This window comes from Acinetobacter sp. ANC 4648, from assembly GCF_002135345.1.
GTDB lineage: Bacteria > Pseudomonadota > Gammaproteobacteria > Pseudomonadales > Moraxellaceae > Acinetobacter.
Map to the genome: position 1 here is coordinate 519,045 of NZ_NEGI01000001.1, position 57,671 is coordinate 576,715.

Sequence of the window (57,671 nt, forward strand, 5' to 3'; positions counted from 1 at the left end):
GCAATGAAATTTCCTGTGTTATTTTCTATCAAAGATTAGATGCTACTATATTGAATTTTTCAATATTTCGCACCTAATATTCACAAAAAACTCGACCTAATTCGTTGGTTTCTGCACCTTAAACCAAGTTGCATATAATGCAGGTAAGAAAAATAAGGTCAAGAAGGTTGCCACAATTAATCCCCCCATAATGGCCACGGCCATTGGACCAAAGAAAATACTCCTTGAAAGTGGGATCATGGCTAATACAGCAGCAAGCGCAGTTAAAATAATCGGCCTGAAACGGCGAACCGTTGCATCCAAAATGGCATTCCACTGATCTTGTCCGGCACGGATATCTTGCTCAATCTGATCGATTAAAATCAGTGAATTTCGCATAATCATACCAGATAGTGCAATCGTCCCAAGCATCGCTACAAAACCGAAAGGCTTATTAAATAATAACAGGAATAATACCACCCCAATTAAACCCAAGGGTGCAGTTAAAAATACAATGAATGATCTCGAAATACTTTTCAACTGAATCATCAGTAAGGTAAACACCACCGCCAAGAACAATGGCATACCCGCATTCACAGAACTTTGTCCTCGTGCAGACTCTTCAACTGTGCCCCCCACTTCTAGTAAATAACCAGCAGGTAATTCTGCACGCAATTTTTCAATCGAGTTCGCCATTTCATTCACTACCGTTGCTGGTTGTAAATGCGTACGCATATCTGCACGAACAGTAATGGTCGGTAGACGGTTACGATGCCAAATCAAACCATCTTCAAATTTATATTGAATATGGGCAATTTGTGACAAGGGTACCGTTGTGCCTTTCGTCGTTGGTACCGCAAGACTTGATAATGCCGCGACATCTAAACGTTCAGCCTGTACACCTCGAATACGAATATCAATCAGCTCTCGCTTCTCACGATATTGATTAATCACCGCACCACTAATTGAGCTATTTAAAAAGTTGGCTAAATCTTGTGAAGTGACACCTAGTTGGCGTGCACGATCCTGATCAATATCTAGCGAGATCATTTTGCTGGGCTCACCCCAATCTAAATGTACATTGCTCACATTTGGATTCTGAGCAATAGTTTTAGAAAGCTGTTGTGCCAATTGACGTACCGTATTTAAATCCTCTCCTGAAACACGATATTGGATCGGATAACCCACAGGTGGACCATTTTCCAACAATGAAACACGAGTACGTACATCTGGCAGTAATTTACGAATTTGTTCATCTAATGATTTACGAATTTCATCACGATCATCTAAGGATGATGCTAAAACGACAAACTGGGCAAAACTGGCCTGTGGCATTTGTTGATCAAGTGGCAAGTAGAACCGCGGTGAACCCGTCCCAACATAAGCCACATAGTTATCAATACCTTTTTGCTGCGCTAAAAATTTCTCTACTTTTTCTACCGCATGTTCAGTGGCAGTCAGTGAAGCACCTTCCTCAAGCTTTAAGTCCACCAAAATTTCGGTACGATTCGATGGCGGGAAAAACTGTTGTGGTACGAACTTAAACATCACCAGAGAAAGGACAAAGATCCCCACGGTAATCGCAATGACTGTTTTACGATAGCCAATACACCAATTCACAACTTTTCTAAAACTTTGATAAAACTTTGATTGATAAGGGTCATAATGTTCACCGACATGATGCACTATCGGTGTAGGTTCTGGTTGATTTCTTAATCTTGCCCATAACACCTGATACCATGGCGCTTTTTGCGCAACTTTAGTAAAATCAGGTAATAATTTATCGCCCAGATACGGCACAAACAATACGGCGGCAATCCAAGATACAATTAATGCCAGCGTCACCACTTGGAAAATTGAACGGGTGTATTCACCTGTACTGGATGCAGCGGTTGCGATTGGTAAAAAACCTGCTGCAGTAATTAATGTTCCTGTCAGCATTGGGAAAGCGGTACTGGTCCAAGCAAAGCCTGCGGCCTTAACTCGGCTATAGCCCTGCTCCATTTTAATCGCCATCATTTCAACTGCAATAATGGCGTCATCGACTAATAAGCCGAGTGCTAAAATTAGTGCTCCCAGTGAAATTTTATGCAGCCCGACATCAAATAAATTCATGCCTGCAAAAGTCATTGCCAATACCAGTGGTATCGAAAGAGCCACCACTAATCCTGTTCTAAAGCCCAGTGAAAAGAAACTGACCAATAGAACAATAATCACGGCCTCCGCTAAAACCTTCACAAACTCATGAATACTGCGTTGTACAGCGACAGGTTGATCTGAAACTTTCTTTAATTCCATCCCCAAAGGTAATGTCTTTTGTAGCTGTTTAAATTCTGCTTCAAGGTTTTTGCCTAAGGCAATGATATCTCCGCCTTTACGCATAGAAACCGCGACCCCAATTCCATTTTCGCCCATAAAGCGCATGCGGGGTTGAGCCGGATCACTAAAACCTCGATATACCTCAGCCACATCGCCCAATTGAATGGTTTTATCTCCAACCAAGAGCGGCATTTTTTTCAAATCGTCAATATTTTGTAAAGGCCCACTCACACGCACTTGGATACGATCTGTGCCAGTTTCAAAAAAACCTGCACCAGTCACACTATTTTGTTTGGCTAACGCCTCTTGAATGGCCGTGACCGGAATCCCCAATTGCACAGCTTTAGTATTAGAGATTTCAATCCAAATTTTTTGATCTTGTAAGCCAACTAAATCAACTTTGCTGACATCTTTCACTCGTTGTAATTGCAGTTGTATCCGATCTGCATATTCTTTTAAGGTGGCATAGTTAAAATCTTTACCTGTTAGCACATAAATATTGCCAAAGGTATCACCAAATTCATCATTAAAAAAAGGCCCCTGTACCCCACTCGGCAATTGATGCTGAATATCACCTACTTTCTTACGGGCTTGATACCAAACATCAGGGATTTGACTTGATTTTAAAGTATCTTTGGCAATAAACATCACCATCGACTCACCCGGACGCGAATATGCCGTAATGCGGTCATATAAGCCGGTACTCATTAATTCTTTTTCAATTTTATCGGTAACTTGTAAAGAAACTTCTTGAGCTGTTGCGCCTGGCCAATATGTCTGTACCACCATGACCTTAAAGGTAAATGGCGGGTCTTCGCTCTGAGATAATTTGGAAAATGAAAAAAAGCCAACAATACTCAGCAGAATCATCAAATATAAGACGAGACCTTTATTATTCAGTGCCCATTCAGACAAGTTAAATTTCATGCCTGAGCTCATGAACTTACTCCTGTCAGTGGTGTCTCTGCTGCATGAGTAACATTTTGGATGGTCACAGCACGATTTTCACGATCTACAGGGTGAATCTTTTGTTTTTCTTGTAGTAAATGTACACCACCGACCACGACCCATGCGTTCGCATTTAGACCACTCAAAATGGGCACACTATCGCGCCCATATGCACCTAAAGTCACAGGTACTTTATGCAGAGTTTGATTAGGATTAACGACCCAGACATAAGCTTGATGATCAGTTGCTGAAACACTTGAGAGTGGGACACTCAGTACATTCTGAGTATTATTACTCAAAAATACACGTGCACTTTGGCCGAGTTGAATATTCGATTGCCCTTGTTTTAAAGCAACTTTGACACTAAAAGTCCGTGATTGATCGGCTGCTGGTGAAATCTCACGGATATATGCCGTAAATTTATCTTCAGGCTTCGACCATAGTGTCACCCATGCAGTTTGCCCCACTCGAATGTCAGAAATCGCTTGTTCAGGCACCCCAATCACTACCTCACGTTCACCATCAATCGCCAATTGAAAAGCAGCTTGCCCCGCGGCAATCACTTGCCCAATTTCAATATTACGAGCCGTAATAACCCCACTTTTGTTGGCAACAAGTTGGTTATAACCTGTTTGATTTGCCGATACAGCGTAATTCGATTGTGCTTGTTTAAGGGTTGCTTGAGCTGCATCGTACTGGTTTTTGACAACATCATATTGTGAACGACTCACCGCATTCATCGGTAAAAGTTGTTGAAAGCGTTTAAATTCATCAGCTGTAATTTTGACCGCAGATTGCGCACTTTCAAGTTGTGCTTTGGCCGAATTTAATTGCAGTTGAGCATCTTTAACATCTAATTTTGCTAAAACTTGTCCAATTTTAACGCGATCTCCTACATCGACATATCGCTCAATGATTTGCCCACCCACCCGAAATGCCAGCGCTGTTTGTTGTCGAGCTTGTACATCTCCAGCATAACTTTGTTGCTCATGCTGAGTTGTACTTGGTTGAGTCACCATCACTAAGGGGATTTGTTCGACTTCAGGTATTGATTTACTACAACCCCACAATGTAATGCTGCAAATCACCATCAGGTAAATTACGGTGGATTTAAAAATACTCATACGCAATGCTCTTATTCAAATGCTTTTTTTCAGGCAAAATATAGTCAGGGATACTAATTTGATGTAATTTTAATTAATATACCGCATGGTACATTAATTGTGAATTGTATTAAAAGTAAATGACCTTTTTTCTTTTTTTTGGAATATAGAGTGCAAACAACAGCAGGGCGTCCGAAGGACTTAGAAAAACGAAAACAAATTTTACAAGCTTCAAAGGCTTTGTTTTTAAAAAATGGCTATCACGGTTCCAGTATGAATCAAATAGCCAAAGAAGCAGGCGTGACCAAATTAACGGTATATAACCATTTCAAAGATAAAGAAAATTTATTTACTTGTGCAATTGAGGAAACCTGTGAAGAATCAATCAGTGCACGTCCTTTGACCTTAGAAGCAGATTGTAATTTTCAGCAAGCATTTTTCCATGCCTGTGAATTAGCCTTAAACGTCATTTACTTGCCAGAAGCACTCAAACTTGAACATTTATTATTAGAACTTGCAGCAGAACAAAATCCGTTAGCACTACAATTTTATAATGCCTCACATCAACGAATGTGTTTGGTATGGCAAGATTTTTTTCAACAAGCAATACAGCTTGGATTTATTCGAGTTGCAGAAATTGAAAAACAAACTGATTTAATTTTATCGCTATTACTCGGACTTAGACATCATGAGGTTTTACTGGGAATTAGACAGCCACCAACAGCTTTCGAAAAACAGTACATCATTTTAGATAGTATGGAACTATTCCTTCTTAAATATAATGCCATTGCATCCTATTAAAATTCTAAATAACACCCTTAAATCGATTCAGGCATACTCAATCAGCGAATAGCGAATTAAGCAAAACTTTACATACTTTTGTATGCCCCTGCTTGGAATGCCATTATTTCGCGCTATAGTCGAAATAATAAGAATCGGAGAGTGAAAAATGATTCAACAAATTGATGCTCCACTGCGTGAAGATGTACGCTTACTTGGAAATATTTTAGGAGAAACCCTAAAAGAACATGCAGGCCAAGATTTGTTTAATCAGATTGAGCAAATTCGTGCTTTAGCAAAAGGAGCGCGAGATGGTCAAATTGAAGCAGAAAAACAACTTGAACAACTCTTTCTAAATTTGAAAGATGATGAAATTCTGCCCCTGACTCGTGCTTTTTCGCACTTTCTAAACTTCGCCAATATCGCTGAGCAATACCATGTGGTACGCAGTCGTCGTCAAAGTGAATTTGACGAAAATGCACCCTCTCCAAATGTCCTTGATCACTTATTCAAAAAATTTAAAGAAAAACAAATTTCAGCGGATACTTTGTATCAACAAATTTGTGAACTCAAAATTGAATTGGTCCTCACGGCACATCCGACAGAAGTCAGCCGTCGCACGCTCATTCAAAAATATGATGGTATTAATGATTGCCTATCTCAGTTTGATCAACAAAAACTAACCCCGAAACAACGTGCTAAAGTCTTAGCCGATTTAAAACAATTGGTCTGTTCTGCATGGCAAACCGATGAAATCCGTCAACATCGTCCTACGCCAATCGATGAAGCCAAATGGGGCTTTACGACGATTGAACAAACCTTATGGAATGCTGTACCCAAATTCATTCGTGAGCTGAATGAATTGGTCGAAAGTCAGTGTGAAAAAAGTTTGCCTTTAGACATCGCTCCAATTCGTTTTGCCTCATGGATGGGGGGTGACCGTGATGGCAACCCCAATGTAACGCATAATGTTACCCAAGAAGTATTGTGGCTCTCTCGTTGGAAAGCAGCTGACTTATATTTGCGTGATATTGAAGATTTACGTTGGGAACTTTCAATTCAAACCTGTAGCAATGAATTAACCCAAGCCCTTGGTATACAACATCCAGAACCATATCGTGAATATCTACGTGCTACACGGGAATGCTTAAAAACAACACGCCAGTGGTTGGCAGATAAATTACAAGGTCAACATTCTGAGGTTGATCGAAGCCAAATTATTCACCATAAAGATGAATTACTACAGCCACTCTTGCTCTGCTATCGTTCCCTCATGACCTGCAATTTACCTGAAATTGCCAACGGCAAATTACTGGATTTTATCAATCGAGTAAATTGTTTTGGAATAGAGCTGTTAAAACTCGATATTCGACAAGAGTCAGGACGTCATCGCCAAGCCATTTCTGCAATTACCGAATATTTAGGTCTAGGCAACTTTGAAACATGGACGGAACAAGCACGTCAAAACTTCTTATTACAAGAATTACAAAGCAAACGCCCACTATTACCCAAGCATTTAAGTGAGCCTCTAGGTAGCCTGATTGAGCATCCAGATGTACAAGAAGTCTTTGCCACCATGCGAACTTTAGCAGAACAGCCGAAAGAAAGTTTAGGGGCCTATATTATTTCTATGGCGGAATATCCGAGTGATGTTTTAGCGGTACTGCTATTGCAGAAAGAAGCTGGAATTGAGCATCCTTTACGCGTAGTCCCATTGTTTGAAACCCTGAAAGATTTAGACGGTGCTTCACAAACCATGAGTACTTTGTTCAATATGCATTGGTACAAACAGCATATTCAAGGGCAGCATGAAGTGATGATTGGCTACTCAGACTCTGCCAAAGATGCCGGTTTTATGTCAGCCAATTGGGCACAATATCGTGCTCAAGAGCAGTTGACTGCAATTGCTAAGCAACATGAGGTTAAATTAACATTATTCCACGGACGTGGAGGGTCAATTAGTCGTGGTGGCGCACCTACGCAACAGGCATTATTTTCACAACCACCAGGTTCAATTTCAGGGGCAATTCGTGTCACTGAACAAGGTGAAATGATTCGCTTTAAATTTGGTCTAGAAGAAATTGCACTACAAAATTTAGAAATTTATACAGCTGCAACGTTAGAAGCAACCTTACTCCCACCGCCTGAACCACACCAAGAATGGCGCGATCTGATGGATACAATGACCGATTTATCGGTACAGGTATATCGTCAAACCGTTCGTGAAAATCCACATTTTGTGAAATACCTACGCACAGTCACCCCTGAGCTTGAATTACAAATGTTGCCTTTGGGTTCACGTCCTGCAAAACGTAAAGTCAGTGGTGGCATTGAATCATTACGCGCTATTCCATGGGTCTTTGCATGGACTCAAATTCGTTTGATGCTACCAGCATGGTTGGGTACTGGTGCCGCGATTAACCAAGTGATTGATCAAGGTCAAAAACCTATATTAGATGAAATGCTACAGCAGTGGCCCTATTTCCAGACGCTAATTGATATGTTGGAAATGGTGTTATCTAAGGCTGATCAGCATGTGGCTTTATATTATGAGTCACATTTAACCGATGATTCTGATTTAAAGGTACTTGGTGCTGCATTACGTCAACGTTTGCATGATGCTGTACAGACGTTATTGGCAATGAAAGGTGAATCAAAATTGCTTAGCAGCAATGATGTGCTGGATCAATCGATGAAAGTACGTAAACCATATTTATTACCGCTACACTTGCTGCAAGCAGAACTCATGAAACGGCGTCGAGGTTATTTAGCTGAATGTCCAGCGGAACATACACCTGTAGATCACGCCTTAATGGTCAGTATTGCAGGGATTGCAGCTGGGTTACGAAATACAGGCTAAGATTAATATCATATCAAAAAGGGCCCAGATTATCTGTGCCCTTTTTTTATACTCAATAAGCAAACACAAATCTCAACATCTAAAACAATATATTGATAAAGCAGATGAAAATGCTTGAAAAAAAATCACTTATGCTTATATTATAACCAATGGACTATACCCCTAGGTGAGCGTTGAGCATGCGTATTCATAAGTTAATGTTCACTTGGTTATTGTCTCGATTTAATCGCATGAACCAAGGCTATGCTCATTTACTTGAATTAAATAATATTCAAAAATCCCGTGCCGTTAGTCTAATTCTAATTTTTTTTCATACTTTTTTTTGTCTATTGCTGATCACTAATTATCATTATGAAATATTAAATACCGTAATTTTACCGCTGATTTTACTCTGCCTTTACATCTATATCAGTATTTCAATTATTCTCTTCATACTTAGTTATTATCTGAAGTCTACCCCCAAAAATGAATACTACTTTCCTATACTCTGTATCGGTTTTTATAGTAGTTCACTCATGAGTATTGGGTACTTTACTGGCATCATGAGTATCGTGACGGGTGTTTTTACCATAGGTTCTATTTTTTCAGGTTTATTACTCTTTGATCGAAAAATTGTCATTTGGGGCACACTGCCTTGCTTATTAATTTTATATATCAGTAGTATTCTAAATATTCTAAATATCATTCCATACGCACCCATCTACAGACCCTATACCCTCGTCTCTCAAAGTATGCAGACCTATATGATTGTGCTCAATTTAGGGATCAGTACGTTTGTCGGAACCATTTTATTAGGCTTATTTAATGCTTGTTTAGACCGTTGGACCGCTCGAGAGCAAGATCAACGTACTTTAATGATCCTTGATCCTCTAACTCAAATTTTAAATCGTCGTGGATTTAGCGAAAAGTTTGAAAAAATTAAAAATAATTCAGCACCACATCAATTACCGCTTTGTATTGCCTTACTAGATATTGATTGCTTTAAAAAAATTAATGATCAGTATGGTCATGATTGTGGAGATGAAGTTCTCAAAACCATTGCTCAAATTCTGCTTTTAACTTTACGGCAACAAGATTTTATTGGTCGTTTTGGGGGGGAGGAATTCGTTATTATTCTTTCTAATACTAAAATTATAACCGCAAAAAAAATTCTTGAACGTTGTAGAAAGGCGATTGAAAACTATGCACTTATCTACAAAGGTACAACTATAAGGTTTACTGCAAGTTTTGGGCTATGCTCATCTGTGCAACAAGGTTATCAGCAACGTGACCTGCTCTTAGCTGCTGATCAGATGTTATATCAGGCTAAAAGTTTTGGCAGAAATTGTATTCAAGTTGCCCATCAAAAAATTAATTATCAAACTGATTCATCTTTTAGCTAAAATATTTCAAACTAATCGAGATCAATAAATTTTTAAGCGATTAAATTCATTTTTTACTGAGTTTAAAGGTTAAATTCTTTTCCCTTACATAGTTTTACATTTTACCAATTGGTAAATAACAGTATAAAATTCAACAATACCAAATTCTTAGTTTAACTAAAAACGTTAAAACTCAACTCAAGAAAGAGTATGATGTGCTCAATTTGTTTTTTGAGCGCTCATTTTATGTCCAACTGGTTTCCCAAATGGCGTCCATATGACGGAAATATTAATGCCCGACCAGTAGGTACCAATGAATATCTTCCCCCTGCACAAAGTGCAGTTTTAGGGATTCAACACGCCTTTGCGATGTTTGGTGCCACGGTACTTGCTCCATTTTTAATGGGTTTTGATCCAAATCTTGCGATTTTAATGTCAGGGATTTGTACGATCTTGTTTTTCTTTATTACTGGTGGCCGTGTTCCGAGCTATTTAGGTTCAAGTTTTGCCTTTATTGGTGTGGTGATTGCTGCTACAGGATATACCGCATCAGGTACAGGTGCACCGAATGCCAATTTAGCTCTAGCTGCTGGCGGTATTATGGCTTGTGGTATTTTATATGCCATTTTTGGTTTTATTGTCATGGCGACTGGCACCCGATGGATTGAAAAACTGATGCCACCCGTAGTCACAGGTGCCGTAGTCATGATCATTGGTTTAAATCTTGCGCCAGTAACGGTTAAAGGTGTAACCGGCAATAATTTTAATATGTGGATGGCTTTAGTCACTGTCTTATGTATGGGATCTATTGCGGTATTTACCAAAGGCTTATTACAACGCCTGTTGCTATTGGTCGGTTTACTTTCTGCATATTTCATCTATTACATCGTTTCTAATGTAATGGGAAATGGCACACCGATTAATTTCACCCCAATTCAAGAAGCGGCATGGTTTGGTATGCCAAGCTTTCATTCTCCGCAATTCGATTTGAACGCAATGCTCATTATTGCGCCTATTGCATTAATTTTAGTGGCTGAAAACTTAGGTCATATTAAAGCAGTCAGTGCCATGACTGGGGAGAATCTTGACCCACAAATTGGTAAAGCTTTTGTAGCAGATGGTATTGCCACTACTTTATCTGGTGGAGTAGGTGCTCCAGGTATGACCACCTATGGTGAAAATATTGGTGTAATGGCAGTTACGCGAGTTTACTCCACCATCGTCTTTGTCATAGCTGGTGTGTTTGCTATTTTCTTAGGTCTTTCACCTAAATTTGGTGCAATCATTCATACTATTCCAACGGCGATTTTAACTGGTGCATCTATTGTGGTTTTTGGTTTAATTACCATAGCTGGTGCTAAAATTTGGATTGAAAACAAGGTTGATTTTTCACAAAATAAAAATTTGATGGTTGCTGCCGTAACCATTATTTTAGGTACAGGTGATTTCGCCCTTCAATTTGGTAATTTCAATTTGGGTGGCATTGGTACTGCTACTTTTGCAGCTCTTATTCTTAATTGGTTCTTTAGCTTAAATGACAAAAAAGCATAATTATTGAAACATTTAGAACAGCCGAAAGGCTGTTTTTTTATACCTTATTTTTTTAAATTGAATTTTTGAGTAAAATAAAGACTCTTTTCAGTTGAGTATGACCATTGATGCGCCTCGACTTTTTTGACTTACAACTTTTTCTGAATATTGTAGATACAGGCAGCCTCACTCAAGGAGCCAAACGTTCATCTATTTCCTTACAAGCTGCCAGTGAACGTATTAAAAAACTGGAACAACAATTCTCCACCAACCTTTTTACACGGCATGCCACGGGAGTAAGACTCACGGTAGCAGGCCAAGTATTTACAGAACAAGCTCAATTATTGATGCAGCAGACTAAGCAATTGCAACAAATCATGCTTCCTTTTTCGACAGGTTTAACATCTGAAATGACACTGTGGTGTAATTCATCTGCCCAAAGTGAATACTTACCAATACTCCTGCCCCAGTATTTAATTGAAAATCCACATATACAAATTGATTTAAAAGAGGCGGAAAGTAGCGATATTATTCAAGCTTTAGAAAAAGGTAGCGCAAAACTAGGCCTAATTTCAAGTTTTTTTCCGACACATCAATTACAAACTTTGGAATTTTCAGAGGATCCTTTAGTTTTAATTTGCCCTATCGCCCATGAACTTAATCATCAAACTAAAATCAAACTTATTGAGAGCTTAAACTATCCATTTGTGGGCCTCATGCCATACCATTCGCTACAACAATCAATTGAAACTCAAGCACAAACTTTAGGTTGTATCATTCAATATCGGCTACGTTTACCTAATTTTGCAGCTATTGCACAAGTGGTCGCGAATGGTGTTGGTATTGCCATTATGCCTAAACGTGCAGCCAAACACTTAAATGAAATTTATGCATTTCATCAAATTGAATTGGTTGGAAATTGGGCAAATCGTAAACTTTTATTGGCTGCACAAAATTTCGATGCCTTGCCTATTGCTTATCAACACTTTGCACATTTTTTGATTTCTCAAAAGTCGATGCTATCACGTTCAAGTTAAGCCTACTTTTTAATCTAAAAAAACAAACTAGATCACACCAAATTGGTGCAAAACCATATAAACACCAAAAACAACCAATCCGAGAAAGAACATTTTACGAAATTTTTGCTCAGGAATACGATAGCGAATTTTTGTTCCAATCCACATTCCAAGCAAAGCTGGTATAAGTGCCATCAGCGACATTTTGTAATCAATAGGTATATTTGCAACTGGATTCTGATGTAAGAATACTGCCAAACAAATGGTAGAAACCGTAAAGGCTAAACCTAAAGACTGAACCAGATCATCGCGCTTTAAGTGCAATGATTGCAAATAGGGTACAACAGGAATCACAACTACACCTGTTGCAACCGTTAATGCTCCCCCTAAATAACCCACAATTGGCGACAACCATTTTTGATGTGGAGCAAGATTAGGCATACTCGTAGCAAACAAACCATATACTCCATACAGCGCTAACATACTTCCTAGCAAAGCTTCACTCTGAAAACGATGATTACTCTGGCTTAACGTGGGAAAAACACTCCAGATCGAACCAATAACAATCCCCATCAATAAAGGCCAAAAACGGCGGATCAGTTGTAATACGCGGCCCTCGGCAAAAAGTTGCCAAAAATTGGTCACCATTGAGGGCACAATCAACAGTGTGGCTGCCTGAAATGGACTAATCACCAAAGTCAATAATCCCATAGCAACCGCAGGCAAACCAAGCCCAAGGGTTCCTTTAATCATACCTGCTAGCGTAAATACACCAATTACAAACCACAACATGAACACTACCCTTAGTACTTTAACTCAATGTTATAGAAAGATCTGGCATCAAAAAATCATTGTTTCTGGAAGGCGGGCTCAATCAAATATTGAGGCTATCTTCCTCGTGCTCATCGTCTAAAGAACTAAAAATTTACACTCTTTTTACGTTACTGTTGAACACAATATTTCTATAATTTTTTATCTCTATTCGATGTTAAAAATATGAATATGCCGATTTATGATCAAACTTCAGATTCCATACATGCTGTTTATGTAGAGTCTAAAGATGCGGATCTATTTTTATTAGAAGTTGATCAGTACTTAAATCAATATCCTGAGACTGAGCATATTGATATTTGCCTGCACGACTTAAATGGACATCTACGTGGTAAAAGGATTGATATCAAAAGCTTAAGAAGCCTTGCTAAAGGTTGTTATTTCCCACTATCTATTTATGCAATGAGTTTAGAAGGCAAAGTGATTGAAGAAAGTGGGCTTGGAAAATATATCGGTGAACCAGACTCTCTTTGCTTACCCATTCTAGGCTCTTTACGTCCATGTGCGAACCAATCAGAAAAACATGCACAACTCTATTTAACAATGAAATCTGAAAATGGCTCAGACTGTGAATTTGAGCCTAGAAATATATTAAAAAAAATACTCTTAACATTAAATCAAATGAACTATTTTCCAGTTATGGCTGGCGAGGTCGAATTTTATTTATATGCCAACCAAAGTAATACCGAATACAAGCTTGGTCAAACGCAATCTTTTGATGTTGATGCTCCCCATAATTATCAAACGGTATTAGAAGGCATTGAAATAGAAGCTAAAAAACAAAATATAGCGGTCACTGCAATTGTCGCAGAGAGCTCATCGGGCCAATTCGAAATCAATCTCCAACATAGTTCGGATATTTTAAAACTTTGTGATGACATTCTGGCGGTTAAACGAATTGTAAAACATATTGCAATAATGAATGGCTTAAATGCCAGCTTCATGGCGAAACCGAATATGTTAAGTGCAGGGAGTGGTTTACACTTTCACATGAGCCTTTTAAATCAATTACAACACAATATATTTGGAACTGATGAGCGAAAACAACCCAATCAATGCATGGCTCAGATTATTGCAAGTCTCATTCAATTAATGCCTGCTGCTATGGCAATTCTGGCTCCAAATATTAACTCTTTTCGACGCTTTCAGTTTGCACAGCATGTACCTTTAGAGGCCAATTGGGGTATCAATAATCGTAATGTTGCAATTCGTCTACCCTGTGCAGATCAAGAAAACTATCGTTTAGAGTATCGGGTCGCTGGTGCTGATGCGAATCCATATCTATGTATCAGTATCATCTTAATTGGTGTATTACATGGCTTAACACATACTGCACTCAAATTACCCAAAGCAGCACATGAAATAAAACCGCATGATGCAAGAATATTTTTACCCAATCATCAAATCGATGCTTTAAAGCTCTTTGAGAACAATGCCATTCTTAAACAATACTTAGGTGCAAGTTTCGTACAATTATGGTCTGCCTGCAAAAAATATGAGTACCAGCTAGTTGCCAATAAAATTACAGATTTAGAGCTGCAATGGGGACTTTAAAGCTTCTATTTAATCACTAACTTAAGGTCGAATTTCTTTCAATTCCCTTTGAATAAAATGCTGAATCATTTCTCGGTAGATCTTTTCAACCAAATCAGGATTTGTACCTAAATCAATGGCTTTCTGACGTACTTTATTAATCACTTGTTGCACACGCTCAGGTGATTGAACCTCTTCAGCTGTACGCTTAAAACGCACAGCTTGATCAACATAAAACTGACGTGTTGCGATCATCTCAATTAAAGCTTGATCAATCACATCAATTTTTTCACGGACTTGATCAAGCGACTCACATTTTTCTTTCTTCATTTGAATTATCTTCTACCTGTTTGAGTTCTGCATCATTGTCATTTTTATACTTTTGTTCTAACACATTACTCAAGATACTTTCAATCATCCACACACGATATAAGCTATTAAAAACATACTGCTTTCCATCCACTCTCAATTCTAAAACAGGAAAATCAGGCTGATGCTTCTCGGCACATTTCAAATCATTGGTTTTTAATAAATCAACAACATCAATATCCGTTAAATGCTGAATTTCTAAATCTTGTTGTAATCGCTGTAAATGTGGCTTAAAGGCTAAATCTTGACCTTTAGTCCATACAGCCTGCAAAATTTCATATATTGCATCTACACGTTGCTCTTCTGGCACACTATAAAATAAGCGTGCCATATTTAAAGTACCATCCACTGTCGGTCTACAAAATGGCGTAAATTTAACTTCAGTTCGTTTGGACAAACGCGTTGCTAGACTCCAATCAAAAAAGTCCTTTGCATGATAACTAAGCGGATAGACATTCAATTGAATATTATAATAATTGGCCAGTTCTTCTTTAATATAAGCCAACAACAACCAACTGATTGGATCTTCTAAAGCAATATATAAATCTAGCTCAGGATGCATTGCATGAATTTCTGCAAGCTCTTCAGCATCACTGACGATATGTTCACGCCATTCAATATGATCAATCAAGAAAATAGGATTATCAATCAATAATTTCTGTTGTTTTAAACGACGTGTGAGCCGTAATAAATCATCGACTGCATGATACTTACGATCACCGAACTCAAAATAACTTTCTAAAACAGGAACATGTTCAAATCGACGTTCTGGAAAATTTTGTGGCTGTTGATGCTTACTCGCCATCACAAATAAAGTCCGTAACTTGCCATATTGCTGTTGCCACAGCATATGAAACACATCCTCAAGCAAATAAAGGAAGTTTTGACCAGTCAGCGGTGTATTTCTAAGAATTATTTCTGCTTGTTGTAACGCTTCTTGGCTAGGCTGTTCTGGTTTTTCATCGTCATAACTAAAACGATGTTGATGCGCTAAAATTTTGGCATCATTTAAACTATAAATACGCCATTCATCTAGACTCATGCCATTGGGAGGCTCAGCAGCAGTATCAGAAATGATCACTTTTAACGGCTTTAATTCATCACTGAGAATTTCATCTAGCTGTGGCAGTTGTTGTACCGCCAAATAACTATATACATCATCTAAACGCAAATAGATGCTTAAGCCTTGTTCTGTTGATAACACCTTTTGACGAATCGGCTTTTCATAGAACCAACTCGATCGAATTGGATCGAACCAACGGCGTAACAGCGACATGAGATTAGCCCCGAAAATAAACTCTAAACGAGTTCCAGATTTTGATTGAAACTCACTCAAGGATAACATTCATTCAATCTGGATGCTAAAAAAACACGATGGACTTTATACAAAACTAAATTGTCATCTAAAGTTAACTACTCAAAATTTTTCAATTTGATATGGCTTACCTATCAAATCAGCTCATCTTTTTATCTTAACGATAAGCCCAAGTATTCCATGCAGAGCTCAATAATCATGAGATTTAAATGTTAAAAAACACCCATCCATAATGGGTGGGTGTTTTTTAATCTGTTGATTTTTTACAACACCATTCGCAGATTAAAGTTCGCGTACTGCACCTTTCGATGCGCTGGTAGTGTGCATCGCATAGGCCTTTAATGCTTTAGAGACTTTACGTTTACGTTGCTCTTTCGGCTGCCAACCTTGGGCATCCTGTGCTTCACGGCGTGCAGCAATCGTTGCATCATCTACTTTTAAATGAATGGTTCGGTTTGGAATATCAATTTCAATAATATCCCCATCTTCAACCAAACCAATAGCACCGCCTTCCGCAGCTTCAGGCGAAACATGACCAATCGAAAGACCAGATGAACCACCAGAGAAACGACCATCAGTCAGTAAGGCACAGTCTTTACCTAAACCTTTTGATTTTAAGTAACTGGTTGGATAAAGCATTTCTTGCATACCTGGTCCACCACGTGGACCTTCATAGCGAATGACCACTACATCACCAGCTTTAATGCCACCGCCCAAAATACTTTCTACAGCAGCATCTTGGCTTTCAAAGACCCGTGCCGTGCCATTGAATTTAAGGATTGAATCATCTACACCTGCAGTTTTTACAATACAACCTTCTAATGCGATGTTCCCGTAAAGTACAGCTAAGCCACCATCTTGCGAGAATGCATGTTCAGCATTACGGATGACACCAGTTTCACGGTTACCATCTAAAGTTTGATAATAACGGTTTTGTGAGAATGCAGTTTGCGTCGGTACCCCACCTGGTGCTGAACGGAAAAACTCATATACTTCTGCATCTTCAGTGCGGATAATATCCCACTTATCCAAAGCATCTTTCATGGTTTTTTCATGTACGGTGGGCACTGATGTATCCAATAAACCAGCTCGATCCAACTCACCCAAAATTGACATAATCCCACCAGCGCGATGGATATCTTCCATATGTACATCTTGTTTCGCTGGTGCAACTTTACATAATACCGGCACACCACGTGAAAGGCGGTCAATGTCAGTCATAGTGAAATCAACTTCGGCTTCATGTGCAGCTGCTAATAAATGCAATACCGTATTGGTTGAACCACCCATTGAAATATCCAGCGTCATCGCATTTTCAAATGCCGCTTTGGTTGCAATGGAACGTGGCAATACGCTGTAGTCATCTTGTTCATAATGTTGCTTGGCTAATTTAACAATTAACTCGCCAGCTTTTAAGAATAATTTTTTACGATTAGCATGCGTTGCTAAAGTTGAACCATTACCCGGTAAAGACAAACCTAAAGCTTCGGTTAAACAGTTCATTGAGTTTGCTGTGAACATGCCTGAACAAGAACCACAAGTCGGACAAGCAGAGCGTTCGTATTCAGCGACTTCTTCATCAGTAAAGCTATCATCTGCCGCAACAATCATGGCATCCACTAAATCAATAGCTTTTTCATTACCACGAATTTTAATTTTGCCGGCTTCCATCGGCCCACCAGAAACAAATACAACTGGAATGTTCAAACGCATTGCTGCCATCAACATTCCTGGAGTAATTTTGTCACAGTTAGAAATACAGACCATGGCATCCGCACAATGTGCATTCACCATGTATTCTACTGAGTCCGCAATAAGATCTCGTGAAGGAAGCGAATACAACATTCCATCATGACCCATTGCAATGCCATCATCGACTGCAATCGTATTGAATTCTTTGGCAACACCACCTGTTGCTTGAATCTGTTCAGCAACTAACTGACCTAAATCTTTAAGGTGAACGTGCCCCGGTACAAACTGAGTAAATGAGTTGACCACCGCAATAATTGGTTTACCGAAATCTTCATCTTTCATTCCAGTCGCGCGCCATAAGCCACGCGCACCAGCCATATTTCTTCCATGTGTCGATGTTTTTGAACGATAGTCAGGCATTGTGTATTTCCAACAAAGTTTGAGCTTAAAATGAATCTTCTGATTCACTCTGGCTGAATAATACGAATATATAGCGTAAAATCAGTCGAAATATAGGCCCATCATACTACAGCTTACTGTTTAACAGATGACCACAAGCATGGTCTTTTTTTATACGATAAAGGTTATGAGTATTTCGGCTGTCTATATAAAGAAATGAATGTTATTTGATAATATAAACTGATACAGATAAATTAAATACAAAACTTTTCATGAATATTTTTTAAAAATTACATAAATATTTTTTATAATTAAGATGCGATATACAAAAAATCTTTTATTAAAAATAGTGAGTAGATACAATATTTTTTTATTTTTAAATATTGTTCGATTTATGGTTTCCCCTTAAACACGATACCTAGCCGATTCTCAGTTGTTACAGTCAGTTTAAGCTTAAAATATTTATTTAGAATAGTGCTCACTTACTCACTTATATGCTGCTCGACGTCATCTAACTTTTGAACATCGCCTTAAACCAAAACTTCTAAAATCTCCACAGCATTTTTCCTTTTACTGCTTAATTAAAATTAAAAATAATGAGGAAGATCCGTAGATCTTCCTCATCAAGTAGATTAGTCAATTACACCACTGATACCAATACGTACACTTGGATCACCTTGTGACGCAACAGCCACACCACCTGTAACTGACCAACGACCATTATCAGCTGTCTTACGTAGTGTTACACCTACCGCATTTTCACCACTGTGATAAGCAGCGCCCACTGCATAAGTATATTTCCCTGCAATATAAGGTGCACTTTCAAGCGCCATAGCGGCAGCAATACCCGCATTGGCTTTATCTTCTACGCTATCAATACGATGATTGGTTGCACGGAATGCATCATCCAACTTATTGTTGACGTTATTAATCTTACTATTTAAGTTCTGATCAGCTTGATTCAGTGCATCAATTGCACCACCCACATTATTATATTCTTTACTATCGACCTTATAAGCGGGAGCATTGAAGCTACCCGTAATATTGTCATAACCAGCACCACCACCCAGATAACTCACCACAGCCTGGTTTGTTGTATTCAACTGCGAACCATTGATAACATCTGTAGATGTTGCATTAACAGCACCCTTGGCTACACCCGTGATGACACGATTACCATCAGTCCCAGATATATTCACAGTTGTACCACCAGTATCTTTAGCGACAGTAATAACACCTTTGGGGCCATCCACTTGTTTAACTAAACCCATTGAACCACTATCTAATGTAGTTTGGAAATTGGTAAGGTAAGTAGTAGTAATGTCAATTTGACCTTGTAAACTATCTCGAACATCTGCCAGTTGGCCACCATTTACAGCATCTTTGGATCCAGCTGCAATTGCACCATCAGCTAGATTGTGTATACCTGTACCATTATCTCCTCCTGCAAGGGTAATGTTGTTCTTATCTACACTACTATCTGGGTTCTTATTGTATAAAACAGCTTGATCATTCACTTGATTAATATTGGTTTGCACATTAATGATTGCTGAGTCTAGCTGACTTTTATTGACAGCATCTGAACCCACAATACCATTTGCAACATTGGTTATGATTTTATTACCAGCACTAATTCCTCCTGTGGTGACACTAGGCCCGCCGACAATAGTTAAACCAGTACCACCCAATTGAACCACTGAGCCAATCGAGACTCCATTATTGTCGAGTTTACTATTCCCTGTCGTAATACTCGTAGAGATTAGGTCTGGATTAGTCGCTATGGTAAGGACTTTATCTACTTGCGTCAGTTCAATGTTGTTTCCAGCCACAAATTCAAGATCATCTCCTGGTGCTACAGTTGTAGAGCTATTATTTGTTAAAGTTCTAATACCTGTACCTATCTTCGTTGTACTAAATGTCCAACCTCTATTGGCATTAGTTGCATTATCAGCTACTTTCTTTAACTGCTCTTCAGATGCTGCTCGACCGACTGTCGCGAAATCACTGGCTGTAATTGAAGTATTCGACAAACCTACAATCGTATTTTTTGCCTTATCTGTAATAACAGATCCAACTGTGACTTGATCAAAGTTCACTGTTGGTGCAGTTGCAAACGTAATATCATTACCACTTCGTGATATCTGAATATTTGCTCCGTCTTTAAATTGCACGGTATCACTGGATTTAACTGCTGTTGCAGCATCGCCATTCGCTTGAATTTTGAAAGTTTGATTCTGTAAGTTGGTTATATTCTGATTCGTCGTATCTAATTGTCCCTTATTAACAGCATCAGAAAGAGCGACGCCATCAGCAACATTATTAATCACCTGATTACCCGCACTAATCCCTGCACTTGTAAATTTAGAACCACCTGAAATGCTCAAGCCATTGCTATCTAAGCTGCTCGCACCTGTTGCAACACTATCGAATTTCACATTTTTGGCTAGTCGAACATCAATACCATTGGCTGTCGTTACAGTCTTTACATTCTCATTGCTGGCCGCAGCATCTGCTCCTGTAAAACCACCTTTAATATCTAGAACTTGACCTAAATTACGGTGTACATTCGCACCACTATTACCAGCAAAATCTAATCCTTTGCTCGTTAAAGCATTAGTCGTATTCAACGTTGCTGTATTTAAATCTCCAATATTTGCAGCATTGGTTGTAGTCATACCACCACTAGCGACATTGGTAATCGTTTTATTACCTGCATTAATCCCTCCAGTCGTGACACTAGGGCCACCCACAATCGTGAGCCCATTATTATTGAGTTGACTATTGCCCGTCGTAATACTGGTCGATACTAAGTCTGGATTTGTTGCTACTGTAATTGTTTTTCCAGCTTGTGTAAGTGCAATATTATTCCCTGCTATAAATTTTACTTCATCACCAGATCCAACGGCTGTGGAACTATTACCTGATACTGTTCCAGTACCTGTTTTTCCTGTATTAATTTTCCAATTTTGTCCAGAAGAATGAGGGTCATCATCATGCATTCCTGTAGCCATTGCCGCAGGGCTTAAGCTAACCATTAAAAAAATAGTTGCAGTACCAATTATCGCAGTTACTTTAGAAGATTTTGTTTTAGCTTTGGCTAATTCAGATACTGCTATCCATGTCCCTAAAGTCGCATTCCAAATCACTTTATAGATATTGTTCATGTGTTATTCCTTTTAGATATTTAGGTCGCTTTTTTCACCCAAAAACATAAAATTGCTTATTTTTTTAACACCATTATTACAAAGATATATAATTATTATGTGACCTGATTCTCCTTTTTTTATATATACCTCTAGCAGTTATAATAATCACATCGTATTGCGATTTCTATTACTTTTTAATATTTTTTAACAATTATTAATAATTAATCAATTTTTTATTCATTATTATTTAATTTATATAACAAATATAAGATACAATTCACATATTATTTTAATATGTAAATCGCTGTGTCCTTAAAGAATCACCTTTTGGGTATTTTTATTCTCGAGCAGATTCTACAAAAATGACATTCTGATTCTAAAAAGTACGTTTAAAGTTTATTAGCTACAGCATCCTATCTAGAGCTTTGTTATAATTTTAGCTAAGCCATCTATTCGAGCTCAGTCTTTGAAAATCATCTTTGCGGGTACACCTGAATTCGCTGCCACTGCATTAGCGGCACTACTAAACACTGAACATGAAATTGTCGCTGTTTATACTCAGCCAGACCGTAAAGCAGGACGTGGACAAAAATTATCAGCTTCAGCTGTAAAACAACTGGCAATAGAAAATGACTTGCCTGTTTACCAACCTTTACATTTCAAATCTTCAACCGAAGAAGGCTTGATGGCTCAGCAAGAATTGGCGGCATTACATGCAGATGTGATGGTGGTTGCTGCTTATGGTCTAATTTTACCGCAAGTGATTTTAGATACCCCTAAATATGGATGTCTCAATATTCATGGTTCTTTATTACCCCGCTGGCGCGGTGCGGCACCTATTCAACGTGCCATTGCCACAGGTGACACTGAAACAGGCGTAACCATTATGAAAATGGCCGCTGGTTTAGACACTGGCGATATGATGTTTAAAACCATCTGTCCCATTACAGCACAAGATACTTCAGCTACCTTACATGACAAACTTGCAGCTCAGGGAGCAGAAGCAATTTGTACTGTTTTAGCCTCAGAAGAAAAATTACAGCATTATTTAGCGGCACGTGAAGTTCAAAATGAAGCTTTGACGGTATATGCCCATAAATTATCTAAAGCAGAAGCTCAAATCGACTGGACACAAACAGCAGTTGAAATTGACCGTAATATCCGTGCATTTAATCCTTGGCCCGTGGCATTTACACCTCTAGATGAGACACAAAATCTCCGTATTTGGAATTCATCGCTTTCTCAGCATGTCACTTACTCAGCTCAAGCAGGCGAAATTGTGGCAATAGATAAACAAGGTGTTCATGTCGCCTGTGGTGATAAAAATTGTATTTGTATTAACAACTTACAATGGCCAGGTGGTAAAGCACTCAATGCTGTACAAATTGCACAAACTCAAAAACTTACTCTTGGACAAATTTTATAATGAAACAATCTGCACATTACGCCTCAGAGAGAGCGTTAAATTTACGCGCTCAGGTTGTTAAAACTTTATTGGCTGTCCAAAATGGTCAATCACTTGCATCCGTTTTAAATCAACACATGAATATTGTGTCAGATAAAGACCGTGCTTTGTATCATGAATTGGTTTTAGGTTGTTTGCGCCAATGGCATGCGCTAAAGCAAGTTGCACTACCACTCCTTAGCAAACCACTCGATAATGCTGTGGTTGAAACCTGTATTTATGTGGGTTTATATCAACTTTTGTCTACTCGCGTTGCAGCACATGCGGCAATTTCTGAAACTGTTGATGCAGTAAAGCAATTGGGTATGGAAAATTTAAGTGGGGTTGTTAATGCTATTTTACGTCGTGCAACTCGTGAAACTGAACAATTCTATGAAGTGCTTGAAAATGCACACGGCTTACCAAGCTGGTTATATAAACGTTTAAAGAAAGATTGGGGCGATGATTTTGAGGCATTGAGTTATGAACTCAAGCAAGTTGCACCTTTAACCTTACGTGTCAACACTCTACAAGTTAGCCGTGAAGAATATCTAGAAATTTTAGAAGATGAAGACATTGATGCTCACGCTTGTGAAATTTCAGAAGTCGGTATTGTGCTAGATGAAAGTTTACATATTCCAAGTTTACCAGGCTTTGAAGCCGGTGGTTTTTCTGTACAAGATGAACATGCTCAGCTCTGTGCCACATTATTGCCAAACCTTGATGGTAAAATTGTAATTGATGCCTGTGCTGCTCCAGGTGGTAAAACTGCACATATTTTAGAGACCTATCAACCTAGAAAGTTAATAGCTTTAGATCAAGATGAGAAACGCTTAAAACGTATTCATGAGAACTTAGAACGTTTGGCATTAGGCGACCAAAATGTCAGTATTATTACGGCCGATGCAGCGAAATGGACTGCACCTGAACTGGCAGACTGCATTGTTTTAGATGCACCATGTTCAGCGATTGGTGTGATTCGTCGTCATCCAGATATTCGTTTATTACGTCAATCGGGTGATATTGCCAAAACCGTCGAGCTACAAAAACGAATTTTGGAAAATATGTGGCAACAACTTAAAGTCGGTGGCACCTTGCTCTATGTTACTTGCTCTATTTTAAAAGTTGAAAATGAACAGCAAATGCTGAATTTCTTTGCAACACATGCAGATGCCAAAGAAATTAAAATTGAAGCAGATTGGGGTATTGAACAAGCACATGGTCGCCAACTGTTACCGAAAATCGGTCATGGTGATGGCTTTTATTATTGCCGAATCGAAAAAATTGCCTAAAATAGATCAATACAAAAATAAAAAAGGTGGCTTTTAAGCCACCTTTTTTATTACTTTAATTTAATCATCCAAGTTTTCAGGATGTCTAACCAAATGTAGAATTGCCAAGAGCAAACCGCCCCACAATAACAACATCGAAATAATCATAATCACAATTGCAGAAGTATTCATAAAGTTAGTCTCCTATCGATCGTGAATCTTAGACATCAACAATGCACCCAATGCGCAGAAGATGATACTGCCCCAACCAAAACAAAACAGCAGACTATTGGAATAATCACCATAACCTGTCTGAATAAGTGAATTTAATGCTAGTAAAAGTGTTGATAATAAAACCACAGGCGTCACAATCGTTAATGTGAATTCCCATGTTTTACCCAACTGAATAGTCGAAATATGGTTAATATGAGTTTCAAGCTCCGTCATTAAACGACGCTTAAACCAAGACACCATAATAATTGAAATTAAAGCACCCGAAACAATACCTAAGTTATTGATAAAGTGATCAATAATATCGACTAATTTAACCGCATTTTTGGTTGAAAATAGGAAAATTGAAACAAGCCCTGTCGCTCCACCAATAATGGTTACGGCCTTAGTACGCCCCCACTTCAATTTGTCTTGTAATGCTGCAATCGGCACTTCAAGGATACTCACCATTGAGGTGATTCCTGCGACAAATAACGAGCCAAAGAACAAAATTCCAAAAAAGTCTGCCCCTGCACCGAGGCTTGAAATGAGTTTAGGGAAGGCAATAAAAGCTAAACCAATACCTCCACTCACCACTTCATCAACAGGTTTTCCAGCAGCGTGTGCCATAAAGCCAAGTGCAGCAAATACTCCAATACCCGCTAAAAGCTCAAAAGATGAATTAGCAAAACCAACAATTAGGCCTGAGCCCGTTAAATTGGTTTTTGGTTTCAAATAAGATGAATAAGTCACCATGATTCCAAAACCAACAGATAGACTAAAGAAGATATGGCCATACGCTGCTAGCCAAATTTTATAATCCATCATCTTTGACCAATCAGGTGTAAAGAAGGCATTCAAACCTTCTGTTGCACCTGGTAAGCGTACTGCCTGAATGACTAGAATGGTAAACAGTACCACCAGTAAAGGCATAAAAATTCGATTAGAAAGTTCTACCCCTTTTTTCACACCACCATACAGAATAGCCATCACGCCAGCCCAAACAGCAATTAATGGCCAAAATAAATGGCTGACAAAACTCATATCAAAAGTTTTAGCTTCGCTCGTTTGTAGAAAAGTTTTAAAGAAGAAACTTTCAGGATCTGAACCCCACATCTGTCCCATAGAAAAGTAAATATAGCTTCCAGCCCAAGTCAATACACCTGCATAATACAAAGCAATGATGATACAAACACAGACTTGCCACCAACCTAAGGTTTCTGCGGGCTTCCACAATTTTTTATAGGCTTTTGGCGGTGCACCCGAACTGCGGTGTCCTACAGCATAATCTAAAAACAACAAAGGTAAACCTGCTGTTAATAATGCGATGAGATAGGGAATTAAAAATGCCCCACCACCATTTTCATAAGCAACGTATGGAAACCGCCAAATATTTCCTAAGCCAACAGCAGAACCAACTGCTGCAATAATAAAGCCTGATCGTGCTGACCAGTGTTCACGAGTTTCTGTCATAACACACCTAATACTATAGGCATCTTTCAGTGCTGCTTATTTTGATTGTGATATCACATGCAAAGAAAGAACCAAAAAAATATTGTTGTTTGAATAAGACTGCGCCTTATGAGCACTTTGTTCTAATTACAAACCAGCAAAAACAACCATTTCTTGCTTAAAGAAAATGATTCAAAAATTACTGTTGAATGACGCAACAATACCTGTTTTCCTTCATTTTTTCTGTAATTTAGGCACTGAATCTTCACTTATTTCTTGTTATTTATCTCTTTTCGTTGTTTTTTTATCCGCTTATTTATTAATTAGCTTTAAATCACATTTAAACTGTACTTATCTGAGTGACTTATTTTAAAACAGCCGGCAAACGATAATGCCCAATAACTTTATATTCATGCAGAATATCATTTTCACGGGTTCCATAACCTATGTTATGAATCACCAATGCAGTTTTTGACAACAGGGTCAATTGATTCGAAATTATACCAATGTGCACCAAACCATTGCCCAGATCCCATGTGACAATATCACCTGGTAAATACTGCTTCTCCTGAATTGTATAGCCCTGACGTTTTAAATAGGTCATGATATTCGGAACTCGCCGATGATCAATATTCCGATCTGTACTTTTTAAGCCCCATTTTTGTGGATACTGCTTAAAGTTCTTCTGCATATCCTCATGCATACGTTGCTGCAAATCGATACCCTGATGGCGTAAAGCTCGTATAATTACATCAGTACATACACCTTTCAAGATAGGCACATCACCCATCGGATATTTTAACGCAGTATAAGCTGGGTCATAATATAAGGTCCGACCAATCTGCGAACGGGCATCATCAACCAGTTTTTTTGCTTCAAATGCGAAACTACTTAAACTACAAAAAGCTAAACTTAAGATAAGAATGGACTGAAATAATGCCTTTTTCATTGTTCTTATTCTCGATATCAATAACCAAAATCTAAGCAAGCAACTTAACTCTCTTCTAATATGACTTATTGTTTAATTACAAGCAACCATTCTTACTCTATATCCAAACTGCCAATTCGGTGCCTATTCCTTAAGCCTAAATCTTTTATACAATCAAAATGATATATATTCTAATTAGGAAGCTAGAATCTCATAGTTTAAAACTCCACCCATATGGAAATGATTATATCTATATAATATCTAGTTTAGATTTTAAGTATAGACCCTTATAAAATAGCTTTTAATCATAGCTATACTTTTATACAGTCTTCATCCTTCTCTAACATTATCTTTTTAAATACAGCTACATTTGAATAAATCGTAAAACACTCATTACCTCTTTCACGTATGACTACTCACTTTTCAATATTCTAATAATGCAAATTTTTATAAATCCCTATATCATGCCCTTCAGTTTTAACCGTCATAAAATATATTTAAGTAAGAAAATAATGGAATGAATTAATCATTTCGTCTTGTTGAGGGAAATATGAAATTTTATAAATTGCCACTTTGTGTTGTAGCACTCGGACTAAGCTCATTTGCTCAAGCAGATTTTATTGGTCTAAAAGGTGATATTAGCTATTGGAATATTGATGGAAACTCTAATATCAATAAAAAATATCAAGCAGATCAAGATATTGATCGTGATGGAACTGTACAACTTTCTGTTGCCTTTGAACATCCTGTGCCAATCATTCCAAATATTAAAGCAAAATATACAAAATTAAATTTAGAAACTAAAGCAAATACTTTAGGCTTAGATAAAACTGAAATTAATTTAGATCATACTGATTTGATTTTTTATTATGAAATTTTAGACAATGTGGTTAAAGCAGACATTGGTGTTGGTGCAACACGCTTGAATGGTAATACAAAACAATTCGGCCAAAATGTCAACATTGATGAGTATTCACCAATTATCTATGCTGAAGCAGGTGCCAAACTTCCATTTACAGGGCTAAGTGCTAAAGCAGAAGCGACGTATACTAATATCAATGATGTAAAAATTACCGATGCGCAAGCAGAAATTCAATATAACTTTGTTCAAAGTTTATTCTTAGATTTGGGTGCAAAAGTAGGTTATCGTGTCCTTAATATTGAATTAAATGATCTCAATAAACGTGACATGAAATTCGATTTTAAAGGCCCCTATATTGGTTTAGATGCTCACTTCTAAGCTTTAAAGATGCATAAAATCAAACAGATCTTCGCTTAAAATGTTGATCTGTTTTTTATTATCGATCACTCAAATAATAAAAATTACACTACTAATCATAAAAAACTAACTACCCTCTCTAACTTAAAAAGTGATCATCAGTTTAAGCATGAGGAAGTAAGCTAGAGCGTTAATTTACCTTTAATCTCTAAATACACAGCACCAGTACCGCTCATTTTCTTAATTCATTAACTTCCGCGCATAAAAAAACACCCCTTACATTGTAAGGGGTGTTTTTAGGAATAATGAGCTGGCGATGACTTACTCTCACATGGGTAACCCCACACTACCATCAGCGCTAAGAGGTTTCACTTCTGAGTTCGGGAAGGGATCAGGTGGTTCACTCTTGCTATTGTCGCCAGCACAACTGTTTATGATTACTCGCTATGGTCTTAATTACGTTGCTTACGCTTCGTTGTGCCTAGCTTTGGTCAAAAGAGTTATTAACAGAAATATTTGAGTTGAAGTTTAAGGTCTAGCGAGCACTAAATCAAGCATTTTGCAAGAATCAGATGAAGTTATACAACTGTTTGGGTGTTGTATAGTCAAGCCTCACGAGCAATTAGTATTGGTCAGCTTCATGCGTCACCGCACTTCCACATCCAACCTATCAACGTCGTAGTCTTCAACGGCTCTTTAGAGGACATAAAGTCCTTGGGAAATCTAATCTTGAGGTAGGCTTCCCGCTTAGATGCTTTCAGCGGTTATCCCTTCCGAACATAGCTACCCGGCGATGCGACTGGCGTCACAACCGGTACACCAGAGGTTCGTCCACTCTGGTCCTCTCGTACTAGGAGCAGATCCTCTCAAATTTCCAACGCCCACGGTAGATAGGGACCGAACTGTCTCACGACGTTCTAAACCCAGCTCGCGTACCTCTTTAAATGGCGAACAGCCATACCCTTGGGACCTGCTTCAGCCCCAGGATGAGATGAGCCGACATCGAGGTGCCAAACACCGCCGTCGATATGAACTCTTGGGCGGTATCAGCCTGTTATCCCCAGAGTACCTTTTATCCGTTGAGCGATGGCCCTTCCATACAGAACCACCGGATCACTAAGACCTACTTTCGTACCTGCTCGACTTGTGGGTCTCGCAGTTAAGCGCGCTTTTGCCTTTATACTCTACGCGTGATTTCCGACCACGCTGAGCGCACCTTCGTACTCCTCCGTTACTCTTTAGGAGGAGACCGCCCCAGTCAAACTACCCACCAGACATGGTCCTCGCTCCAGATAATGGAGCAGAGTTAGAACCTCAATATTACCAGGGTGGTATTTCAAGATTGGCTCCATGGCAACTAGCGTCACCACTTCAAAGCCTCCCACCTATCCTACACAAGTAAGATCAAAGTTCAATGTCAAGCTGCAGTAAAGGTTCACGGGGTCTTTCCGTCTAGCCGCGGGTACACCGCATCTTCACGGCGAATTCGATTTCACTGAGTCTCTGCTGGAGACAGCGCCCCCATCATTATGCCATTCGTGCAGGTCGGAACTTACCCGACAAGGAATTTCGCTACCTTAGGACCGTTATAGTTACGGCCGCCGTTTACTGGGGCTTCGATCAAGAGCTTCGCTTACGCTAACCCCATCAATTAACCTTCCAGCACCGGGCAGGCATCACACCCTATACGTCCACTTTCGTGTTTGCAGAGTGCTATGTTTTTAATAAACAGTTGCAGGGGCCTGGTTTCTGTGGCTGTCAACCGCTCAGGAAGTAAATTCCATCACCGTCGACAGCGTACCTTCTCCCGAAGTTACGGTACCATTTTGCCTAGTTCCTTCAGCAGAGTTCTCTCAAGCGCTTTGGTCTACTCGACCTGACCACCTGTGTCGGTTTCGGGTACGATTCCTGTGTAACTGAAGCTTAGAGACTTTTCCTGGAAGCATGGTATCAGCCACTTCGCTAGTAAACTAGCTTGCTATCAGTTCTCAGCATAGAGTACCCCGGATTTGCCTAAGATACATGCCTACAACCTTTCACCTGGACAACCAACGCCAGGCTGACTTAACCTTCTCCGTCCTCTCATCGCATTACACAGAAGTATTGGAATATTAACCAATTTCCCATCGACTACGCCTCTCGGCCTCGCCTTAGGGGTCGACTCACCCAGCCCCGATTAACGTTGGACTGGAACCCTTGGTCTTTCAGCGTGCGAGTTTTTCACTCGCATTGTCGTTACTCACGTCAGCATTCGCACTTCTGATACCTCCAGCAGACTTCTCAATCCACCTTCATCGGCTTACAGAACGCTCCCCTACCACGTGCAATAAATTGCACATCCGCAGCTTCGGCATATAGTTTTAGCCCCGTTACATCTTCCGCGCAGGCCGACTCGACTAGTGAGCTATTACGCTTTCTTTAAAGGATGGCTGCTTCTAAGCCAACCTCCTAGCTGTCTATGCCTTCCCACATCGTTTCCCACTTAACTATAATTTTGGGGCCTTAGCTGGCGGTCTGGATTGTTTTCCTCTTGACTACGGACGTTAGCACCCGCAGTCTGTCTCCCGGATAGTACTCATTGGTATTCGGAGTTTGCATCGGTTTGGTAAGTCGGGATGACCCCCTAGCCGAAACAGTGCTCTACCCCCAATGGTATTCGTCCGAGGCGCTACCTAAATAGCTTTCGGGGAGAACCAGCTATCACCGAGTTTGATTAGCCTTTCACCCCTATCCACAAGTCATCCCCCGGCTTTTCAACGACGGTGGGTTCGGTCCTCCAGTTAGTGTTACCCAACCTTCAACCTGCTCATGGATAGATCACCCGGTTTCGGGTCTACACCCAGCAACTGAACGCCCTATTAAGACTCGATTTCTCTACGGCTCCCCTATACGGTTAACCTTGCTACTGAATGTAAGTCGCTGACCCATTATACAAAAGGTACGCAGTCACCGGACACAATGCCGGCTCCCACTGCTTGTATGCATGCGGTTTCAGGATCTATTTCACTCCCCTCACAGGGGTTCTTTTCGCCTTTCCCTCACGGTACTGGTTCACTATCGGTCAGTCAGGAGTATTTAGCCTTGGAGGATGGTCCCCCCATATTCAGACAAGGTTTCACGTGCCCCGCCCTACTCGTCATCATTATGTGTGCCCTTTCGTGTACGGGACTATCACCCTCTACGGTAGCACTTCCCAGAGCTTTCCGCTAAAACACACATAACTTAATGGGCTGGTCCCCGTTCGCTCGCCGCTACTAAGGGAATCTCAATTGATTTCTTTTCCTAAGGGTACTGAGATGTTTCACTTCCCCTCGTTCGCCTCGCATGACTATGTATTCATCATGCGATACCTACCTTATGGTAAGTGGGTTTCCCCATTCAGAAATCTCCGGATCACAGGATATTTGCCGCCTCCCCGGAGCTTATCGCAGGCTATTACGTCTTTCATCGCCTCTGACTGCCTAGGCATCCACCACATGCACTTAATTACTTGACTATACAACCCCAAACAGTCGTTAGCATCTACAAGCGATGCAACAACAGGCTTTCGCCACACAGTTCAAAGTATTGTGAATTTAATCACCATACAGCTTCAATCTAATTCGTTTTCCAAAACGCTTGATTCAGTGTAATCGCTAGTTCTCAGTTCGTCATATCCAATTAATCATTTCACTTGCGTGTAACAATTAAATGTTTAATTCGTTCTGAGCCTTAAACAATTTATTTCAACTCAAATATAATCTGTTAATGATTTGTCTTGCCTTCGTCAGGTCAAGATACTGTGATAAATCACAGAATTTAATAAACATTTATATAAACACCTAAGTGCTTATCTTATTCATTAAATTCTGTAATCACCTAGCTATATATATGGTGGAGACTAACGGAGTCGAACCGTTGACCTCCTGCGTGCAAAGCAGGCGCTCTACCAACTAAGCTAAGTCCCCAGCTATCGTAAGAATGATTTATCTGTTTGTCTACTTACTCAAGCTCAATGAATTTCTTCATCAATCTTTCGTTCGTTAGATTGGTGGGTCTGACAAGATTTGAACTTGTGACCCCACGCTTATCAAGCGTGTGCTCTAACCAACTGAGCTACAGACCCTCAGATATATCTTTATGAAGAACAACTTGTTGTGGATTCTTACCGACTGTCAATCTTTCGTTAAGGAGGTGATCCAGCCGCAGGTTCCCCTACGGCTACCTTGTTACGACTTCACCCCAGTCGTCGGCCACACCGTGGTAAGCGTCCTCCTTGCGGTTAGACTACCTACTTCTGGTGCAACAAACTCCCATGGTGTGACGGGCGGTGTGTACAAGGCCCGGGAACGTATTCACCGCGGCATTCTGATCCGCGATTACTAGCGATTCCGACTTCATGGAGTCGAGTTGCAGACTCCAATCCGGACTACGATCGGCTTTTTGAGATTAGCATCCTATCGCTAGGTAGCAACCCTTTGTACCGACCATTGTAGCACGTGTGTAGCCCTGGTCGTAAGGGCCATGATGACTTGACGTCGTCCCCGCCTTCCTCCAGTTTGTCACTGGCAGTATCCTTAAAGTTCCCGACATTACTCGCTGGCAAATAAGGAAAAGGGTTGCGCTCGTTGCGGGACTTAACCCAACATCTCACGACACGAGCTGACGACAGCCATGCAGCACCTGTATGTAAGCTCCCGAAGGCACCAATCCATCTCTGGAAAGTTCTTACTATGTCAAGACCAGGTAAGGTTCTTCGCGTTGCATCGAATTAAACCACATGCTCCACCGCTTGTGCGGGCCCCCGTCAATTCATTTGAGTTTTAGTCTTGCGACCGTACTCCCCAGGCGGTCTACTTATCGCGTTAGCTGCGCCACTAAAGTCTCAAAGACCCCAACGGCTAGTAGACATCGTTTACGGCATGGACTACCAGGGTATCTAATCCTGTTTGCTCCCCATGCTTTCGTACCTCAGTGTCAGTATTAGGCCAGATGGCTGCCTTCGCCATCGGTATTCCTCCAGATCTCTACGCATTTCACCGCTACACCTGGAATTCTACCATCCTCTCCCATACTCTAGTCTCTCAGTATCGAATGCAATTCCTAAGTTAAGCTCAGGGATTTCACATCCGACTTAAAAGACCACCTACGTACCCTTTACGCCCAGTAAATCCGATTAACGCTTGCACCCTCTGTATTACCGCGGCTGCTGGCACAGAGTTAGCCGGTGCTTATTCTGCGAGTAACGTCCACTCACCTAGAGTATTAATCTAGGGAGCCTCCTCCTCGCTTAAAGTGCTTTACAACCAAAAGGCCTTCTTCACACACGCGGCATGGCTGGATCAGGGTTTCCCCCATTGTCCAATATTCCCCACTGCTGCCTCCCGTAGGAGTCTGGGCCGTGTCTCAGTCCCAGTGTGACGGATCATCCTCTCAGACCCGTTACAGATCGTCGCCTTGGTAGGCCTTTACCCCACCAACTAGCTAATCTGACTTAGGCTCATCTATTAGCGCAAGGTCCGAAGATCCCCTGCTTTCCCCCGTAGGGCGTATGCGGTATTAGCATTCCTTTCGAAATGTTGTCCCCCACTAATAGGCAGATTCCTAAGTATTACTCACCCGTCCGCCGCTAAATTCAGTAGCAAGCTACTTTCATCCGCTCGACTTGCATGTGTTAAGCCTGCCGCCAGCGTTCAATCTGAGCCATGATCAAACTCTTCAGTTTAAAATCAGTAGTAGCTTAAAGGCTACCAATCTTGGCTCATCAATTTTCTGACAAATATTTCTCAAATAAACTTCGAGTAATTTCTACCATCAATCAATGAAAATAATTTCGATCGATCAACCAGTAAAAATCCACACAAGTTGTTCTTCATAAGCTCTTAATGATCTTCTTGCTGATTCGTCATCAGCAAGCTAGGTCGGCTATACTACCCTCTTTCGAGAGAAAGTCAACTGGTTTTGTTTAACTTATTTTCTAATAAATCATTTTTTAATCAAACTTTAAAATCTCATTCAGAAATCTTAACAACTCAATCAACTTATTGATTTATCAGAGGTTTTGTTTAACATCACCGCCGATGGATACGCATTATAGGGGAAAAAATTTCCTACGCAACCCCTTTCTTTAATTAATTTATTCAAATGGTGGTTTTTTCTACCATGATGTAGATAAGTAATTGTTTATTACTGAAAATATATTTATAAATTATTCTTAACTAAACTACCTTGTTCTAAGTAACTCAGGATCATAGTCGATAATTCACTCTTAAGCTGTTGTTCTGAAATAAGAAAGTTGTTGTTACTCACATACTGCATCATTGTAAACAAAGTACTATTAATAATCACAAATGATTTATGTTTAAGAATTTCAAAGTTCCAATCTGAATAAAACCGATTAAAGACATACATTCCCACTTCAAAAAAGTGCTTCTCCAAGATTTGAGCAGCTTCAGAATTGTTATAGCCATGCCAATGTTTCAGAATTTCAATAAAGAAACCATCATCTGCTTTCATCATGTCAAATCCAAATTGAATACTGAAGGAAATGATTTCCTGAATGTTAAAACTTTGTTGGCTAATCGCAATTTGCTTCAATGCCAAACCTAGACTTTCACTTTTACGGCGTAACAGCTCTTCAATAATCTCTTCTTTATTTTCAAAATACTGATAGATAGAACCAACACTAACCCCCGATTTTTCTGCAATTTTTGGCGTTGTTACTTGTAATAAACCATATTCAACAATACACAGCTGAGTTGCTTCCAAAATATTATTCACAATCACCATGGCACGTTGTTGTTGTGGTTTCTTTCTCATACTCGTCTCACAGTTAAATGCGAATTGAATGCGAATAAATATTCATATTAAGATTTGATTAAACATTAATCAGGACTAACCCTAAATGTCAACTCTTATTGCACTAAAACGCTTAGCGCCTTTTGAAAAAATGCTAAACCGTAATTGGAAGACACAAATCCTAAATTATTTAACAGATCAAAGGTTCGAACCCAGCTATTTAGACTACCGATCACTGCATCAGGGATTACTGACAGGCGATGTGCCAATGGATAAGCTGCTGATTTGGATCTTGCAAAATCCTAAGCAGCATCGTCAATATTTTACAACGGCGTTGTATGAAGGTTTAGATCAACTGCCGCATGACATACCTGAATTAAATGAATTCTTTAAATTAGTTGAAACACCACCTGCGTGGTTCGATTCAGAAAAAATGAGTGATGCTTTAAATTTTATTTATCGGCTTGGTTTTAATAGTGGGTTTATTCTGCGTGATTTGGCTTTAATGATGGGCTATTTGTATCCTGGCTTAAATCAACCTTTGGTTTTAACAGGTGCTTTAAATAAAAATCCAGCTAAACGCCTTGCTGAAACAACCAAGTGGTGGATGGATATTACTGAACCACATGCTTTTAACCGCTTTAACCCTGGCTTTACCTCAACTATTTATGTTCGCTTTATTCATGCCTTAGTGCGTCACCAACTCAATAAGTCAGAAAAATGGGATACTGAAACCTGGGGCTTACCCATTAATCAATATGACCAAGCCATGACCAATATTGCATTTAGTGGAGTGCTGTTACTAGGTGTTCGTGCCTTAGGCATTTTTCCAAATAAACGTGAAGTCGATTGCTTTTTGCATTTTTGGAAGTATACCGGTTGGTTAATGGGGATCGATGAGAAATGGCTGATTGATAAAGAGTCTGAAGGCTGGAAGTTTTTATATTGGCTGCCGTTTACCCACCCTAAACCCGATGCAACCAGTAAATCTTTGGGTTCAAGCTTGTCTAAAGAACCTTTTCAAAGACAGTATAAATATTTGCGTCCTTTGCAACAAAAACTGGCTTATCACCGACATTTAGAAATTACTCAGTTTTTTCTGGGTCGTAAGAAAATGCAAGCATTGGGTTTAAAGCATCATTCTGCGGCATGGTTTGCTTATTATTTAATTGCTCGAAATGCTGTGCTACACACCAGTGCTCGACGTTTTAAAAAAATTGATACATTTTTACTGCAACATGGTCGTCATATACAAAAGCATGCCTTAGATTTATATGCAGAAGATGGAAAGCAGCTTGCCAGCATGCATCAATAAGAGGTCATAAAATGAAAAGAGGAAGCTTAAAAGCTCCCCCTTTATTATTCAATTGCTGCTATTCATGCTGTACATGCATAGACTCATCCATCGGCTTGTGTGGTATATCTATTTGGCCCGATATCGGTTGTTTCGTCATCACTGGTCCTGACTTAAATACATTCTGCTGTGTATAAGTTTGTTTATGACTAGGCATATACTCAGGATCATTACTTATTGCCAAATAAAAGAACAACATAAAGATAAAACTTAAAATACAGGCAATGATCAATGATTTCCATCCCCAGCCTGACTGTTCAGGGGATAACTTTTCTGTAAACGTAGTCATATAACTCTCCAAAACAATAAAAATAGGATTAAAACTTCATACTGATACGTGCCCAATAATTACGACCCGCATTATTAAACTGCTCAGTACTGGCAAAACCAAAACCTGAACTACCTGCTTTATTCAGATGTTCGGTATAGGTTTTATCTAAAACGTTATCAATCCCCACCGCGACATCAACATCTTTCACAATATGATAAGAAGCATTCAACGCCAGTGTTGCAAATCCCTTACTTTCACTCATGTCATACCCCACGATATTACCTTGATTGAGGCTAATGCGATCTTGCTTGGCAACCACACGCCACAACATACCTAAAGTATATTTATCCTGTACATAACGAAGATTAAAGCGTCCTTCTAAAGGTGCAATTTGAGGTAAAGCTTTCTGATCTGTCGTATTTTCACCCCATGCGTATGCAGCACTGACATCCGCCTGAATTGCATCGCTCAATTGATAGCCGATACCCACCTCTGCTCCAGCAATGGTAGCATCGACATTTTTAGCGCCAGCACTAAAAGAAGAACCATGATCATGCCCCCCCATACCAGCCATTGAATGATTGTGATAACTCATTAAAATATAGTCATTAATCAAACCTGCATAGGCAGATACCCATGAGTTAAATGCACCATATTGATGTTGATACCCAAGATCTAGCTGCAATGTTTTTTCATTATTTAAATCATTAAATGTTGGTTTAGCCATCCCCGTATTGCCATGTGCAGTACTAAAAAGCTCCCAGTAATCTGGTACGCGCTCGACATAACCCAAACCAATATAGCTTTTGGCATTATATTCAGGATATTGGTTCTCTAGACGGATAAAAGCACTCGGTAATGTTTCTTTACGATCATCATTCAATTTAAGTGCATCAATTTTGACTTGATCAAGTCGTGCACCTGTCACCAGTTTTGAGTTTTCACTAAACTGATATCCAAGCTCACCAAATGCACCATAAGACTGAAACTTCATATTGGTGGTGAGAGGCATATTCATCATCATAGATTTCATGCTGCCAGCATGACGATTCTGCTGTGAATCAATCCCAGTGACTAAATCAATTTTATTCCATTCTGATGTCATCGCCAGACGTGAATTCAGAGTCCGACGTGTCACTTGCATTTCTGAAGGATTTGGCATCAGCATGGTATGTGCGCCATGTGTCATCTTCATCATTGGTGGGGTACGTAATCTAAAGTTATCCATCACATGATCGTTATAGCTATAGTTCACCTGCCCTTCGACTTTCTTAATTACCTCAGTCAAATTTTTCTTTTCAAAACGCAGCCCCAAACTTTCACGAGCAAACTGTGAACCATCCATGTCACGACCTGCATATAATGCTTCGCCGTCCGACTTACCACCTGTGAGTTCTAACCAAGTATCCTCATTCGGTGTCCACCCCAATGCAAGATCCGCATTCCAACGCTCCCACGCTGAAGGAACTGTATGGCCATCACCATCCTTATAGCTGTTAGATTCAGATCGATTGGCATTTAAACGGGCATATTTTTTCTCATCACCCACGGTGGCTTCAACATTATGATCCAAGCGCCCAAAAGAACCCATCAAAACACTGGCTTGACCTTGATATGACTTTTCAGTATTTAACTCTGGTTTTTTTCGCTCAAAAATAACCGTTGCTGCGGAACCAGTATTGGCATATTGAACCGTTTGTGGCCCTTTAATCACAGAAATTTGATCATAACTTTCAGGCTGAATATAGGATGTTGGTGCATCCATTCTTGCTGGACACGCACCTAGGTTTTCAGAACCATCGGTTAATATTTTAATTCGTGAACCAAACATACCGCGAAAAGTCACATCCGCATTGGTTCCACCATTTTTGATGGCATTAAAACCAGGAATACTTTGTAAATAATCTGCACCATCGCTTGCTGGAATTGGTTGAATGGGCTGTTTAGGATCTGCATGGATAATCAAGCCATTCGTATCATTGGCTAATTGTGCAGTCACAACAATGGGAGCAAGTTGAGTGGCCATTGGTTGAACATTTGCAAATGCTACGCTTGAATAACACGCAACAGAAATCGCAGCGGCAAGTGGCTGTAAAAAGAATTTAGGCTGAGCCATTTTCGTCTCTCTTAAATCATAAATAAAACAAGGCTGGAGTCAGTAAAGACCCAAAGAAAAAAGTTTTGATTTATGTAAAGAGAGGTGGCGCTCGCCCCTGAGGGATGAGATATAAGCGTTGCAGAACAAAATAAACATGTCGGAATGCTTTTTGAAATGCAATGAGTCGGACTTGAATACGATCTAAAACCACTTTGATTTCTAAATCAGGCGGTAACACCAAGTTGCCATAAACAGTACAGTATTGGCATTGATGATTCAGATCATGATGATCATGCCCAGATGGGGATTTCTCGATTACTATTTTTTGAGCAGAATGTTGCTCATGTGAGCTATGCGCATGATGAGAAGTGTGCTGAGATTTTTCGTAGAACTGACTTTGGATTAAAAGTTGAGAAATGGTTTCACAGACCGGAGCAATTTGATATTGCGTCGGAAGCAAAGGCTGTAAAAATACAGCGATCTGTAAAAATACTGCGGCAAAACCAAGCAGCAACCCACTTCGTAATAACAACACGTTCCTCTCAACATTTCTCTAAGCCAAGTATAACAAAGCCCAATCGGAATTGGGCTAAATTAAGTTATTGTTTTTAACTTGTTAAAAACTTAACGCTTAACTGCAACTTGCTCTTTTTGACGTTGACGTACTACTTTTTCAACTTTTTCACGTGCACGCTGGCGTTTTAATGGTGATAAATAATCCACAAAAAGTTTGCCATTTAAGTGATCCATTTCATGTTGAATACATACAGCAAGAAGTCCGTCCGCTTCTTGTTCAAAAGCTTTACCATCTAAGCCAATTGCATGAATTTTTACACGTGACGGACGATCAACTTTATCGTATATTTGGGGAACAGATAAACAACCTTCTTCATAAGACAAGGTTTCATCTGTAAGAAATGTAACTTTGGGGTTAATGAATACCATCGGTTGATTTTTATCTTCAGATAAGTCCATGACGATAAGCTGAATATGACGATCTACTTGTGTCGCTGCCAGACCAATCCCTGGTGCTTCATACATGGTTTCAAACATGTCTGCTGCAAGCTGACGAATTTCATCCGTCACTTCATCGACAGGTTTTGCAATGGTACGCAAACGGGGATCAGGAAAACTTAAAATAGGTAATAAGGCCATACTGTATCCTCACTGGCTATGCCATTGATCTTAAAACTAAATGAGCTTGTGCTTCATTAAAAAAATATGTGTAATATGCGCATTATAACGCAAATAGATACATAATTTTAGGAATTATGATAATGAAAAAGGTTTTCAACGGCATAGCAAACTTTAATGCCACGGGGTTTAAACAACAGTTTTTAGCACTCGCAATTTGTCTCAGTGCGAGCGTTGCTTATATTGATGTCGCACAAGCAGCGAGTCCGAATCAGAATCCTCCAGCGCTTAAAGCCAGTGCTCCGAATGTTTACGTGGTAAAACGTGGTGATACACTATGGGGTATTGCTGGAAAATTTCTAAGTAAACCATGGCTTTGGCCTAAAATTTGGGCAAGTAATCCACAGGTTAAAAATCCACATTGGATTTATCCAGGGGATAAACTATTACTTTGCACACTCAATGGCCGACCTTTAGTTGGAGTCGATCAAGGAGATGGTTGTGATGGCGTGATTCGTCGTCATCAAGGTGGCACTTCATTAAAACCGCAAATTCGAATTGAAGTACTAGAAAGTAGTATTCCAGTTATTCCATTGGCTGATATCAAGCCATGGTTAGAACATAGCATTATTGTAGCACCCGAATCTTTAACCAATATTCCTTATATTGTAGGTGCTGCAGATAATCGTGTGATTACAGGTGCAGGACAAACAGTATATGCACGTGGCAATGGTCTTGTAATTGGACAACGCTATGGCGTCTACCGTCAATCAGAACCCTATATGCTTCTTGGTGCAGATGGTAAAAAACATAATGCAGGCGTTGAACTGACCGAAGTTGCCTCTGGCCTTGCCGTTGGCAGTGAAAATGATGTCACAACTGTAGAACTGACCCAAAGTTATAATGCTGAAGTCCGCCGTAGTGATTATGTTTTGCCGCAATATAATGACCAATTACCAAGCTTGTTCTATCCAACAGCTGCAAATGAAGTCACTGCTGGCGGTAAAATTATTCGTGTGCAAGGCTCTATTGGTGCAGCGGCAGCAAATAGCGTCGTCACGGTTGACCGTGGTAGTTTACAAGGTGCAAAAGTCGGACAAGTCTTTAGTGTTTATCAGCAAGGTGAAACGGTTAAAGATCCTAAAACCAAAGAAATGATCAAGTTACCAAGCCAACGTGTAGGTACGCTCATGTTGTTTAAAACCTTTGACCAATTAAGCTATGGTTATATTCTAGATAGTTCATTACCGATTAAACTCGGTGCTGAAATTCAATCTCCAACAACCTCTAATGACTAAATAATTAGGTAGACTGGAATGTTGAATTCGATATCTGATGTGCACTTAAACAGCATTAAATTATGGTATTTAGTTCAACATTCACTTTCGACCTACCGCAAACTGGCACAATTTTTTGGCTCAATTGAAAATGCGATGACTGCTGCGAATTTACAGCGGTGGTCAGAGCTCAATATTCATCACAATCATATTCAACGGGCTCAGGACTTTTTAACCACGCCATCACAGTCAGCATTTGAGCAATGTCTTAAAAAAATCCAAATAAATACTGATTTTATACTGCTGGAATCTGAACCGCATTATCCACAACAACTCCTCCCCTATTCAGATCGTCCACCCATTTTATTTGGCAAAGGTGCCTTCCAAAATTTAAGCCAACCACAAATTGCCATTGTCGGCAGTCGTAAACCGAGTCCACATGGTAAACAAGTCGCTTATGATTTTGCTTATTATCTAAGTGAAAAAGGATTTTTTATTACCAGCGGTTTAGCTCAAGGCATAGATACTGCGGCACATTTAGGTGGACTGAAACATCATCGAACTATTGCTGTTATTGGCACTGGACTTGACCAAATTTATCCAGCTCAGAACCATAACTTACAAGATCAGATTCTACTTAACTCAGGTACGATCCTGAGTGAGTTTCTACCCGAAACCAAACCTTTACAACATCATTTTCCACGCCGAAATCGTATCGTCAGTGGACTCAGCTTAGGCGTACTGGTTGCTGAAGCCGCCCTCGACAGTGGTTCACTCATTACTGCTAAAGTTGCGGCAGAACAAGGTAAAATCATCTTTGCTATTCCAGGACACATTTATAGTGCGTTTCACCAAGGTTGCCATCAGTTGATTCGTGAGGGTGCAATTTTAGTTGATCATCCTGAACAAATTATTGAAGATCTGGCTTTACCTACCCAATGGCATTATCAACAACAGACTGAATCGGCTGAAACTAAAGCAGAAAAATTTGATATTCCTCCACATTTATTTCCAATCTATCAACAATTAGATTGGGTCGGGCAAAACCTAGATGTCCTCATCACAAAATTGCAAATGGATACCGCTGAACTGACTAGTAATTTAATGGAACTCGAACTATTTGGTCTCTGTATTCAACAATCTGGATTGTACTTACGTTGCCGTAATAGTTATTAAGGTTCACAATAGCTCTCTTTCTAAATCAATTAGAGGGCAAGAATTCATGCTTACAACCTCTGTTGCTAAAGCAGCTCAAATTTTACACACAGGTGAAGTCTTAGCCTACCCAACCGAAGCTGTTTGGGGTCTCGGCTGTGACCCGTATAATGAAAGCGCTTTTTTAGAGATTTTACGTTTAAAGCAACGACCAATTGAAAAAGGCGTTATCTTGCTGGCAGGACAAATTAGTCAAATTGAACACCTTCTACTTAACTTAGATCCCCATATTCGAAGTCAAGTGATTGAATCTTGGACACCACGCTCCCAACTGGATCGTGCCACAACGTGGTTACTTCCAGCAGATCACAATATTCCAGAATGGATTAAAGGACAGCATACTCAAGTTGCAGTACGTGTGACCAACCACCCCTTATGTATTGCATTATGCAATGCGTTTAATGGTTTCATTGTATCAACCAGTGCAAATCCAGCAGGTTTAGAACCTGCCCGATCGTTACAACAAGCCAGTCAATATTTTGGCTCAGAATTAAATTATTTAAATGGTGACTTAGGCCTCAGTCATGAACCCAGTAAAATTATTGATGCAGTAACGGGTAGCATTATTCGTGAGTAATTGATTTTTCTACTACTTATCCATTTTAAATGAAGCGAATATTTCCATCAAAACTAAATTTTAAACAAAAAAAACTCAGCCCTATAGAGTAGGACTGAGTATAAAAAGGATGTGATAAATCACATCCAGAGGGTTCATTAAATCTGATGCTAGCATTATAAGTTTAGATAAACTTAAGTATCTGCTCTCTGCAAGGCACGCATTATGCAATAAACCGAATTTTTATACAAATATTATATTTTTATGATATCTACGGCACACATTCTTATTTAGATAGTTTAATCAACCAAATAATAAAATTAAGTACCTATATTCATTTTATTATTTTTTAAATCAATAGAATATTATCGAAATATCAGATCAATTTAAATATAAAATTCATGTAAATAATAATATAAAAAATATTCAATTGAGTGCTTTTTAGTCAAACCTCTCACTCAAGATTATGCTGCACTGACCTTCTTCTCGACTTTTACCTTCTTTTGAGCAAGTATAATTCCGGTAAGAATAATCACACCACCAATAGAATGATAAATAGTCCATGCCTCTTTCAACCAAAAATAAGCAATAATCGCAGTAAAAACTGGCATTAAATTCATAAAGATACTGGTCCTATTTGGCCCAATATATTGCACTGCCATCATCCAAAGTAAAGGTGCTATCAGTGAAGGAAAGGCACCAGCATAAAATACACTTGCGGCATTTTGTGCATTAATTGCATCTAAACCAAACCAAAGTATAAAAGGTAAATGATAAATTAATGCAAATCCAATCTGAATATAAAGACTAATCAATAAAGGAATTTTTAACTGCCATTTTTTTAAAAATACACCATAAAAAGCATAGAAAAACACGGCAAAGATCATAACGATATCGCCCCAATGTCCACCAATGCTCAATAAACTAGAAAAGTTTCCTTGTGCCATAACATAAAGCAATCCAAAAAAAGATAGAAGACTACCGATTACAGCAAAACGACTAGGAATCTCTTTTAAAATTGCGATGGAAACAAAAATGGTAAACACAGGAATAAAAGCATTAATAATGCCCATATTCGTTGCGGTCGTATAATGCGATGCGGAATAAGATAACCCCTGATAAAGCACCATTCCAAAGGCACTCAAGGTTGCAAATTGAAAAAAATGCTGCTGAATTAAATGACGTTGCTTCCATACTTTAACCAGCATAAACGGGGTCAAGATAATAAAAGCGACTAACCAGCGATAAAAACTAATACTGACAGGTGAAATATAATCGGCAACATATCGGGTAACCGCAATATTCATAGACCAAATTAAAACAGCGATCACCGGTAAGCAAAATGCCCACCACTGATTTTGCACCTTTATATTCATTTAAATTTGAGCCTATATTTAGATAACTACTATTCTCAATCAAGTCTGAATTAATTAATATAAGGAATTTCAGACATTGATATTGATATTAAGACATCTCAAAATACCATCACTCAAATAAAATCCAAGATTTCATGGCATGGCGAACAACCTGATTCAATTGCTCTTTCATAACACCATCCCTTGCCTGCAAAGTTAGACCCTGAATGACCGTAGTATAAAAGTCAGTCATCTCAACTAAATCAACTTGAGTTGAGAGATCGCCATCCTGAACACCTTGAGTTAAACGCTCAAAGAGTTTCTGCTTCGTCTTTTGACGCTTAAGTAATAGCTCATTTTGTATGGCATGATTTTGCTCTGAACAATTCATTGTCGCAACCACCAACATACAACCTGTGGGTTTATGCGCTTGCACTAATCGTTGCACATTTTCGTATAAATATAATTCAAATGCGACTTTGGCCGTTTTTGCTTCTTGAAAAATTCGCTCGATCGGACAGGCCTCGTGCTCTAAATAATATTCTAAGCACCGATGAAATAATTGTGATTTATCACCAAAACTACTGTAAAGACTGGGGGCTGTAATATTTAAAGACTGGGTTAAATCACTAATTGAAGTCGATTCATAACCATACTCCCAAAATAACAACATGGCTTTTTGCAATGCTTCTTGTTCATTGAAGCATTTTGGTCGACCTCGTTTCCGCTTACTTTCCCTATCAACGGAAAGCAATTCTGCTGCACTTTCTAAATCTGTCATAAACTTCACACATTTTTTTATAACAATCGTTATTAAATTAATTGACATTACATTACGAATCAAATATTTTATTTTTATAACGATCGCTATTAAAATAGTTACTTCCCAATATCATGACAATTTAGACCAAGGAATTATCGCCATGGCTCAAAACACTGCATCTCAAATTTCTGAATACCCCAGTGAAGCTACACCTCCCACCACTCAAGGCAGCTGGTATGCATTATTAACCGTTGCTATCACCGCATTTGCATTAGTGACCAGCGAATTTCTCCCCATTGGTGTACTCAACAGTATTGCAACTGACTTAAATGTATCCATTGGAACGGCAGGTTTAGTCATTACTTTACCTGGAATTATGGCAGCACTTGCCGCACCATTATTACCAGTTTGGGTCAAACAATTAGACCGTAGATATTTATTAATTGGCTTAACTGCAGTTATGGTAATGGCTAATATTATGACCGCCGTTTCAACCACCTTTGAAATGCTACTTTTTAGTCGCTTCTTTTTAGGTATTGCGATTGGTGGTTTTTGGGCAACAGCTATTGCTTTAAGTGGAAAGCTTGCACCATCACATCTTCCAATTGCCAAAGCCACTGCTGTGGTGATGGCCGGGGTTACTTTAGCAACAGTACTCGGTGTACCCATTGGAACTTGGTTGAGTGAATTCTTGGGATGGCGCACAACATTCATGCTGACGGCTGTGATTGGTACAGTCGTTTTTGTTCTAGAGCTCATCTTTTTACCAAAACTCAAACCCAGTTCTGCAATTCATTTTCGGGATTTACCTGCTTTATTGCGTGAAACCAAAGCTCGGAAAGGTCTAATCATTATCTTACTGATTGGTTTAGCACATTTTTCTTCATTTAGTTATCTCGCACCATTCTTTAAAAATGTCGCAGGTTTTGATGGAGCAACCATTAGTTCGTTATTATTACTCTATGGAATTGCAGGTATTTTTGGTAATGCCTTTGCTGGGTATAGCAGTAACTTAAATGTCCGTTATACGTTTGCTTTTATTGGGCTCTGTTTTGCCGTTGTTTTCTTCAGTTTTCCTGTGCTCGCCATTTATAAAGTTGGGGCTTTTGCCTTAACTGCACTCTGGGGTTTCGCATTTGGTGCTTTCCCAACTACAGCCAATATTTGGATGTTTGTACATGCACCACAATCGGTAGAAAAAGGTATGCCGCTTTTTGTCGGCTTCTTCCAAATTATGATTGCAACAGGTTCATTATTTGGTGGATATATTATTGATCATTTTAATGCCAATACTTTATTGTATAGTGTACTAAGCTTTATCGTTTTAGCGATCGTTTCAATTTTTACTTGGTCACGTGGTCTGAATAACCCCGAAATAGAATATCAGGCTTAAATTTATGGTAGATATAACTGATTCAAAACTATGCAAACCCCATTGCCATTATTAAATACATTAATTGAAATTGAAGAATTTCATTATCACAAAAATGATATTGTCACTCCCCATAGCAGTTTATGGGGAGATTTTAATTTTAGTTTTAATGGCTTGCTCGAATTTTCAATAAATCATCAATTATTTTTATCACCGCCCAGTTATGGTTTCTGGATTCCTCCGCAAACTGAGCATTGCTCAGTCGCGGTAGATGAACATATTACCCATTATATTTGTATTCGCATTCATCCTGAACTCTGCAATAAATTTGCATCTACTTGTAAGACATTTAGTATTAGTCCATTTTTCAGACACACCGTAGCTGAACTCTTGGCACAAAAAAAATTAAATTATCCTTCTGTTGAATATCAACAACATCTGTTACAAGTTTTACTGGATCAAATGCAATTCGCACCTTGCTATGACCAGTATTTGCCACAAAGTAATCATCCCATTCTAGAGCCTATTCTTAAAAAACTTGCTGACCCATTACTCTTTACCCAAAGTCTGCAACAAATTTTTGAAAGTTTTAATTTTAGCGAGCGACATATTTTACGATTAAGCCAACAAGAGCTACAGATCTCAATTTCTGAGTGGCGTAATCGGGCTAAACTTATTTATGTATTCTCTCAACTTAAACAGGGCCAGAGTATTAAACGTATTGCTTATGAGTTGGGTTATCAACACAGCTCTAGCTTTATTGAGTTTTTTAAACGCTATACTGGGCAAACCCCTTCACAAATGCGCGAAGCTTAAGCGGATTGATTGTATCTCTTATCACTATACTTTCATTTTTCATCAACTTACCTACAAAACAACTATAGAACAATGCACAATAAATATGCGATTTTAGGCGAATGCTCAATTTTAGGCATAAATAGCTTTTTGAATTTGAATAAATAAACTCAGATTCATCAATAATGATTTGAAAGAATAAGGATGAACGAATGAAAAAATTATTACTTGCATCACTCTGTATTGCTTCAGTCGCTTTAACTGCTTGTGATAAAAAACCAAATGAATCAACTTCAGGTTCAACCACTACATCAGAAAAAACCATTGCTAGCTTAAGTACAAATAATGCTACAGACATTAAGAGTGATTTAGCGCAAATTCAAACACTTTCAACCTCAAAAGCGAAAGAGCTCATCGATTTTCAAACAGAAATGATGCAAGCAGTGCAAAAAAAAGATAAAAATGCACTCACTGCTGTCTTTGATAAAATGAAAGTATATATAGAGGCATTCAATAAAGACTTGGATAACCTGACACTCAAAAGTACCGAAGCCGAAGCACTTCGTGAAAAAATGAAAGAATCAAATAAACTTAGCCTTGAGTTAACAGAAGCCAGTACTGCTAATCCACCTGATATGAACAAACTCACAGAACTCCAAAAGAAAGCATCTGAAATTCAAAAAAGCCTATTAGCCGATATGCAAAAATTGCAAACAACCGCCAATACTGCAAAATAATTTTCCAAACATCAAACACCAAACAGCAGATGACCGAACCTGCTGTTTGATTGCATCCACTGCCACCTTTCAAAAGAAATACTTGTTGTTATTCTGAATTCCAGCTAAAACATTACCGTGATTCACACAGAATATTTTGTAAGGATAACCCTATGACCTCGGTTTACAACATTCCCGTCAAAACCATTACCAACGATGACGTTACACTAAATACATATCAAGGCAAGGTTTTACTTATTGTCAATGTCGCCTCAAAATGTGGTTTAACTCCTCAATACGAAGGCTTAGAAAAACTGTATCAAGCAAAAAAACAAGATGGCTTAGAAATTTTAGCTTTTCCCGCTAATAACTTTTTAGCACAAGAACCTGGCAGCAATGATGAAATCCAGCAGTTCTGTTCTTTAACCTATGATGTACATTTTCCACTTTTTGCCAAAATTTCAGTTGCTGGTGAAGATAAACATCCACTTTATCAGACCTTAATTAATGCGATTCCAGAACGTATTGGTGAAGGCCCATGGTGGAAAGATTTAGTCGATTATGGCTTAACACCCAATCCTAAACCTGAAGTATTATGGAATTTTGAAAAGTTTTTAATTAATAAAAATGGTGAAGTTGTCGCACGCTTTGCCCCAGACATAACCGCCGATGATCCACGAATTGTCGATGCAATTAATGCAGAACTTGCAAAATAAATAATAGCTTTAAAAAGAGTGTTTAGAACACTCTTTTTAAACTTTAGACCACCAGCTTTAGTATTGTTCTGTTATTACTTTGCAACAATTCGATCTTTCTTCACATTTCACATCTATATTAGATGTCATAAACTCTATTTTAAACCTTAAAGATGATGAAAAAGCTTTTCCAAAATGCCGTACTGCCCTTTGTAATTTTTACTTCAGGTATTTTACTGATCGGTTGTGATCAATCTCCACAATCTAGCGGTGATCAAAGTGAGCAAGCTGAAGTTGAAGCCGTTAATCCATCTGATTCAACTATCGAAAAGCAGACTAGCTCAACTCCAACCGAGTTAAAAAGCGGCAATATGTTTTACATTGCGCGTGATGTTGCCAGCGTTCAACTTAAAACAGGTGACTATGTTGCAAAGCTACAACAGCTTCAATCCGATTTACAACAAGCCATCGACACGAAAAACCAACAGCACTTACAACAGACTGCTCAAGATTTAAGACAACAATTACGTGGATTTAATACAGCTTTAATTTCTTTAGAGCTTAAAAGTCAGGAAATTGATGCAATTCGCCAACAAGTTATTCAAGCGAATCAGCAAATGTTGAAATCCTCATTTTTAAATGGCGACCTAGATTTAAGCCAAGTTGACTTTAAAAAAATTGAAAAACAAATGAATAATATTCAAATGGATATGCTGAAACTGGCCAGTATGCTGATTCCCTAAGGTAGCTCATCAGCAAATTCTGAGCAAAGCTAATACAGACAATTTCTGATTATGCCCAATTCATTTTAATGCTCAGTTATAAAGCAGATGTGGGTTATAACCACATCTGCCTATAACACTTACAGTCATCTATTTCTCAGATTTAAGCATTAAGCATATAGTCACAAAATCTTGACTCTGTTTTACTGTATAAAGAACTAACTAAAATTGAGTATATAAGCGGCTATGCAACTAATTATTTTTACAGGTGCTCAAGCATCGGGGAAATCAACTTTTTATCAACACTATTTTTATCACTCTCATCTGCGAATCAATTTAGATATGTTGAAAACTCGCCATCGTGAAAATACCATATTTGAAGCAGGCTTAGTCTCTAAAACCAAAATGGTGATTGGTAATACAAACCCTACTGCTGAAAATCGTGCGCGTTATATTCAGCGGGCTAAAGATGCTGGCTTTGAAGTGATTTCTTATTATTTTGAAACTGACTTAAAAGGTACGTTACTGAGAAATAATCAACGCACGGGCAAGGCCAACATTCCTGAAATAGGTGTTCGAGCAACCTATAAGAAGTTAGAACAACCAAGGTTAACTGAAGGCTTTGATCAGACTTTTCAGGTTAGTATTATAGGCAATGATAAATTTTCCATTCATCCCATATCTATATAAATGATTATGCATTTTGATTGATTCGCCAAGTACGGTATGTCATTTGCATCTCTGCTTTGATCTGTGCTGATGCAACTCGACTTTCCATCATTGAGAAATCACCTTTATACGCCGCATCAATAATCCGTTGAGCTAAATCATTGACACTTTCACGACCCATGTTTTGATAGTCTAAGATCTCTTGTGCTGATAAAACCAAGTCCCAACAAGAAACCACCGAGCTCATATCTACAGCAATACCTAAATAATATTGGTCGTTGTTTTGATACAATTCCCAAAAATGGAATTCTTGTTCGATAAGCTGCATTGTCACTCTATTGCTATGAAAAATTAATTGAATCAGACTAAGCGAAAAAGTAGTCATTTGAATATATAACTTTAGCCGTAGTTTAAATAATCAAAAACTAGCATATTCAACAATTTATTAATGAGTGATTACTTATTATTCCTTTCAATCCATTTTAAAAAAATAATAAAAAAAGCCACCTTTCGGTGGCTTTTTCAATCTCGAACTGCGTCTTATTGAGCGCGGTTTTTGATTTTTCGGATCGTGTCCAACTGAGCAGCAGTTTCTGCAAGAGCAGCCAAAGCAGCAGCAGAGTCCAAATCGCTCTTTTGATTTGCAAGCAACGTTTCAGCGTTTTTACGCGCTTCCAAAATTGCAGCTTCATCTAAGTTTTCAGCACGGACTGCAGTATCTGCAAGAACCGTGATGACATGCGGTTGAACTTCTAGAACACCACCAGATACATAGATTAACTCTTCTGTACCGTTTTCCAACAGAACACGAATTGCGCCCGGTTGAAGCAAAGTTACAAGCGGAGCATGACCAGGCATAATACCTAACTCACCGCCTGCACCTTTTGCAATTAGCATCGTTACAGTGCCCGAGTACAAAGACTCTTTTACACTTACAACATCACATTGCATAGTCGCCATGAGAATCTCCTAAATTAGAGTCGCTAATTAAAGTTTCTCGGCTTTAGCAATAACTTCGTCAATACCACCAACCATATAGAACGCTTGTTCTGGAATATGATCGTATTCACCAGCTAGAAGACCTTTAAAGCCACGAATCGTTTCTTTAAGAGATACTAATTTACCAGGCGCGCCAGTAAATACTTCAGCTACGTGGAATGGTTGAGAGAAGAAACGTTGGATTTTACGCGCACGGTAAACAACCAATTTATCTTCTTCAGCCAATTCATCCATACCCAAAATTGCGATGATGTCTTTAAGCTCTTTATAACGTTGCAAGATGTTCTGTACAGAACGTGCAATTTCATAATGCTCAACACCAACAACCAATGGATCTAGCTGACGTGAAGTTGAATCTAGTGGATCGATCGCTGGATAAATACCAGAAGATGCGATGTCACGGCTTAATACAACAGTTGCATCTAAGTGAGCAAATGTTGTAGCAGGCGATGGATCTGTTAAGTCATCGGCAGGTACATAAACCGCTTGGATCGAAGTGATCGAACCAGACTTAGTTGATGTAATACGCTCTTGAAGAAGACCCATTTCCTCTGCAAGTGTAGGCTGATAACCTACTGCAGATGGCATACGACCTAGAAGTGCAGACACTTCGGTACCAGCCAATGTGTAACGGTAAATGTTGTCAACGAACAACAATACGTCACGGCCTTTACCGTTTTCGTCTTTCTCATCACGGAAATATTCAGCCATAGTCAAACCAGTCAACGCTACGCGTAAACGGTTACCTGGTGGCTCATTCATCTGACCGTAGACCATTGCTACTTTGTCTAGAACGTTAGAATCTTTCATTTCGTGATAGAAGTCATTACCTTCACGAGTACGCTCACCAACACCAGCAAACACAGATAAACCTGAGTGAGCTTTCGCAATGTTGTTGATCAATTCCATCATGTTTACAGTTTTACCAACACCGGCACCACCGAACAGACCAACTTTACCACCTTTAGCAAACGGGCAAAGTAAATCGATTACTTTAATACCAGTTTCTAAAAGATCAGTAGAAGCAGCTTGTTCTGCATATGAAGGTGGTTGACGATGAATCGGCAAACGCGCTTCAGTTGCAACTGGACCAGCTTCATCGATAGGGCGTCCAAGAACGTCCATGATACGACCCAAACATGCTGTACCAACTGGTACAGAAATTGGTGCACCAGTATTCGTTACAGTAAGACCACGTTTAAGGCCTTCAGTAGATCCCATTGCGATGGTACGAACTACACCATCACCAAGCTGTTGCTGAACTTCTAAAGTAGTTTCAGTACCGCCAACTTGGAGAGCGTCATAGATCTTAGGAACGTTATTGCGTTCAAACTCGACGTCGATAACCGCGCCGATGATCTGAATGATACGACCGCTACTCATTGCTGTCTCCTCAATTCAAAATAATGTTAAACGGCAGCGGCACCACCAACGATCTCAGAAATTTCCTGAGTAATCGCGGCTTGACGCAGCTTGTTATAAATAAGTTGTAGGCTCTTAATGATATCACCCGCATTATCTGTCGCTGCTTTCATAGCGACCATACGTGCAGATTGCTCACATGCGATATTTTCAATCACACCTTGATACACCACAGACTCAATATAGCGAACCAACAAACCATTTAAAAGCTGTTCAGCTTCTGGTTCATAAAGGTAATCCCAACCGTAAGAACGGTTCAGACTCTCGCCTTCTTCAGCCGCAGCTAAAGGCACGAGTTGCTCAATTTTTTGATTTTGAGTCATGGCATTCACAAAGCCGTTTGATACGAGATAAATACGATCTAACTCGCCTTTATCAAACGCATCCAACATTATTTGCACTGAACCAGATAACTGTTCCAAACTTGGTGCATCGCCGACATTCGTCGTTGCGCCAAGTACATTACCGCCGTAGTTTTTAAAAAACGAAACCGCTTTTTGACCAATTAAAGCAAATTGAACTTCAATTGACTGCTCTTGTTGTTGCTGTACGTGCTTAACAACTTTCTTGAACAAGTTAATGTTCAAGCCACCTGCCAAACCACGATCTGAAGAAACAATGATATAGCCAACGCGTTTTACAGGGCGTTCAACCATATAACGGTGTTTGTATTCAGGATTCGCTTGTACCAAATGAGCAATTACACGGTGCATATTTTCGGCATACGGACGGCCTTGAGCCATGCGCTCTTGCGCACGACGCATTTTAGAAGCAGCCACCATTTGCATCGCGCGAGTAATCTTTTGCGTGCTCTTGATACTGGCTACTTTGGCGCGAATTTCTTTTAAATTTGCCATACGCTTAACCTAGTATTCGAAGGCTCTTTCAAGCCTCCGAAGGTTGATCCGTGAACCAAACTTAACCAAGTTGAACTTAGTAAGTTTGAGTCGCTTTAAAGCTCTCAATACCGGCTTTGAATGATGCTTCGATTTCTTTATCCCAAGCACCAGACTCGTCAATTTTTTGCATCAACGCAGCATGTTCTGAACGGAAGTAAGAAACAAGCGCAGCATCAAAGTCTACAATTTTCTTCACTTCAACGTCAGTCATATAACCTTCGTTAGATGCATAAATTGAAACAGCTTGGTCAGCGATTGAATATGGAGCATATTGTTTTTGCTTCATTAATTCGGTAACGCGTTGACCGTGTTCAAGTTGCTTACGTGTTGCTTCATCAAGGTCAGAGGCAAACTGAGCGAACGCTGCTAATTCACGATATTGCGCCAAAGCGGTACGGATACCACCAGACAATTTTTTGATGATCTTAGTTTGCGCAGAACCACCAACACGAGATACAGAGATACCCGCGTTCACAGCAGGACGAATACCTGCGTTGAATAATGATGTTTCAAGGAAGATCTGACCATCTGTAATCGAAATTACGTTCGTTGGTACAAATGCAGATACGTCACCCGCTTGAGTTTCAATAATCGGTAATGCAGTTAATGAACCTGTTTGGCCTTTAACTTCACCGTTAGTGAATTTCTCAACGTAGTCAGCAGATACGCGCGAAGCACGTTCAAGAAGACGCGAGTGAAGATAGAATACGTCACCTGGATACGCTTCACGACCTGGTGGACGACGTAATAACAATGAAATTTGACGGTAAGCAACTGCTTGCTTAGACAAATCATCATAAATAATTAACGCATCTTCACCACGATCACGGAAGTATTCACCCATTGTACAGCCAGAATACGGAGCCAAATACAACATTGCTGCTGGATCTGATGCACCTGCTGCGACAACAGTGGTATACGCCATAGCACCAGTTTCTTCTAGCTTGCGTACAACGTTAGCGATAGTCGATTGTTTTTGACCAATAGCTACGTATACACATTTAATGCCAGAATTTTTCTGAGCGATGATCGCATCGATCGCCATTGCTGTTTTACCAGTCTGACGGTCACCAATGATCAACTCACGCTGACCACGGCCTACAGGGATCATTGTATCAACTGATTTATAACCAGTTTGTACAGGTTCATCCACTGATTGACGCCAAATTACACCTGGTGCTACTTTTTCAACAGCATCAGTTAATTTTGCATCAATTGGGCCTTTACCATCAATTGGGTTACCTAAAGCATCTACCACACGGCCTAAAAGTTCTGGACCAACCGGAACTTCTAATACACGACCTGTGCAACGCGCTTTTTGGCCTTCTTGAAGGCTTAAGTAGTTACCTAAAACAACGACGCCCACTGAATCCTGTTCTAGGTTCAGTGCCATACCAAATAAGCCGCCGTCGAATTCGATCATTTCACCGTACATTGCATCAGCAAGGCCGTGAATACGCACAATACCGTCGGAAACCATAACAATGGTCCCTTCGTTCTTAGCGGTCGCGCTGGTGTCCAGATCGCCGATACGCTGTTTAATGAGCGCACTGATCTCGGATGGATTCAGTTGTTGCATTGCGCTATACCTCAATCTTTAATTAGTTCAGTCTTCTTTACGCAGTTATGCAAGAAGACGAGTCCGCATTTTTTCAAGCTTGTTAAGCGCAGAGTCATCTATCACTTGGTCGCCTGCACGAATAACTACACCAGCGATTAACGCTGGATTCACTTCTACAGATACTTTTACAGCACTGTTCAAACGTTTTTCCAACGCATGAGCCAATTTCTGTTCTTGAACTGAATCAAGTGGAAATGCAGATTCAATAACAACATCTACAGTGTTGTTATTTTGTGATTTGAGCTGTTCGTATTCTGTTTCAATTTCAGGTAGCAAAGCCAAACGGCCATTTTCTGCAAGCAATGTCAAAAAGTTTGACACTGAAACAGAAGATTGCTCACCTAATACTTTCACAAAAAGACTTACCTGCTCAGCAGGAGTAAGCTCAGGGCGATTTAAATAAGCGAAAAATGCTTCGTCTTGCACCGCAGCACTGAGCATTTGTAATACATTTGACCAATCGTCAGTTGCATTCTGCTCAGATGCATAAGCAAATGCTGCTTTAGCGTACGGGCGTGCCAACGTCAAGAGTTCAGCCATGTTTCGCCTCGCTTATAGTTTAGCAGCCAGCTGATTAAGCATGGCATTGTGAGCTTCTGCATCAACTTGTTGGTTCAGAATTTTCTCTGCACCAGCAACTGCCAAGGCAGCAACTTGTTGACGTAATTCTTCACGCGCTGTATTGATATCTTGATCAACAGCTTCTTTAGCCTGTTGACGAATACGCTCACCTTCAGCAGATGCTTGGGTACGCGCTTCTTCGACCAATTGAGCCGCACGACGGTTCGCTTGTTCGATCAATTGAGCCGCTTGTGCTTTTGCTGCATCAATTTCTTGCTTAACTTGTGCTTGCGCATCAGCAAGATCAGCTTTCGCTTTTTCAGCAGCATTTAAGCCGTCAGCAATGCGACGCTGACGCTCACTAATCGCATTGATTAGTGGTGGCCATACAAATTTCATACAAAATGCGACAAAGATCGCAAATGAAATCGCTTGACCAATCAATGTGAGGTTAATATTCATTGCTATTCCTCAATAGTTTAATTTAGGAATTAAGCTGATTAACCTACAAATGGATTAGCAAAGATGAAGAACAAGCCAATACCAACACCGATCATAGGCACAGCATCAAGAAGACCTGCGATTAAGAACATACGAGTTTGAAGTTGTGGAGCCAATTCTGGTTGACGTGCAACAGCTTCAAGGAAGCGGCCACCTAAAAGACCAAAACCAATTGCAGTACCTAAAGCACCAAAAGCGATTAGGATTGCAGCAGCAATAGCAACTAAACCTGGAATAATAGTTGGTTCCATGAAAAATTCCTCAGATGTTAGGTTTTCACCTAATTAAGTTTAAAAAACTGTACCCAACCATCAGCTGATAGTTAGGCAATACCATTAATGTTTTTCGCTTGCCATGCTCAAGTATACGATAGTCAGCATCATGAAAATGAACGCTTGTAACGTAATAACAAGAATGTGGAAGATAGCCCAAGGCACAGACAACGCCCATTGGATCCAGAACGGTAGTAACGCGATCAAGATGAAGATTAACTCACCTGCATACATGTTACCGAACAGTCGGAGTGCCAATGAAATTGGACGTGCAAGGAAAGTTACCAATTCCAAAATAAGGTTTACTGGAATAAGTAACGCTTTTGCAACTGGATTGCTTGGGTTAAATGGATTCAGCGCCAATTCGCCAACAAAACCACCAATCCCTTTTTCACGAATACTATAGAACAAAATTAAAACAAATACAGATAAAGACATACCTAAAGTAACGTTTGGATCTGTAGATGGAACAATTTTGAAGTATACGTGATGAGGATCCATACCAAATACGTTAGAACCAATAATTCCTGCAAGATGTGGAATGAAATCTACTGGTAGTAAATCCATCGCATTCATCAGAAAAATCCACACAAAAATTGTGAGGGCTAAAGGTGCAATCAAACGTGATTTGCCGTGGAATGTGTCGCGGACACTTGAGTCAACAAACTCGATGATCATTTCGATTGCAGACTGGAACTTGGTAGGAACACCAGAGTTTGCAGCTTTCGCTACACACCAGAATAACAAACAGAAAATTACACCCAGCGTAATTGACCAACCCATTGAATCCAAGTGAATTGCAGTGAACCCCATCGAATGAGCTTCTTCACCAGTCTCAGCCAATTTCCAAGAACCATCTGGCATTTTGCCATAGGTCATATTGGTCAAGTGATGCTTGATATACTCGGTCGAAGTAAGGGCATGTTCTTCAGCAGCCATAAATCACACCTGGTCAATGTCAAATACTAAAAGGGTCAACGAATATCGCGTGCTGCATGATATCTCGTTTTCCTCAAAAAAATTTTCAATTCTGCTGCGCTTAAACTTGTTTTTGTTGACGTGACACCCAAAAAGGAGCGACCCACGTCATCGTTTGCACAAGTATAAAACCACAAAACAATGCTGCCGGAGATAACGGTTGAACATTGCTTAAAATTAAAATGAAACCAACGATCATAATCGCAAATTTGCCCATCAAGCCTCTATACATGTTCGAAAGAACGTGTCTGGAAGCTCTCGCGCCTGCTGCTCGGAACGACTGCCAAGAAAAATAACAACTGGCAAGCCAACACACAAATGCACCTAATGCTGCACTTAGAGCCGCAGTCGAGTCTTTCAAGACCCACGCTATCAAAGCTGAAACAGGTATCATTATGGCTTGTAATAGGACCAAAGCTTTCGCTAATCGTCGGTCAATCAAGCGACTAGTTCGGCTCATTTTTATCCACTCACAGCATAAATGCTTGACAAGTTTAGCTGATGATCGTTTTTAATCGCAGGCATTATAGAGTTACCCCCCTAAACATGCAATCTTTTCCCGACCTTAGTCAATTTTTTTTCAATAGTTGTGTTGCTTTTGATATGTACAATTGTTGCTTATTTTTTGCATTATTTTCGTGCACTAAGTACACAAGCTCGAATTTCCTTGGCTAAAGTTTGCCATGCCACGACAAAATCTTGTTGTTGTGCCAAGCTTTCATCCACAGATTGAAAGGATAAATTCCCCAATTTTCGATATTGACTTGGATTAGCACTCACTTCGGCCAACAAACACATTTTACTATATGGGCGTGTATCATTGAGATATTTAATTTGTGCCACTGTCGGCGCAATATGAGGATCATCGGTTAAAGCCCCTGCAAATTTTAAATTCAACGGGCGTTCTAAGTATTGATACGCATCATGAAAAGCCCAATACGGCC

The 57,671-nt window shown here is 39.5% G+C and carries 46 protein-coding genes, 2 tRNA genes, 3 rRNA genes and 3 pseudogenes (1 of these 54 only partly in view); 19 read left to right on the top strand and 35 right to left on the bottom strand.

The genetic code is table 11. From position 1 onward, the window contains the following. Positions 1–96 precede the first annotated feature (96 nt). Both B9T27_RS02450 and B9T27_RS02455 read right to left on the bottom strand, forming a co-directional pair. Entirely contained in the window at positions 97–3,225 is a 3,129-nt protein-coding gene (locus B9T27_RS02450) for an efflux RND transporter permease subunit (protein WP_086205414.1), read from the bottom strand. 8 nt (positions 3,226–3,233) lie between these two features. Beyond that, positions 3,234–4,370: an efflux RND transporter periplasmic adaptor subunit gene (locus tag B9T27_RS02455; protein WP_086205262.1), complete on the bottom strand. Its 1,137-nt coding sequence runs from the start codon at positions 4,368–4,370 to the stop codon at positions 3,234–3,236. A gap of 150 nt (positions 4,371–4,520) precedes the next feature. Between B9T27_RS02455 and B9T27_RS02460 the strand changes: the two genes are divergently transcribed. The 5 genes from B9T27_RS02460 to B9T27_RS02480 all read left to right on the top strand — a co-directional run bounded on the left by B9T27_RS02460 (position 4,521) and on the right by B9T27_RS02480 (position 11,917). Beyond that, complete coding sequence (locus B9T27_RS02460; RefSeq protein ID WP_086205263.1) at positions 4,521–5,150, top strand: TetR/AcrR family transcriptional regulator; 630 nt, start codon at positions 4,521–4,523, stop codon at positions 5,148–5,150. Positions 5,151–5,298: 148 nt separating this feature from the next. Next, a complete protein-coding gene (ppc, locus tag B9T27_RS02465) occupies positions 5,299–7,989 on the top strand; it encodes a phosphoenolpyruvate carboxylase (RefSeq protein ID WP_086205264.1) in 2,691 nt (896 codons plus the stop codon). Between the two features lie 515 nt (positions 7,990–8,504). Beyond that, complete coding sequence (locus B9T27_RS02470) at positions 8,505–9,371, top strand: GGDEF domain-containing protein (RefSeq protein WP_171263297.1); 867 nt, start codon at positions 8,505–8,507, stop codon at positions 9,369–9,371. Between the two features lie 225 nt (positions 9,372–9,596). Continuing rightward, entirely contained in the window at positions 9,597–10,901 is a 1,305-nt protein-coding gene (locus B9T27_RS02475) for a solute carrier family 23 protein (protein WP_086205266.1), read from the top strand. Between the two features lie 107 nt (positions 10,902–11,008). Beyond that, complete coding sequence (locus tag B9T27_RS02480) at positions 11,009–11,917, top strand: LysR family transcriptional regulator (RefSeq protein WP_086205267.1); 909 nt, start codon at positions 11,009–11,011, stop codon at positions 11,915–11,917. 27 nt (positions 11,918–11,944) lie between these two features. On the opposite strand, the gene B9T27_RS02485 is transcribed toward B9T27_RS02480, so the two are convergent. After that, positions 11,945–12,688, bottom strand: a complete 744-nt coding sequence (locus B9T27_RS02485) for a sulfite exporter TauE/SafE family protein (protein ID WP_086205268.1) — start codon at positions 12,686–12,688, stop codon at positions 11,945–11,947. 210 nt (positions 12,689–12,898) lie between these two features. Here B9T27_RS02485 and B9T27_RS02490 point away from each other — a divergent pair, with 210 nt between their 5' ends. Next, a complete protein-coding gene (locus B9T27_RS02490) occupies positions 12,899–14,281 on the top strand; it encodes a glutamine synthetase family protein (RefSeq protein WP_228146132.1) in 1,383 nt (460 codons plus the stop codon). Between the two features lie 21 nt (positions 14,282–14,302). On the opposite strand, the gene B9T27_RS02495 is transcribed toward B9T27_RS02490, so the two are convergent. From B9T27_RS02495 to B9T27_RS15195, 6 genes and pseudogenes are all read right to left on the bottom strand, one after another. Further along, positions 14,303–14,590: a chorismate mutase gene (locus tag B9T27_RS02495; protein WP_086205270.1), complete on the bottom strand. Its 288-nt coding sequence runs from the start codon at positions 14,588–14,590 to the stop codon at positions 14,303–14,305. Beyond that, a complete protein-coding gene (locus B9T27_RS02500; protein ID WP_086205415.1) occupies positions 14,571–15,905 on the bottom strand; it encodes a hypothetical protein in 1,335 nt (444 codons plus the stop codon). The genes B9T27_RS02495 and B9T27_RS02500 overlap by 20 nt, the downstream gene beginning before the upstream one ends. Before the next feature lie 321 nt (positions 15,906–16,226). Then, positions 16,227–18,056, bottom strand: coding sequence for a dihydroxy-acid dehydratase (gene ilvD, locus B9T27_RS02505; RefSeq protein WP_086205271.1), 1,830 nt, complete (start codon positions 18,054–18,056; stop codon positions 16,227–16,229). Positions 18,057–18,667: 611 nt separating this feature from the next. Continuing rightward, a pseudogene (locus B9T27_RS15185) lies at positions 18,668–19,942 on the bottom strand (YadA-like family protein); the annotation flags it as partial. 309 nt (positions 19,943–20,251) lie between these two features. After that, a pseudogene (locus B9T27_RS15190) lies at positions 20,252–21,070 on the bottom strand (hypothetical protein); the annotation flags it as partial. Next, positions 21,052–21,199 (bottom strand): annotated as a pseudogene (locus B9T27_RS15195) (ESPR domain-containing protein); the annotation flags it as partial. The pseudogenes B9T27_RS15190 and B9T27_RS15195, both read right to left, overlap by 19 nt. Before the next feature lie 448 nt (positions 21,200–21,647). Here B9T27_RS15195 and fmt point away from each other — a divergent pair. Next, the gene (gene fmt, locus B9T27_RS02515; RefSeq protein ID WP_086205273.1) at positions 21,648–22,607 is read left to right on the top strand and encodes a methionyl-tRNA formyltransferase; all 960 of its coding nucleotides are present in this window, start codon (positions 21,648–21,650) and stop codon (positions 22,605–22,607) included. Next, the gene (gene rsmB, locus B9T27_RS02520; RefSeq protein ID WP_086205274.1) at positions 22,607–23,917 is read left to right on the top strand and encodes a 16S rRNA (cytosine(967)-C(5))-methyltransferase RsmB; all 1,311 of its coding nucleotides are present in this window, start codon (positions 22,607–22,609) and stop codon (positions 23,915–23,917) included. Before fmt ends, rsmB begins: the two co-directional genes overlap by 1 nt. A gap of 60 nt (positions 23,918–23,977) precedes the next feature. Here the strand turns inward: rsmB and B9T27_RS02525 are convergent, their stop codons facing one another. From B9T27_RS02525 to B9T27_RS02535, 3 genes are all read right to left on the bottom strand, one after another. After that, positions 23,978–24,088, bottom strand: coding sequence for a methionine/alanine import family NSS transporter small subunit (locus B9T27_RS02525; RefSeq protein ID WP_086205275.1), 111 nt, complete (start codon positions 24,086–24,088; stop codon positions 23,978–23,980). Between the two features lie 12 nt (positions 24,089–24,100). Further along, positions 24,101–25,579 carry a sodium-dependent transporter gene (locus B9T27_RS02530; RefSeq protein ID WP_086205276.1) on the bottom strand — a complete coding sequence of 493 codons (1,479 nt, stop codon included), beginning with the start codon at positions 25,577–25,579 and terminating at the stop codon, positions 24,101–24,103. 343 nt (positions 25,580–25,922) lie between these two features. After that, the gene (locus B9T27_RS02535; RefSeq protein WP_086205277.1) at positions 25,923–26,507 is read right to left on the bottom strand and encodes a DUF1287 domain-containing protein; all 585 of its coding nucleotides are present in this window, start codon (positions 26,505–26,507) and stop codon (positions 25,923–25,925) included. Positions 26,508–27,036: 529 nt separating this feature from the next. On the opposite strand from B9T27_RS02535, the gene B9T27_RS02540 reads away from it, so the two are divergent. Then, positions 27,037–27,726, top strand: a complete 690-nt coding sequence (locus tag B9T27_RS02540) for a TIGR04219 family outer membrane beta-barrel protein (protein WP_086205278.1) — start codon at positions 27,037–27,039, stop codon at positions 27,724–27,726. 287 nt (positions 27,727–28,013) lie between these two features. Here the strand turns inward: B9T27_RS02540 and rrf are convergent. The 6 genes from rrf to B9T27_RS02570 form a co-directional block, all read right to left on the bottom strand. After that, a 5S ribosomal RNA gene (rrf, locus tag B9T27_RS02545) occupies positions 28,014–28,128 on the bottom strand. A gap of 178 nt (positions 28,129–28,306) precedes the next feature. Beyond that, positions 28,307–31,201: ribosomal RNA gene (locus tag B9T27_RS02550) — 23S ribosomal RNA — on the bottom strand. Positions 31,202–31,576: 375 nt separating this feature from the next. Further along, a tRNA-Ala gene (locus B9T27_RS02555) sits at positions 31,577–31,652 on the bottom strand. Positions 31,653–31,733: 81 nt separating this feature from the next. After that, positions 31,734–31,810 (bottom strand) — tRNA-Ile (locus B9T27_RS02560). 61 nt (positions 31,811–31,871) lie between these two features. Further along, positions 31,872–33,409, bottom strand: a 16S ribosomal RNA gene (locus B9T27_RS02565). The 16S, 23S and 5S rRNA genes sit together here with 2 tRNA genes alongside, the layout of an rRNA operon. 476 nt (positions 33,410–33,885) lie before the next feature. Continuing rightward, positions 33,886–34,503, bottom strand: a complete 618-nt coding sequence (locus B9T27_RS02570; protein WP_086205279.1) for a TetR/AcrR family transcriptional regulator — start codon at positions 34,501–34,503, stop codon at positions 33,886–33,888. 85 nt (positions 34,504–34,588) lie between these two features. Between B9T27_RS02570 and B9T27_RS02575 the strand changes: the two genes are divergently transcribed. Next, entirely contained in the window at positions 34,589–35,797 is a 1,209-nt protein-coding gene (locus B9T27_RS02575) for an oxygenase MpaB family protein (protein ID WP_086205280.1), read from the top strand. Between the two features lie 58 nt (positions 35,798–35,855). Here the strand turns inward: B9T27_RS02575 and B9T27_RS02580 are convergent, their stop codons facing one another. From B9T27_RS02580 to def, 4 genes are all read right to left on the bottom strand, one after another. Continuing rightward, positions 35,856–36,125: a hypothetical protein gene (locus B9T27_RS02580; protein ID WP_213033005.1), complete on the bottom strand. Its 270-nt coding sequence runs from the start codon at positions 36,123–36,125 to the stop codon at positions 35,856–35,858. Between the two features lie 28 nt (positions 36,126–36,153). After that, positions 36,154–38,223, bottom strand: coding sequence for a TonB-dependent copper receptor (locus B9T27_RS02585; protein ID WP_086205281.1), 2,070 nt, complete (start codon positions 38,221–38,223; stop codon positions 36,154–36,156). Positions 38,224–38,293: 70 nt separating this feature from the next. Continuing rightward, positions 38,294–38,737, bottom strand: coding sequence for a DUF2946 family protein (locus B9T27_RS02590; protein ID WP_086205416.1), 444 nt, complete (start codon positions 38,735–38,737; stop codon positions 38,294–38,296). 92 nt (positions 38,738–38,829) lie between these two features. Beyond that, positions 38,830–39,360 carry a peptide deformylase gene (def, locus tag B9T27_RS02595; RefSeq protein WP_086205282.1) on the bottom strand — a complete coding sequence of 177 codons (531 nt, stop codon included), beginning with the start codon at positions 39,358–39,360 and terminating at the stop codon, positions 38,830–38,832. 122 nt (positions 39,361–39,482) lie between these two features. On the opposite strand from def, the gene B9T27_RS02600 reads away from it, so the two are divergent. Genes B9T27_RS02600 through B9T27_RS02610 form a run of 3 tightly spaced genes read left to right on the top strand, consistent with a single transcriptional unit; the run spans position 39,483 to position 42,408 of the window. Next, complete coding sequence (locus B9T27_RS02600) at positions 39,483–40,637, top strand: LysM peptidoglycan-binding domain-containing protein (protein ID WP_086205283.1); 1,155 nt, start codon at positions 39,483–39,485, stop codon at positions 40,635–40,637. A gap of 18 nt (positions 40,638–40,655) precedes the next feature. Then, entirely contained in the window at positions 40,656–41,792 is a 1,137-nt protein-coding gene (gene dprA, locus B9T27_RS02605; RefSeq protein WP_086205284.1) for a DNA-processing protein DprA, read from the top strand. A gap of 46 nt (positions 41,793–41,838) precedes the next feature. After that, positions 41,839–42,408 carry an L-threonylcarbamoyladenylate synthase gene (locus B9T27_RS02610; protein ID WP_086205285.1) on the top strand — a complete coding sequence of 190 codons (570 nt, stop codon included), beginning with the start codon at positions 41,839–41,841 and terminating at the stop codon, positions 42,406–42,408. A gap of 443 nt (positions 42,409–42,851) precedes the next feature. Here B9T27_RS02610 and B9T27_RS02615 read toward each other — a convergent pair whose 3' ends face one another. Both B9T27_RS02615 and B9T27_RS02620 read right to left on the bottom strand, forming a co-directional pair. Further along, on the bottom strand, positions 42,852–43,763 hold the full coding sequence (locus B9T27_RS02615) for a DMT family transporter (RefSeq protein ID WP_086205286.1): 912 nt from the start codon (positions 43,761–43,763) through the stop codon (positions 42,852–42,854). Positions 43,764–43,872: 109 nt separating this feature from the next. After that, positions 43,873–44,523, bottom strand: coding sequence for a TetR/AcrR family transcriptional regulator (locus B9T27_RS02620; RefSeq protein WP_086205287.1), 651 nt, complete (start codon positions 44,521–44,523; stop codon positions 43,873–43,875). Positions 44,524–44,665: 142 nt separating this feature from the next. Between B9T27_RS02620 and B9T27_RS02625 the strand changes: the two genes are divergently transcribed. From B9T27_RS02625 to B9T27_RS02650, 6 genes are all read left to right on the top strand, one after another. Next, positions 44,666–45,898, top strand: coding sequence for an MFS transporter (locus B9T27_RS02625; protein ID WP_086205288.1), 1,233 nt, complete (start codon positions 44,666–44,668; stop codon positions 45,896–45,898). A gap of 30 nt (positions 45,899–45,928) precedes the next feature. Further along, complete coding sequence (locus B9T27_RS02630; protein WP_086205289.1) at positions 45,929–46,693, top strand: AraC family transcriptional regulator; 765 nt, start codon at positions 45,929–45,931, stop codon at positions 46,691–46,693. 191 nt (positions 46,694–46,884) lie between these two features. Then, complete coding sequence (locus tag B9T27_RS02635) at positions 46,885–47,409, top strand: hypothetical protein (protein WP_086205290.1); 525 nt, start codon at positions 46,885–46,887, stop codon at positions 47,407–47,409. 152 nt (positions 47,410–47,561) lie between these two features. Next, on the top strand, positions 47,562–48,104 hold the full coding sequence (locus B9T27_RS02640) for a glutathione peroxidase (protein ID WP_086205291.1): 543 nt from the start codon (positions 47,562–47,564) through the stop codon (positions 48,102–48,104). A gap of 155 nt (positions 48,105–48,259) precedes the next feature. Further along, positions 48,260–48,826 carry a hypothetical protein gene (locus B9T27_RS02645; protein ID WP_086205417.1) on the top strand — a complete coding sequence of 189 codons (567 nt, stop codon included), beginning with the start codon at positions 48,260–48,262 and terminating at the stop codon, positions 48,824–48,826. A 225-nt stretch (positions 48,827–49,051) separates the two neighbouring features. Continuing rightward, the gene (locus tag B9T27_RS02650) at positions 49,052–49,495 is read left to right on the top strand and encodes an AAA family ATPase (RefSeq protein ID WP_086205292.1); all 444 of its coding nucleotides are present in this window, start codon (positions 49,052–49,054) and stop codon (positions 49,493–49,495) included. Between the two features lie 4 nt (positions 49,496–49,499). On the opposite strand, the gene B9T27_RS02655 is transcribed toward B9T27_RS02650, so the two are convergent. The 11 genes from B9T27_RS02655 to B9T27_RS02705 all read right to left on the bottom strand — a co-directional run. Further along, on the bottom strand, positions 49,500–49,802 hold the full coding sequence (locus tag B9T27_RS02655) for a hypothetical protein (protein WP_086205293.1): 303 nt from the start codon (positions 49,800–49,802) through the stop codon (positions 49,500–49,502). Between the two features lie 212 nt (positions 49,803–50,014). Continuing rightward, the gene (locus B9T27_RS02660) at positions 50,015–50,434 is read right to left on the bottom strand and encodes a F0F1 ATP synthase subunit epsilon (protein ID WP_086205294.1); all 420 of its coding nucleotides are present in this window, start codon (positions 50,432–50,434) and stop codon (positions 50,015–50,017) included. Between the two features lie 27 nt (positions 50,435–50,461). Continuing rightward, positions 50,462–51,856: a F0F1 ATP synthase subunit beta gene (gene atpD, locus B9T27_RS02665; protein WP_086205295.1), complete on the bottom strand. Its 1,395-nt coding sequence runs from the start codon at positions 51,854–51,856 to the stop codon at positions 50,462–50,464. Positions 51,857–51,882: 26 nt separating this feature from the next. Next, the gene (gene atpG, locus B9T27_RS02670; RefSeq protein WP_086205296.1) at positions 51,883–52,752 is read right to left on the bottom strand and encodes a F0F1 ATP synthase subunit gamma; all 870 of its coding nucleotides are present in this window, start codon (positions 52,750–52,752) and stop codon (positions 51,883–51,885) included. A 76-nt stretch (positions 52,753–52,828) separates the two neighbouring features. Further along, the gene (gene atpA / locus B9T27_RS02675) at positions 52,829–54,373 is read right to left on the bottom strand and encodes a F0F1 ATP synthase subunit alpha (protein WP_086205297.1); all 1,545 of its coding nucleotides are present in this window, start codon (positions 54,371–54,373) and stop codon (positions 52,829–52,831) included. 45 nt (positions 54,374–54,418) lie between these two features. Next, positions 54,419–54,955, bottom strand: coding sequence for a F0F1 ATP synthase subunit delta (locus B9T27_RS02680; protein ID WP_086205298.1), 537 nt, complete (start codon positions 54,953–54,955; stop codon positions 54,419–54,421). Between the two features lie 12 nt (positions 54,956–54,967). Next, positions 54,968–55,438, bottom strand: a complete 471-nt coding sequence (locus tag B9T27_RS02685; RefSeq protein ID WP_086204398.1) for a F0F1 ATP synthase subunit B — start codon at positions 55,436–55,438, stop codon at positions 54,968–54,970. A gap of 38 nt (positions 55,439–55,476) precedes the next feature. Then, positions 55,477–55,728 (bottom strand): F0F1 ATP synthase subunit C, encoded by a 252-nt coding sequence (gene atpE, locus B9T27_RS02690; RefSeq protein WP_039620623.1) that lies wholly within the window; start codon positions 55,726–55,728, stop codon positions 55,477–55,479. Positions 55,729–55,812: 84 nt separating this feature from the next. After that, positions 55,813–56,688, bottom strand: a complete 876-nt coding sequence (gene atpB / locus B9T27_RS02695) for a F0F1 ATP synthase subunit A (protein WP_086204397.1) — start codon at positions 56,686–56,688, stop codon at positions 55,813–55,815. A gap of 100 nt (positions 56,689–56,788) precedes the next feature. Then, positions 56,789–57,187, bottom strand: coding sequence for an ATP synthase subunit I (locus B9T27_RS02700; protein ID WP_086205299.1), 399 nt, complete (start codon positions 57,185–57,187; stop codon positions 56,789–56,791). Between the two features lie 170 nt (positions 57,188–57,357). Further along, a protein-coding gene (locus B9T27_RS02705) for a metal ABC transporter solute-binding protein, Zn/Mn family (protein ID WP_086205300.1) crosses the window boundary here: on the bottom strand, positions 57,358–57,671 show its 3' portion. 529 nt of this gene lie beyond the right edge of the window; the window shows 314 of its 843 coding nt (coding positions 530–843); its start codon lies off the right edge, out of view — the gene reads right to left on this strand; it ends in the stop codon at positions 57,358–57,360.

Bases quoted from the DNA above. Each gene is read 5' to 3' on its own strand.
- B9T27_RS02620 (WP_086205287.1), bottom strand. From the start codon at position 44,523: ATGACAGATTTAGAAAGTGCAGCAGAATTGCTTTCCGTTGATAGGGAA.
- B9T27_RS02585 (WP_086205281.1), bottom strand. From the start codon at position 38,223: ATGGCTCAGCCTAAATTCTTTTTACAGCCACTTGCCGCTGCGATTTCT.
- B9T27_RS02615 (WP_086205286.1), bottom strand. From the start codon at position 43,763: ATGAATATAAAGGTGCAAAATCAGTGGTGGGCATTTTGCTTACCGGTG.
- B9T27_RS02610 (WP_086205285.1), top strand. From the start codon at position 41,839: ATGCTTACAACCTCTGTTGCTAAAGCAGCTCAAATTTTACACACAGGT.
- B9T27_RS02485 (WP_086205268.1), bottom strand. From the start codon at position 12,688: ATGTTGTGGTTTGTAATTGGTGTATTTACGCTAGCAGGTATGATTAAA.
- B9T27_RS02660 (WP_086205294.1), bottom strand. From the start codon at position 50,434: ATGGCGACTATGCAATGTGATGTTGTAAGTGTAAAAGAGTCTTTGTAC.
- atpA (WP_086205297.1), bottom strand. From the start codon at position 54,373: ATGCAACAACTGAATCCATCCGAGATCAGTGCGCTCATTAAACAGCGT.
- atpE (WP_039620623.1), bottom strand. From the start codon at position 55,728: ATGGAACCAACTATTATTCCAGGTTTAGTTGCTATTGCTGCTGCAATC.
- B9T27_RS02525 (WP_086205275.1), bottom strand. From the start codon at position 24,088: ATGAATACTTCTGCAATTGTGATTATGATTATTTCGATGTTGTTATTG.
- B9T27_RS02470 (WP_171263297.1), top strand. From the start codon at position 8,505: ATGAGTATTGGGTACTTTACTGGCATCATGAGTATCGTGACGGGTGTT.
- B9T27_RS02640 (WP_086205291.1), top strand. From the start codon at position 47,562: ATGACCTCGGTTTACAACATTCCCGTCAAAACCATTACCAACGATGAC.
- rsmB (WP_086205274.1), top strand. From the start codon at position 22,607: ATGAAACAATCTGCACATTACGCCTCAGAGAGAGCGTTAAATTTACGC.
- B9T27_RS02540 (WP_086205278.1), top strand. From the start codon at position 27,037: ATGAAATTTTATAAATTGCCACTTTGTGTTGTAGCACTCGGACTAAGC.
- B9T27_RS02535 (WP_086205277.1), bottom strand. From the start codon at position 26,507: ATGAAAAAGGCATTATTTCAGTCCATTCTTATCTTAAGTTTAGCTTTT.
- B9T27_RS02625 (WP_086205288.1), top strand. From the start codon at position 44,666: ATGGCTCAAAACACTGCATCTCAAATTTCTGAATACCCCAGTGAAGCT.
- B9T27_RS02700 (WP_086205299.1), bottom strand. From the start codon at position 57,187: ATGAGCCGAACTAGTCGCTTGATTGACCGACGATTAGCGAAAGCTTTG.
- B9T27_RS02500 (WP_086205415.1), bottom strand. From the start codon at position 15,905: ATGTCGCTGTTACGCCGTTGGTTCGATCCAATTCGATCGAGTTGGTTC.
- B9T27_RS02475 (WP_086205266.1), top strand. From the start codon at position 9,597: ATGTCCAACTGGTTTCCCAAATGGCGTCCATATGACGGAAATATTAAT.
- B9T27_RS02685 (WP_086204398.1), bottom strand. From the start codon at position 55,438: ATGAATATTAACCTCACATTGATTGGTCAAGCGATTTCATTTGCGATC.
- B9T27_RS02480 (WP_086205267.1), top strand. From the start codon at position 11,009: ATGCGCCTCGACTTTTTTGACTTACAACTTTTTCTGAATATTGTAGAT.
- atpB (WP_086204397.1), bottom strand. From the start codon at position 56,688: ATGGCTGCTGAAGAACATGCCCTTACTTCGACCGAGTATATCAAGCAT.
- B9T27_RS02530 (WP_086205276.1), bottom strand. From the start codon at position 25,579: ATGACAGAAACTCGTGAACACTGGTCAGCACGATCAGGCTTTATTATT.
- ppc (WP_086205264.1), top strand. From the start codon at position 5,299: ATGATTCAACAAATTGATGCTCCACTGCGTGAAGATGTACGCTTACTT.
- B9T27_RS02635 (WP_086205290.1), top strand. From the start codon at position 46,885: ATGAAAAAATTATTACTTGCATCACTCTGTATTGCTTCAGTCGCTTTA.
- B9T27_RS02455 (WP_086205262.1), bottom strand. From the start codon at position 4,370: ATGAGTATTTTTAAATCCACCGTAATTTACCTGATGGTGATTTGCAGC.
- B9T27_RS02645 (WP_086205417.1), top strand. From the start codon at position 48,260: ATGAAAAAGCTTTTCCAAAATGCCGTACTGCCCTTTGTAATTTTTACT.
- B9T27_RS02655 (WP_086205293.1), bottom strand. From the start codon at position 49,802: ATGCAGCTTATCGAACAAGAATTCCATTTTTGGGAATTGTATCAAAAC.
- atpG (WP_086205296.1), bottom strand. From the start codon at position 52,752: ATGGCAAATTTAAAAGAAATTCGCGCCAAAGTAGCCAGTATCAAGAGC.
- B9T27_RS02575 (WP_086205280.1), top strand. From the start codon at position 34,589: ATGTCAACTCTTATTGCACTAAAACGCTTAGCGCCTTTTGAAAAAATG.
- B9T27_RS02580 (WP_213033005.1), bottom strand. From the start codon at position 36,125: ATGACTACGTTTACAGAAAAGTTATCCCCTGAACAGTCAGGCTGGGGA.
- def (WP_086205282.1), bottom strand. From the start codon at position 39,360: ATGGCCTTATTACCTATTTTAAGTTTTCCTGATCCCCGTTTGCGTACC.
- B9T27_RS02490 (WP_228146132.1), top strand. From the start codon at position 12,899: ATGCCGATTTATGATCAAACTTCAGATTCCATACATGCTGTTTATGTA.
- atpD (WP_086205295.1), bottom strand. From the start codon at position 51,856: ATGAGTAGCGGTCGTATCATTCAGATCATCGGCGCGGTTATCGACGTC.
- dprA (WP_086205284.1), top strand. From the start codon at position 40,656: ATGTTGAATTCGATATCTGATGTGCACTTAAACAGCATTAAATTATGG.
- B9T27_RS02600 (WP_086205283.1), top strand. From the start codon at position 39,483: ATGAAAAAGGTTTTCAACGGCATAGCAAACTTTAATGCCACGGGGTTT.
- B9T27_RS02630 (WP_086205289.1), top strand. From the start codon at position 45,929: ATGCAAACCCCATTGCCATTATTAAATACATTAATTGAAATTGAAGAA.
- ilvD (WP_086205271.1), bottom strand. From the start codon at position 18,056: ATGCCTGACTATCGTTCAAAAACATCGACACATGGAAGAAATATGGCT.
- B9T27_RS02650 (WP_086205292.1), top strand. From the start codon at position 49,052: ATGCAACTAATTATTTTTACAGGTGCTCAAGCATCGGGGAAATCAACT.
- B9T27_RS02680 (WP_086205298.1), bottom strand. From the start codon at position 54,955: ATGGCTGAACTCTTGACGTTGGCACGCCCGTACGCTAAAGCAGCATTT.
- B9T27_RS02570 (WP_086205279.1), bottom strand. From the start codon at position 34,503: ATGAGAAAGAAACCACAACAACAACGTGCCATGGTGATTGTGAATAAT.
- B9T27_RS02495 (WP_086205270.1), bottom strand. From the start codon at position 14,590: ATGAAGAAAGAAAAATGTGAGTCGCTTGATCAAGTCCGTGAAAAAATT.
- B9T27_RS02450 (WP_086205414.1), bottom strand. From the start codon at position 3,225: ATGAAATTTAACTTGTCTGAATGGGCACTGAATAATAAAGGTCTCGTC.